This window comes from Sporolactobacillus kofuensis, from assembly GCF_024125425.1.
GTDB lineage: Bacteria > Bacillota > Bacilli > Bacillales > Sporolactobacillaceae > Sporolactobacillus > Sporolactobacillus kofuensis.
The window spans coordinates 57,672-115,342 of record NZ_JAMXWN010000006.1 but is presented as its reverse complement, the minus strand read 5'-3'; the positions used below and the strand labels follow the sequence as shown (position 1 = coordinate 115,342).

At 44.2% G+C, this 57,671-nt stretch carries 51 protein-coding genes (2 of these 51 cut by a window edge); 22 read left to right on the top strand and 29 right to left on the bottom strand.

Features of this window, described 5'->3' with window-relative positions; translation table 11 throughout:
- The 3 genes from NIE32_RS06765 to NIE32_RS06755 all read left to right on the top strand — a co-directional run.
- Positions 1-645 carry the 3' portion of a FadR/GntR family transcriptional regulator gene (locus NIE32_RS06765; protein WP_253054171.1) on the top strand. The gene continues 63 nt to the left of window position 1, outside the view, so 645 of the gene's 708 nt are visible here — the last part of the coding sequence; the start codon falls outside the window, past its left edge; the stop codon is at positions 643-645.
- A 431-nt stretch (positions 646-1,076) separates the two neighbouring features.
- Positions 1,077-2,513, top strand: coding sequence for an NCS1 family nucleobase:cation symporter-1 (locus NIE32_RS06760; protein WP_253054169.1), 1,437 nt, complete (start codon positions 1,077-1,079; stop codon positions 2,511-2,513).
- Between the two features lie 135 nt (positions 2,514-2,648).
- Positions 2,649-2,876, top strand: coding sequence for a hypothetical protein (locus NIE32_RS06755; RefSeq protein ID WP_253054167.1), 228 nt, complete (start codon positions 2,649-2,651; stop codon positions 2,874-2,876).
- 159 nt (positions 2,877-3,035) lie between these two features.
- On the opposite strand, the gene NIE32_RS06750 is transcribed toward NIE32_RS06755, so the two are convergent.
- From NIE32_RS06750 to NIE32_RS06735, 4 genes are all read right to left on the bottom strand, one after another.
- On the bottom strand, positions 3,036-4,586 hold the full coding sequence (locus NIE32_RS06750) for a glycoside hydrolase family 32 protein (RefSeq protein ID WP_253054268.1): 1,551 nt from the start codon (positions 4,584-4,586) through the stop codon (positions 3,036-3,038).
- Positions 4,587-4,705: 119 nt separating this feature from the next.
- Entirely contained in the window at positions 4,706-6,166 is a 1,461-nt protein-coding gene (locus tag NIE32_RS06745; RefSeq protein WP_253054165.1) for a glycoside hydrolase family 68 protein, read from the bottom strand.
- 601 nt (positions 6,167-6,767) lie between these two features.
- Positions 6,768-7,658 (bottom strand): zinc metalloprotease HtpX, encoded by an 891-nt coding sequence (gene htpX, locus NIE32_RS06740; RefSeq protein ID WP_253054163.1) that lies wholly within the window; start codon positions 7,656-7,658, stop codon positions 6,768-6,770.
- A gap of 12 nt (positions 7,659-7,670) precedes the next feature.
- On the bottom strand, positions 7,671-8,216 hold the full coding sequence (locus tag NIE32_RS06735) for a LemA family protein (RefSeq protein ID WP_253054161.1): 546 nt from the start codon (positions 8,214-8,216) through the stop codon (positions 7,671-7,673).
- A 227-nt stretch (positions 8,217-8,443) separates the two neighbouring features.
- Between NIE32_RS06735 and NIE32_RS06730 the strand changes: the two genes are divergently transcribed.
- Positions 8,444-9,310 carry a hypothetical protein gene (locus NIE32_RS06730; RefSeq protein WP_253054159.1) on the top strand — a complete coding sequence of 289 codons (867 nt, stop codon included), beginning with the start codon at positions 8,444-8,446 and terminating at the stop codon, positions 9,308-9,310.
- Positions 9,311-9,364: 54 nt separating this feature from the next.
- Here NIE32_RS06730 and NIE32_RS06725 read toward each other — a convergent pair whose 3' ends face one another.
- Positions 9,365-10,141 carry a tyrosine-protein phosphatase gene (locus tag NIE32_RS06725; protein WP_253054157.1) on the bottom strand — a complete coding sequence of 259 codons (777 nt, stop codon included), beginning with the start codon at positions 10,139-10,141 and terminating at the stop codon, positions 9,365-9,367.
- Between the two features lie 309 nt (positions 10,142-10,450).
- Here NIE32_RS06725 and NIE32_RS06720 point away from each other — a divergent pair, with 309 nt between their 5' ends.
- Both NIE32_RS06720 and NIE32_RS06715 read left to right on the top strand, forming a co-directional pair.
- On the top strand, positions 10,451-11,137 hold the full coding sequence (locus NIE32_RS06720) for an NAD(P)H-dependent oxidoreductase (RefSeq protein ID WP_253054155.1): 687 nt from the start codon (positions 10,451-10,453) through the stop codon (positions 11,135-11,137).
- Between the two features lie 153 nt (positions 11,138-11,290).
- Positions 11,291-11,929, top strand: a complete 639-nt coding sequence (locus NIE32_RS06715; RefSeq protein WP_253054153.1) for an alpha/beta hydrolase — start codon at positions 11,291-11,293, stop codon at positions 11,927-11,929.
- A 399-nt stretch (positions 11,930-12,328) separates the two neighbouring features.
- Here NIE32_RS06715 and NIE32_RS06710 read toward each other — a convergent pair whose 3' ends face one another.
- The 8 genes from NIE32_RS06710 to NIE32_RS06680 all read right to left on the bottom strand — a co-directional run bounded on the left by NIE32_RS06710 (position 12,329) and on the right by NIE32_RS06680 (position 22,153).
- Positions 12,329-12,478 (bottom strand): helix-turn-helix domain-containing protein, encoded by a 150-nt coding sequence (locus NIE32_RS06710; RefSeq protein ID WP_253054151.1) that lies wholly within the window; start codon positions 12,476-12,478, stop codon positions 12,329-12,331.
- A 124-nt stretch (positions 12,479-12,602) separates the two neighbouring features.
- Positions 12,603-13,784, bottom strand: coding sequence for a tryptophan synthase subunit beta (trpB, locus tag NIE32_RS06705; RefSeq protein ID WP_253054149.1), 1,182 nt, complete (start codon positions 13,782-13,784; stop codon positions 12,603-12,605).
- 1,466 nt (positions 13,785-15,250) lie between these two features.
- Complete coding sequence (locus tag NIE32_RS06700) at positions 15,251-16,624, bottom strand: amino acid permease (protein WP_253054147.1); 1,374 nt, start codon at positions 16,622-16,624, stop codon at positions 15,251-15,253.
- A 244-nt stretch (positions 16,625-16,868) separates the two neighbouring features.
- Positions 16,869-18,305 carry a DHA2 family efflux MFS transporter permease subunit gene (locus NIE32_RS06695; protein ID WP_253054145.1) on the bottom strand — a complete coding sequence of 479 codons (1,437 nt, stop codon included), beginning with the start codon at positions 18,303-18,305 and terminating at the stop codon, positions 16,869-16,871.
- A 383-nt stretch (positions 18,306-18,688) separates the two neighbouring features.
- A complete protein-coding gene (locus NIE32_RS06690) occupies positions 18,689-19,723 on the bottom strand; it encodes an NADH:flavin oxidoreductase/NADH oxidase (protein WP_253054143.1) in 1,035 nt (344 codons plus the stop codon).
- Entirely contained in the window at positions 19,716-19,850 is a 135-nt protein-coding gene (locus NIE32_RS14230; protein ID WP_290443489.1) for a hypothetical protein, read from the bottom strand. Before NIE32_RS14230 ends, NIE32_RS06690 begins: the two co-directional genes overlap by 8 nt.
- Before the next feature lie 164 nt (positions 19,851-20,014).
- A complete protein-coding gene (locus NIE32_RS06685) occupies positions 20,015-20,935 on the bottom strand; it encodes a ketopantoate reductase family protein (RefSeq protein ID WP_253054141.1) in 921 nt (306 codons plus the stop codon).
- Between the two features lie 30 nt (positions 20,936-20,965).
- Positions 20,966-22,153 carry an aminotransferase-like domain-containing protein gene (locus tag NIE32_RS06680; protein ID WP_253054139.1) on the bottom strand — a complete coding sequence of 396 codons (1,188 nt, stop codon included), beginning with the start codon at positions 22,151-22,153 and terminating at the stop codon, positions 20,966-20,968.
- A gap of 175 nt (positions 22,154-22,328) precedes the next feature.
- On the opposite strand from NIE32_RS06680, the gene NIE32_RS06675 reads away from it, so the two are divergent.
- Entirely contained in the window at positions 22,329-23,225 is an 897-nt protein-coding gene (locus NIE32_RS06675) for a LysR family transcriptional regulator (protein ID WP_253054266.1), read from the top strand.
- Positions 23,226-23,460: 235 nt separating this feature from the next.
- Here the strand turns inward: NIE32_RS06675 and NIE32_RS06670 are convergent, their stop codons facing one another.
- Positions 23,461-24,480, bottom strand: coding sequence for a zinc-binding alcohol dehydrogenase family protein (locus NIE32_RS06670; protein WP_253054137.1), 1,020 nt, complete (start codon positions 24,478-24,480; stop codon positions 23,461-23,463).
- A 128-nt stretch (positions 24,481-24,608) separates the two neighbouring features.
- Here NIE32_RS06670 and NIE32_RS06665 point away from each other — a divergent pair, with 128 nt between their 5' ends.
- The 5 genes from NIE32_RS06665 (at position 24,609) to crcB (ending at position 27,989) form a co-directional block, all read left to right on the top strand.
- Positions 24,609-24,977, top strand: coding sequence for a winged helix-turn-helix transcriptional regulator (locus tag NIE32_RS06665; RefSeq protein WP_253054135.1), 369 nt, complete (start codon positions 24,609-24,611; stop codon positions 24,975-24,977).
- 321 nt (positions 24,978-25,298) lie between these two features.
- Positions 25,299-26,393, top strand: a complete 1,095-nt coding sequence (locus NIE32_RS06660; protein ID WP_253054133.1) for a metallophosphoesterase — start codon at positions 25,299-25,301, stop codon at positions 26,391-26,393.
- Positions 26,394-26,511: 118 nt separating this feature from the next.
- Positions 26,512-26,958 (top strand): ferritin-like domain-containing protein, encoded by a 447-nt coding sequence (locus NIE32_RS06655; protein ID WP_253054131.1) that lies wholly within the window; start codon positions 26,512-26,514, stop codon positions 26,956-26,958.
- Between the two features lie 279 nt (positions 26,959-27,237).
- Complete coding sequence (locus tag NIE32_RS06650) at positions 27,238-27,624, top strand: fluoride efflux transporter FluC (protein WP_253054129.1); 387 nt, start codon at positions 27,238-27,240, stop codon at positions 27,622-27,624.
- Positions 27,621-27,989 (top strand): fluoride efflux transporter CrcB, encoded by a 369-nt coding sequence (gene crcB / locus NIE32_RS06645; RefSeq protein ID WP_253054127.1) that lies wholly within the window; start codon positions 27,621-27,623, stop codon positions 27,987-27,989. Before NIE32_RS06650 ends, crcB begins: the two co-directional genes overlap by 4 nt.
- Positions 27,990-28,157: 168 nt before the next feature.
- Here crcB and NIE32_RS06640 read toward each other — a convergent pair whose 3' ends face one another.
- The gene (locus NIE32_RS06640; protein WP_253054125.1) at positions 28,158-29,753 is read right to left on the bottom strand and encodes a lactate permease LctP family transporter; all 1,596 of its coding nucleotides are present in this window, start codon (positions 29,751-29,753) and stop codon (positions 28,158-28,160) included.
- A 486-nt stretch (positions 29,754-30,239) separates the two neighbouring features.
- Between NIE32_RS06640 and NIE32_RS06635 the strand changes: the two genes are divergently transcribed.
- The 3 genes from NIE32_RS06635 to NIE32_RS06625 are packed head-to-tail and all read left to right on the top strand — an operon-like array spanning position 30,240 to position 33,190.
- Positions 30,240-30,896, top strand: coding sequence for an HlyD family secretion protein (locus tag NIE32_RS06635; protein WP_253054123.1), 657 nt, complete (start codon positions 30,240-30,242; stop codon positions 30,894-30,896).
- A gap of 19 nt (positions 30,897-30,915) precedes the next feature.
- Positions 30,916-32,751 carry a DHA2 family efflux MFS transporter permease subunit gene (locus NIE32_RS06630; protein ID WP_253054121.1) on the top strand — a complete coding sequence of 612 codons (1,836 nt, stop codon included), beginning with the start codon at positions 30,916-30,918 and terminating at the stop codon, positions 32,749-32,751.
- 16 nt (positions 32,752-32,767) lie between these two features.
- Positions 32,768-33,190: a MarR family winged helix-turn-helix transcriptional regulator gene (locus tag NIE32_RS06625; RefSeq protein ID WP_253054119.1), complete on the top strand. Its 423-nt coding sequence runs from the start codon at positions 32,768-32,770 to the stop codon at positions 33,188-33,190.
- 397 nt (positions 33,191-33,587) lie between these two features.
- Here NIE32_RS06625 and NIE32_RS06620 read toward each other — a convergent pair whose 3' ends face one another.
- Entirely contained in the window at positions 33,588-35,054 is a 1,467-nt protein-coding gene (locus NIE32_RS06620; RefSeq protein ID WP_253054117.1) for an MDR family MFS transporter, read from the bottom strand.
- Between the two features lie 194 nt (positions 35,055-35,248).
- Here NIE32_RS06620 and NIE32_RS06615 point away from each other — a divergent pair, with 194 nt between their 5' ends.
- A complete protein-coding gene (locus NIE32_RS06615; protein WP_253054115.1) occupies positions 35,249-35,860 on the top strand; it encodes a TetR/AcrR family transcriptional regulator in 612 nt (203 codons plus the stop codon).
- A gap of 56 nt (positions 35,861-35,916) precedes the next feature.
- Positions 35,917-36,789 carry a DMT family transporter gene (locus NIE32_RS06610; RefSeq protein WP_253054113.1) on the top strand — a complete coding sequence of 291 codons (873 nt, stop codon included), beginning with the start codon at positions 35,917-35,919 and terminating at the stop codon, positions 36,787-36,789.
- Between the two features lie 490 nt (positions 36,790-37,279).
- Here the strand turns inward: NIE32_RS06610 and NIE32_RS06605 are convergent, their stop codons facing one another.
- The 6 genes from NIE32_RS06605 to NIE32_RS06580 all read right to left on the bottom strand — a co-directional run bounded on the left by NIE32_RS06605 (position 37,280) and on the right by NIE32_RS06580 (position 43,399).
- Positions 37,280-37,657: a hypothetical protein gene (locus NIE32_RS06605; RefSeq protein ID WP_253054111.1), complete on the bottom strand. Its 378-nt coding sequence runs from the start codon at positions 37,655-37,657 to the stop codon at positions 37,280-37,282.
- A gap of 76 nt (positions 37,658-37,733) precedes the next feature.
- Positions 37,734-38,570, bottom strand: a complete 837-nt coding sequence (locus tag NIE32_RS06600) for a PTS system mannose/fructose/sorbose family transporter subunit IID (RefSeq protein ID WP_253054109.1) — start codon at positions 38,568-38,570, stop codon at positions 37,734-37,736.
- Between the two features lie 14 nt (positions 38,571-38,584).
- Positions 38,585-39,385, bottom strand: a complete 801-nt coding sequence (locus tag NIE32_RS06595; protein WP_253054107.1) for a PTS mannose/fructose/sorbose transporter subunit IIC — start codon at positions 39,383-39,385, stop codon at positions 38,585-38,587.
- A 27-nt stretch (positions 39,386-39,412) separates the two neighbouring features.
- Complete coding sequence (locus NIE32_RS06590; protein ID WP_253054105.1) at positions 39,413-39,904, bottom strand: PTS sugar transporter subunit IIB; 492 nt, start codon at positions 39,902-39,904, stop codon at positions 39,413-39,415.
- A complete protein-coding gene (locus NIE32_RS06585) occupies positions 39,901-40,350 on the bottom strand; it encodes a mannose/fructose/sorbose PTS transporter subunit IIA (RefSeq protein ID WP_253054103.1) in 450 nt (149 codons plus the stop codon). Before NIE32_RS06585 ends, NIE32_RS06590 begins: the two co-directional genes overlap by 4 nt.
- 235 nt (positions 40,351-40,585) lie before the next feature.
- Entirely contained in the window at positions 40,586-43,399 is a 2,814-nt protein-coding gene (locus NIE32_RS06580) for a sigma-54-dependent transcriptional regulator (RefSeq protein ID WP_253054101.1), read from the bottom strand.
- Positions 43,400-43,643: 244 nt separating this feature from the next.
- On the opposite strand from NIE32_RS06580, the gene NIE32_RS06575 reads away from it, so the two are divergent.
- Positions 43,644-43,916 (top strand): hypothetical protein, encoded by a 273-nt coding sequence (locus NIE32_RS06575; protein ID WP_253054099.1) that lies wholly within the window; start codon positions 43,644-43,646, stop codon positions 43,914-43,916.
- A gap of 239 nt (positions 43,917-44,155) precedes the next feature.
- Here NIE32_RS06575 and NIE32_RS06570 read toward each other — a convergent pair whose 3' ends face one another.
- The 3 genes from NIE32_RS06570 to NIE32_RS06560 all read right to left on the bottom strand — a co-directional run bounded on the left by NIE32_RS06570 (position 44,156) and on the right by NIE32_RS06560 (position 46,313).
- A complete protein-coding gene (locus NIE32_RS06570) occupies positions 44,156-45,160 on the bottom strand; it encodes a nuclease-related domain-containing protein (protein WP_253054264.1) in 1,005 nt (334 codons plus the stop codon).
- A gap of 156 nt (positions 45,161-45,316) precedes the next feature.
- Positions 45,317-45,631 carry an AzlD domain-containing protein gene (locus NIE32_RS06565; protein ID WP_253054097.1) on the bottom strand — a complete coding sequence of 105 codons (315 nt, stop codon included), beginning with the start codon at positions 45,629-45,631 and terminating at the stop codon, positions 45,317-45,319.
- Entirely contained in the window at positions 45,624-46,313 is a 690-nt protein-coding gene (locus NIE32_RS06560) for an AzlC family ABC transporter permease (RefSeq protein WP_253054095.1), read from the bottom strand. The genes NIE32_RS06565 and NIE32_RS06560 overlap by 8 nt, the downstream gene beginning before the upstream one ends.
- A gap of 201 nt (positions 46,314-46,514) precedes the next feature.
- Between NIE32_RS06560 and NIE32_RS06555 the strand changes: the two genes are divergently transcribed.
- Positions 46,515-47,081 carry a biotin transporter BioY gene (locus tag NIE32_RS06555; RefSeq protein ID WP_253054093.1) on the top strand — a complete coding sequence of 189 codons (567 nt, stop codon included), beginning with the start codon at positions 46,515-46,517 and terminating at the stop codon, positions 47,079-47,081.
- 486 nt (positions 47,082-47,567) lie between these two features.
- On the opposite strand, the gene NIE32_RS06550 is transcribed toward NIE32_RS06555, so the two are convergent.
- Both NIE32_RS06550 and NIE32_RS06545 read right to left on the bottom strand, forming a co-directional pair.
- Positions 47,568-48,563, bottom strand: coding sequence for a D-2-hydroxyacid dehydrogenase (locus NIE32_RS06550; protein ID WP_253054091.1), 996 nt, complete (start codon positions 48,561-48,563; stop codon positions 47,568-47,570).
- An 11-nt stretch (positions 48,564-48,574) separates the two neighbouring features.
- The gene (locus NIE32_RS06545; protein ID WP_253054089.1) at positions 48,575-49,774 is read right to left on the bottom strand and encodes a pyridoxal phosphate-dependent aminotransferase; all 1,200 of its coding nucleotides are present in this window, start codon (positions 49,772-49,774) and stop codon (positions 48,575-48,577) included.
- A gap of 537 nt (positions 49,775-50,311) precedes the next feature.
- Between NIE32_RS06545 and nfsA the strand changes: the two genes are divergently transcribed.
- Both nfsA and NIE32_RS06535 read left to right on the top strand, forming a co-directional pair.
- Positions 50,312-51,061 carry an oxygen-insensitive NADPH nitroreductase gene (gene nfsA / locus NIE32_RS06540; RefSeq protein ID WP_253054087.1) on the top strand — a complete coding sequence of 250 codons (750 nt, stop codon included), beginning with the start codon at positions 50,312-50,314 and terminating at the stop codon, positions 51,059-51,061.
- A 46-nt stretch (positions 51,062-51,107) separates the two neighbouring features.
- Positions 51,108-51,440: an antibiotic biosynthesis monooxygenase family protein gene (locus NIE32_RS06535; RefSeq protein WP_253054263.1), complete on the top strand. Its 333-nt coding sequence runs from the start codon at positions 51,108-51,110 to the stop codon at positions 51,438-51,440.
- A gap of 694 nt (positions 51,441-52,134) precedes the next feature.
- Here NIE32_RS06535 and NIE32_RS06530 read toward each other — a convergent pair.
- Entirely contained in the window at positions 52,135-53,553 is a 1,419-nt protein-coding gene (locus NIE32_RS06530) for an IS3 family transposase (protein WP_253054085.1), read from the bottom strand.
- Positions 53,554-53,872: 319 nt separating this feature from the next.
- The gene (locus NIE32_RS06525) at positions 53,873-56,296 is read right to left on the bottom strand and encodes a Xaa-Pro dipeptidyl-peptidase (protein ID WP_253054083.1); all 2,424 of its coding nucleotides are present in this window, start codon (positions 56,294-56,296) and stop codon (positions 53,873-53,875) included.
- 410 nt (positions 56,297-56,706) lie between these two features.
- Between NIE32_RS06525 and NIE32_RS06520 the strand changes: the two genes are divergently transcribed.
- On the top strand, positions 56,707-57,671 hold the 5' portion of the coding sequence (locus NIE32_RS06520; RefSeq protein WP_253054081.1) for a helix-turn-helix transcriptional regulator. 388 nt of this gene lie beyond the right edge of the window; the window shows 965 of its 1,353 coding nt (coding positions 1-965); its start codon is at positions 56,707-56,709; its stop codon lies off the right edge, out of view.

Below are 57,671 nucleotides of genomic sequence, written 5' to 3'. Positions count from 1 at the left end.
GGAGATAAATTGCCTTCGGAACGTGAAATAGCCAAGATGCTTAAGGTTGGCCGTTCCTCAGTACGTGAGGCTCTGCAATCCATGTGTGACACAGGAATTATTGAGAAACGACCGGGAAAGGGGAATTATTTAAGACAAGAGATCGACACGAACCTTACAACCGTAGTCAAGCGTCTATTACCGACTTTTGACATCGAATCATCCTTAGATTTTCTTGAATTTCGAAGAGGTATAGAAACGGAGAATGCCTATCTTGCTGCTCAAAGAATGACAGAACAGTCTATTGATGTGCTCAAAATGTCTCTTGTTGATCTAAAGGACTGTATACATAAAGGCCAGTCGATCATCGTTCCCGACTTAACCTTCCATAACACTATTGCTCACGCCACTCAGAATAAGGTCATGATACACGTCTACGATTCATTGATCGATTATTTTAAAAAGGTGCGCATTGAAATGGCTATCAATGATGATGTTGAAAATGCTGTTCAATATCATACAGAGCTGTTAAACGCAATAGAAGACAGAGATTCTAATCAGGCAAGCCTGTTGATGCGCAAGCACATCGAGGACGTCCAACAGCATTACCAAAAAATGATTACGGAAATAAATCCTAAACTGAGAGGCGAGCACGTTGCGACCTAGAAGTTCACAGGGAACCAACTGCTTGTTTTGTTCTAACGGTGATTCGATAAACCTGTTGTAATCGTCCCATCTCTTGTTCTGTTCATTTCTTCTTAATATGAAAAACCTTAAATTACTTACTTGAATTCAATCCATTTTTAAATTCTATGTCAGAAAATATGACACTTTTTCAGAAAATTCTTTTCTCAGTGCTATAATGTATCTATCATCTGGTCTGACCGGTAAGACCAAAAGCTTATATTGTTCGTAAGGAGGAGGTTTTATACATCGTAAATAGATTTAATATTAATACTATTTAACTCGTTTCAAACTGTCCAGTATTTTACTGTTATTAGAAAAAATAGTTCAGATCGTCTTCTATTCTATGTCACTGTGCGAACAAGAGATCAATAGATTATTCGAAGCAAAATTATTCAAGAGGTGAATCTTAATTGGAAACTAAATACGATCCTAGCCTTTATAATTACGACCTCGCTCCAGTGAAAAAAGAACATAAAACATGGACGTGGATAAATTTTACAACGATTTGGATGGGCATGATTCATAATATCGTTGCTTGGGAAACTGCAGGAAGCTTAATCATGTTAGGCATGAGTGTCTGGCAAGCATTATCCGCTGTCATTATCGCTAATATAGTTCTTATCAGTGCGATGTGGTTGAATAGTGTCGTTGGTGGAAAATACGGCATTCCATTCCCGGTAATTATCCGAGCTGCCTTTGGTCATAAAGCAGCGCATATTCCTGTTGTCTTACGCGCATTTGTTGCCATTTTTTGGTTCGCCGTTCAGGCCTACGCAGGGAGTGCCGCTGTAAATGCTATATTTGGTGCACTGATCCCCGGATGGAACGGTTTATCAAAGTTTCATCTCGTCGGTATGGGTCTGAACAGTGCCATTGCAGTTGTTCTTTTCTGGCTCCTACACATGTGGATTGTTTCCAAAGGAATGCATCGCATTAAGATTTTTGAGCTTTGGGCAGGACCTTTGGTCATCATACTAGGTATCATCTTAGTCATTTGGTCCATTAATGTGTCCCATGGTTTAGGACCGCTTTTCGAACAGCCGAGCAAATTATCTTCATCACAATTTTGGACCATATTCCCAGTTTCCGTTACAGGACTTGTTGGTGTTTGGGCAACATTAGTTCTGAATATTTCCGATTTCACTCGTTTTACGCGTAGCCAGAAGGACCAGGCAGTTGGCCAGTTTATTGGTTTGCCCGGTACCGCAATTGCCTTTGCGCTAATGAGCATCATTACTACTTCTGGTACAGTTGTTGCATTTGGAAAAGCTATTTGGAACCCAGTTACATTACTACAAAAATTTGATAACCCATTTCTTCTATTTTTCGGAGCAATCGCATTGATTATCATTACCTTGTCCGTCAATATTGCAGGAAATGTTGTTTCACCCGGTTACGACTTAGTTAACCTTTTCCCTAAAAAGTTAAACTTTGTGAAAGCCGGAAATATATCTATTATTCTCTCCCTATTCTTTGTTCCTTGGTTATGGTTCAATAATGCCGGCGTAATTCTCACGGTTATGGGAGCTGTCGGTGGCGCCCTTGGCCCTGTCGCTGGAATTATGTTTGCCGATTTTTATATCGTACACCATCGGCATTACGAAATTAACAGCTTTTATTTAAAAGACAGTGAGTATTCGTATAGCCACGGATGGAATTACAGCGCGTTGATTGCGATGGCAGTCGGAACGATTATTTCTCTAATCGGTTTATTTGTTCCAACGCTTAAACCTCTTTATTCTTATTCATGGTTTCTTGGCGTCGGAGCCGGGTTTATCATCTATGCGCTGCTGATGAGAAATACAGAAAATAAAACAAAAGTGCGGGAAGTTTCCCCTGCAAAATAATCTAATGCGCATATATAGAAAAAGGACTTTTGACTAAATGCAAAGAGCTGTGGGGTGATGCGCCCACAGCTCTTTTTGATTTTCATTTTGCGGCCGATTAGGATTGGGACAAATTATCGCGAGAAGGAGACACAAATGAGGTGGAACCGGACAAAAATGATGCCGAACGGGACAATTATTAATCGGATTCGGACACTTTTCACTCCGAACCGGACAAGTCGGACGGAACGGGACAATAATGCTACGGAATCGGACAAAAACGTGATCGAACCGGACACTTTTCACTCCGAACAGGACAAAAATCAAGCGGAATCAGACACTAATCAGGCCGAACCGGACAAGTCGGGCAGAACAGGACAATAATGCTTCGGAAGCGGACAAAAACGTGATCGAACCGGACACTTTTCACTCCGAACAGGACAAAAACCAAGCTGAATCGGACACTTTTTCATCTAATTGAGACATTCAGCATTTTGGCTCGGTCATCCCACCTCCCGCTTAACACATCGCTCGAGCTACGTATTATTGCAGGATTGATCGGAATTTTTTTATCTCAATAGTTTTAAATGTGCTCGTTCCGCCTTCGGAAAATAAGCTGATTCCTTGGTCGTTAAGATGTGGAAATACTTCATCGCTAAAAACGGTTTGCCCATCATCGACAAATACTTCGATGCTGGTCTTGTCGACGAAAATTTTCAGATGAACCTGTTTTTTATCGGAAGGAATCGCAACTCGACTTTCTACACTTTTGTTACTTTTATCTGGTTGGCCGGTGAACGCACGATTCACGTAGATGTAGCCACCTTTTACAAAAACACCGACATCAATATGCCGCGTTTTGTCTTTGGATTCGCGTAGTCTGAGTCCGACATTTTGTGCATCTGACCAGGAAAGATCGGCATCAAGCTGATAGGCGTCCCCTTGCACATCAAGTGTCTTGACTCCTTCCACATGTTGCGTATCCAAACGTTTCGTTGACTCCGTCATTTTCTCTAAACCAGGAAGTGGCTGTGATGCCAAGCTGTATTGCCCAGCCCGATGGATCAACCGAATCCGGCGTACAATCGAATTCGCCCCGTTGAAATCTTCTTTCAACGTTGGCGTGTTATTCGGATAATCCCAATTATTCATCCAGGCAATCGCATAGCGTGCCTTCAACTTATCCGAAGCGCGGCCATCTTCAAACGTGACGCCTGCATACCAGTCAAAGCCATGATCGAGCCATTGGGGTTCCTCATTATCAGGCTTAAACGTTTTCCCATCAAAGCTGCCTGTCCAGTAGGCATACGTGTTCGGCAATCCGGCTGCCTTTCCGTTTGCACTTGCGCCGAGTACCCACTTGACCTTTCCATCATCGGCACGCAGCTGAAAGAGATCCGGGCATTCGACAATACCAATATTCTGAGTAAAAAAGCCACTGACATACTGCCATTCTTTTAAATTGTTCGATGTGTAAAAGCCAATCTTTGCTCCTTCAGCAAGCAGCATGATCCATTGGTTGCGCTCGGCATCCCAAATAATTTTCGGATCTCTAAAATCCTTAACTCCCGGATTCGGCAACACAGGATCATCACCATAGTTCTTAAATGTTTTTCCTTGATTCGAGCTATACCAAAGAAACTGTTCTTGGTCACCATTTGCCGGCGGTTGTGTCACAATCGCGACCAACGCATGCTTTCCTAAGCCCGCAGTGTTGTGCACGTCGCGGACAACCGAACCTGTCCAAATATCACCGTTTTTGTTTGTATATTTCGGAATTGCCACGCCTTCATCTTTCCAATGAATGAGATCCTTGGAGATCGCATGGCGCCACTCCGTCCCGTTTCCTTTTGGATAATCACGATTGTACAGGTAATAGTAGTGATAATATCCGTTAAAATAAATTGGCCGCTGTGGATCATTCATCCACTTATCCGGAACGGTAAAATGATAAACCGATCGATACGTCTGCTTCTTTTTTTCTATCACTGGTTTTTCCTTTGGTTGGAACAATCCGGAGAATAAAATAATGATGGTTAAAATGAGCAAACTCAGCGTGACGAGGCTGACTACTACAAAAAATTTCTTTTTCAATTCCACGTGTATAACCCTCCAAATGAATCCGTGATGCCTCTCCATCCTTACATAAAATGCCCATAAAAAAAGAAAATGTCGCATATTCTCGACATTTTCTACAATTCTTGCTATTAATTTCAATCTTCGACAGTCAGCTGACCTTGATCCAGAGTACGATCTGGAACCACCGATGTTCTCGAGCCTTGAAGGTTTACAAGGAAGCTTGGTGCGAACGTTGCATGATGGTCATCAAATGTCCCTCTGTTGGTCATATAGCTTGTAATCACGACTTTGTTTCCCTTTGTTTGCGGAATTGCAAAATGAGAATACGTCCAAGTGACATCGCTCTGATCGAGATCCATGTGCAACACGAGCCCGCTACCGTTAAGTGGGTGGTAGGTTCCGGTGAGTGCGTTCGAGACAAACCCGAGCATATACACGTCTTTGTCGCCAATGCCGTCCACAGTCATTTTCGCTCCACGTGAATCGGTAAAGAGATACCATTTTCCGTTCTTCTTGAACACATTTGCGCGTTCAATTTCATCGGTTACCGTATTCGAAGTGAGCAACGGCTTCATTACTTTTTTCAACGTATAATCATCGTTCAGCTCGATAATGCCTAATGCACCATTAGCAAAGGATGCAAGATTCTTCTTCGAGCTGTTCAGTAATGCTTTTCGTTCTTTTTGGAAGAAGTTCAAGTTCCCGCCGTAATAGGCGCGATTATTCAGCTGATCATCACCTTGATAACCGACTTCGGTTCCGGTGTTTGCTTCAAAAACGAGGTATTTATGCCCATTATCTTCAACATAATGCGGATCACGTAATGTGTGGTTATCCGCAGACTTATCACCAGCTACAAATTGGTCTACCGTCTGATAGTATTTGCCGTCCCCGTCAAAAATCGACTTCAAATCTTCGATACCGTCTACCTTTAACGTATCCGCGTCCGGTTGAGAAAGATTAATTTGTGCCGTCGTCAAGGTTTGTTTTCCATAAAGCTTGTTGCTTTCATCCATTGGGTGACGGTCAGTATAGAAAAGCCGTACATTGCCGTCCGAAGTTAGTGTTGCTGATCCGGACCATTCTTCCGCCTGGTTTTTCAGAATCGGATCGTTCGCATTCAGGTGATCATCCGCCTTAAATACTTTACCGGCATTCTTCCAGCTATCAATGGATGTTTCACCTTTCTTTTGGTAGAACAGATAGATGAACGTATCATTGCTTACTTTGGGATCACCGGCAAGTGCGAAAACTATAGTATAGCCTTTATAATTGGCAACTGTTCCATCCGCATTTTGCAGAGGCCAGCTGTCCCAAACATCTAGATCAATGTCATTTCCATCTTTATTTTTACCGACTGCTGACGGTAGATTCTCTATTGTTGATTCATCGAATTCCGGCACTTGGAATCGCTCATCTTCCTGCTGATCCGAAATTTTACTCATATCGAATCGTGTGAGATGTGAGAGTCCATAAGATTTGTCATAGCCCAAATCATCACTTTGCTTTGCCGACACATGCCCCGTGCTGCCAAACAAGAACGTTGTAGCCAATGCGACAGCAGCGGTCTGTTTTACGAGTTTTCCCATCATCATGTATACCTCTCCCTGTTGCATTTTTGAAGAACACGCTCTTCCGAAACTGAACAAACCTCTTTGAGCTTGCTTCTCTCTATTTGTGGCTTCGGTTAACGCATGTCCTCTTCTTAATCAGCATTGATTCTGCTGATGCGCCTTACTCAGAATACGGGGAATCCGGTACCCAAGTCAATCTAACAAATGAAACAAATTCGCCTAGTTTTCCACATGGAATCGATTCCATCATAGGTCTTTAGTATTGTGCATTATTGCATTTATTACAATTCTAGCTCTCTTAAAAATAAAAAGTGTGGCGCTTTAAAAGCATCTATTAAAGCCTTTGTTTAAAATGAAAACGCAATCTCTAATTATTAGCTAATTATTGAATTTATATTACACAATTGTAAATTCAATAGGTCTTTAGTATCGGGTTAGACGTGGTAGATTGGGATAATTTACTTGTGAAAAATTGGCCTGATATCGATATGCGCATTGATCTCGATTTTTCGCACATTGGATCCACATTTTTGCGCATTAAACCAGACATTTCGCGCATTAACCCTGGCCTAATCCGCGCACAAAAAACCGCATGGCTATACCATGCGGTTTCATTACTTTTTTACATTGCTTTGAGCCGTTCAATTCGGCTTTCAATCGGAGGATGGGTTGCAAACCAATTGGTTTTCTTGCGATTCTTACCAAAAGGGTTAGAAATGTACATCGATGCGGTAGCGTCTTTCACATGGTTCATGCCTTGTGAATCGCTACTGATTTTTGTTAACGCATTGATCAGTCCTTGTGGATCGCGTGTCAGTTCGACGGCCGATGCATCGGCTAGATATTCGCGATTTCGCGATACAGCAAGCTGAACAAATTGAGCAACGAGCGGCGCAAGGATGATCAGCACCAGTGCAATCACCATGAATATCGGATTCGATTTGTCATTGTTGCGCTTATTACTGCGGCCGCCGCCCCAGAAAAACATCCGTTGACCAATATCGGCAATCACAACAATCACACCAACGAGCGCAATACAAAGCGTCATCAGCCGGATATCATAATTTCTAATATGCGAAAATTCATGAGCGGTCACTGCGGCAATCTCTTCACGATTCAACCGCTCCAAAAGTCCGCTCGTGAATGCGATTACGCTGGATTCCGGCTTCATACCTGTCGCAAATGCATTCGGTGACGGATCATCGACAATGTAAATTTTCGGCATTGGAACATGAGCTGCGAGTGCCAGCTCTTCGACCACGTTGAACACCATTGGATTGTCGCTTTTTTTAATCTCATGCGCCCCCGCCATGCTCAGCACCTGCGCCTTCGCACTCGCAAAGGTGATTGGAACGTAAAAAGCGAGCACACCTGCAGCAATTATTGGACCGGAAATCAAGTCACCATTTAGAAAATAGCCGACTGCCCAACCGATCGCAAGCACAAGCAGACAGAAAAAAGTAAGTAGTACCAAGGTCTTGCGTTTATTTTGTTGAATTTGTTGATAGAGCATGAGCAGCCTCCGTTAAAACGTTACCTTAGGCACATCACGTTCTGCCTCGGGAATTGTGAGCAACTCTTCTCTCTGAAAGCCAAACATCTTCGCGATAATGTTACTTGGAAATGATTCACGTTTGATGTTATAGTCTTTCACTGTTTTGTTATACAACTGACGTGAATAAGCCACTTTATTTTCAGTCGTTGCCAGTTCTTCCTGTAAACTCAGGAAATTTTGGTTTGCTTTCAGATCCGGGTAGGATTCCGCCAAAGCAAAGATGGATTTCAACGCACTTTCGATTTGGTTGTCTGCTTCAATTCTTTGCTGCGGCGTCCCGCTGACCAGACCGTTCCGAGCTTGAACCACTTGATTCAGTGTTTCTTTCTCATGCTTCGCATAGCCTTTGACCGTCTCCACCAAGTTTGGGATCAGATCATGACGTCTTTTCAACTGAACATCGATCTGGCTGAATGATTCCTGCACCCAGTTGCGCAGCTTCACCAGACCGTTGTATTGCGCAATAAAATAGATCACGATAATTGCAACGATTGCAACACTAATCCATGTCATCATAGGTCTTTTCTCTCCTTTTTATATCCCATGCTAAATCAAGTATAGCATCAAACCATGAATAACTATGTGATTATCGAGATGATTTACACATCTTGGTAAAAGGCTAACGCATGAGCCTTTCAAAACCTTTGATGGTGTCTGCTTCTCGTTTCCTAATTAAGGAATTCAGATGTAAAATAAGATAAGACGTATCTCACAGAGGACTAAGTACAAGGAGAAATAAAACGATGGATCATCCACGAGCTTTCGGCAGATTTATTTTCCGATTTGGACACGTATTCCGGACATCGGCCTATATTCAATGGGGCCATTCAAGTCGATCGTTAGGTGCTGTGCTAATGCTCAACCCAGGTTCTGCGCAGTTCGAACAAACAAATCCGAAGTTGGATGCCCAACTGAGAAAATACGGAGCGGCGATGGGTCCGATCAAAGAAGACCCGACCATCGCACAACTGACTAAATTGGTTCATGAACTTTATCGTGGCCATCCGTCCGGTACTCTTCAAATCTATAATTTGTTTCATCTCCAAGCAGCGAAATCCGCAGACGCGATTGCTCTCTTTGAACAGTTCGTTAACGAACATAAGCTTATGCTCACCGAATCGCTTGCGACCAAGGATGAATTGCAGCGGCATCCTTGGATGCTGATCGGGTGGGGCATCCGATCACACTCGTCATGGCATAACCTTGAAGAAATAAAGAAACTTTGGCTCGAACAAATCAAAGCTGCCGGCATACTCACCTTCGGTAAACGAAATGCCCGAGGTGATTACTACCACCCATGTCCACAACTTCAAGCACAGAAAGACAAACTAACGAGCGAATTGAAAGAGCTCTTCGATACAAAAGTAAAGCCCTTTATTCCTTATGAAGAATTTGTTCAGCATCGCTATACGGTACTGAAGTGGAATGGCAAGAGTGATGTAGATGCCCAGTTCATTGTTAAGGACAATACGAAAAATGTGCAGTGTGTCTTTGTTCAGGGCCATGAACCCGTCTGGTTTCACTTAGAACTGGACAAAGATCCCGCAGTCTCGCATTGGCATAACGATCAAATGAGAAGTGTTGATGATTTGCGGGGACTTGTTCCTTAATCCCAATCCGCTTATAAGAAAAATGGATGTAGTCTTCCATCATCCATTCATCGATTATTCAAGACAAAAATCTTTAATACGCGTGCGAACTTCTCGCGTAATGCCGAATTCTTTCTCCAAATAATTTCCGAACTTTCCATACGTATTGAAAATCGAATCAATCGAAGCATCCAGATATTGTTCATTCAATATGAATCCTTTTTCAAATCGCTTTAACTGTGCGCCCGATACGTAGTGCGCTGCTTCCTCAAACATTTCCTCGTGATAGGCCACGAGCGTACGGTTCGATAGCAAATAATCGTCCATGATCGATTCGAACGAAACACCTAATGTGCGCAGCAGAAGCATCGCACCAACGCCGGTTCGATCCCGCCCGCCGGCACAGTGATGGAGCAACGGTACATTCTTTTCCGGATTCGCAAAAAGATGCATCAGCCGTTGATAAGAGGCGTTGCGTATGGGCATCGCCTTGTATACTTGTGCAAATTTTTCAGGCGTGAACGTTTTATAAAAGGTTTCCGGATCCCATTCATCTCTTGCTGTCGTCTTGTCCTCACCATTCACTGCCACGCGTTCATGCCGCTCGTTGCCAATTTGTGGATCAGGATTTTTCTCCGCCTCTTCCCTATCTCGATAATCATAGATGAGTTTGAGATTAAGCGGCCTCAGACTTTTCTTATCGCTGCTTGTCATGCGGGTCAATTCTGCCGATCGAAAGAGCAGTCCTTTTTTTACTTTCCTACCGTCTCGTGTTTTCAATCCGCCCATGTCACGGAAATTGTACACACCTTCCAAAGGAAGCACGCGCTCCATCAATGCATTATTTTCCATTTGCACCCAACTTTCCATTCACTTTTGTATTTTTACCTATCATATCATTTTCTATCTAATTTTTAATTATAATTGCGCAGGCGCGTGTGAAGAACCGAAAACCAAATACCCTATATTACTATCAGCGAAAATTTTTTCTGAATCCTCTTTTACCCAGTAAAAAGCTGGTTTGTTTAATTTTTTCCCGCATAAAGACTATAATAATCCTTGTGAACGCAAGTACTGTTTCTAACCTTGACCGGACTTGAGGGCAATCCAAGAGACTCGCTTTGATCCGGAATAACATCAATGAAGGAAGAGGAGTGTATCATGAATCAGATCATGAACAAGGAACAAATCAAAGAACACATTCTGTCTGCTTTTCAATTCAGACACGCATGCAAGCAATTCGATCCTGCAAAGAAAATCAGTGATGAGGACTTCCAGTTCATCCTGGAGACCGGTCACCTGTCACCAAGCTCATTTGGTCTAGAACCGTGGAAATTTGTTGTGGTACAGAACAAAGACCTTCGTGCAAAACTCGCGCCCGCTTCATGGGGTGCGACGGATAAACTGAAAACGGCCAGCCATTTCGTGCTGATTCTGTCCCGTCTTCAATTCGGATTGAGCGCACACTCCAATCATGTGCAGCACATGCTCAATGATATTCAGAAGTTGCCGGAAGATGTTGAGCATATGATGACCAGTGCCATCGACAATTTTGAAAAAGTTGATTTTGACCTGACCAGCAGCGAACGCGTCTTCTTTGAATGGGGCTGCCGCCAAAGTTATATTGCACTTGGAAATATGATGACTGCAGCAGCTGAGATCGGCATTGATTCTTGCCCAATGGAGGGCTTTAATAAGGAACAAGTCGAAAAGGTTTTGCAAGAAGAAGGCATTATTAAAGGCAATGATTTCGGTATTGCTTGTATGGTCGCTTTTGGTTACCGCGTGAAAGATCCACGTCCGAAAACGAGACAGCCACTTGACGATGTTGTCGAATGGAAAAATTAATCTTTTTCTACTATGCCTTTCGGATCCGCGTAAACAGCTATTTACGCGGGTCTTTTTGTTGACCAGAAAAATCTTGAAGTCACGAGGAATAAATCTTTGACTTACATTTTGTAAGCCAATAAAATGACAGTAACAATTGAAAGAGGTGGGACCATGACCTATTTATATAAAATTAGCAAACCAGAAAACATCACGGAGCGCACACCGATACTCTTTACCATGCATGGTGTCGGCTCGAACTATCACGATCTCAGCAGCATCCCGGGTATCGAGGAAAAAGGCTTTGTACAAATCGATGTTCAAGGCAATCGGCCCTATGGCTCAGGTTATACCTATTACGTGCCTGACTTCTCAAGGCAAACCGAGGAAGAAGTGATTAATGGGACACTGGATCAACTGGACAGCTTTTTTGATGAAACAATAAAGAAAGAGAAACTCAGCCCGAATCAGCCAAGATATTTCCTAGGTTTCAGCCAAGGAGCCATATTGAGCCTCTCCTACAGCCTGCTTCATCCCGACAAATCGAACGGTGCTGTCATTATGAGCGGCCGGCTGCCTGACTATGTGGCAGAATCAGCAAAAGCTGTTGTTCCTGGTGCTCAACCCGCATTCTTCGTTGGCCACGGCCAATTCGACCCACTCTTTCCGGTACACGTTGGCCAAGCAACCGAAACTTATTTGGAAAGCAAAGATCTGAGCGTCACCTACAAGGAATACCCAACCGCTCATGGTGTGGTACCAGATGAAGTGATCGATATTCGGAACTGGCTGAACGCACAATTCCAGTCCTGAATTTGAAATACTTATTCATTCGTATGAGAGCTCGTAAAATCTGATTAAACCCGCCTGAAGAGAATTTCCTCCTCATGCGGGTTATTTTTTGGCCATCCGTTCAACCGTTCATGGACTTGATTCACGTGGATCATAAATCTGATGAACTCATGCGCAAATCAATAAGGCTAAGGTCCATGCGCGCAATCCTCAGTTCTATGCGCAAAAATGTGGATCCAATGCACGATAAATAAGACCAATGCGCAATATTCATGATCTAATGCGCAAAACACGTTTGGGCCAAAGGCTCATGTCCAATTTCATCTTAATCTTGTGAACATATCTATGTCATGATGTAAATTAAAATAGAAAGTAATTGAGTCGAATGTAGAAAGGCTCCTTTCATTTTTGGGTAGACATTTAAGCCATAATCAGTTCTTGATTCACGTAACGATATACTGTTGCTCGACTAATACCCGTCATTTCTACAATTTCTTTTACACTGTATTGTTCTCTATTGGAGAATAACCAGACTGGCGAGACCTTGACAATGAAAAAAGACCGACTCATCTTGCCCTCAAAACCCGGCCGTTATGTTCTTTTGCTCCATGCGGATTGGCCATTTTCACAATTAAAGTTCAATAAAAGTTAAAAACCGCATTCCCTATTGAGAATGCGGCCATTTTAATATCTATTACTCTTTATTCAACATATCATAGACTTGCTTCACATCTTTATCCCCGCGACCAGAAAGATTGACGATAATACTCTCATCCTGAGGCAGCGTCTTCGCGAGCTTCATCGCGTAGGCAACAGCATGTGCACTTTCCAATGCCGGAATGATGCCTTCTACTTTAGAAAGGATTAAGAAGGCATCGAGCGCTTCTATGCCGGTAACGGTTACGTATTCACCGCGACCTGAAGCCTTCAAATAACTGTGCTCCGGTCCGACACCCGGATAGTCGAGCCCGGCTGCAATGGAATACGTTGGCTTCGGTACATTGTTCTCATCGACAAGTGCATAACATTTGAACCCGTGAATGACCGCCGGCACACCTTCAGCGATGCTGGCTGCCTCTACCGGTTCCACACCGACAAGGCGGACACTCGGTTCGTCAATATAATGTGAAAACGCCCCGATCGCATTGCTTCCCCCACCGACACAGGCAACAACAGCAGCTGGCAACTTACCTTCTTTTTCAAGGATTTGGCGTTTCGATTCTTCACTGATGATCGATTGGAAGTGGTGCACCATGGTTGGATACGGATGCGGTCCTACAGCTGAACCGAGCAGATAGAATGTCGTTTCGTGATTCTGTACCAAGTCTTCCAGTGCAACATCAACGGCGTCTTTTAAACGCCCTTGCCCTTTTTCCACCGGCACGACTTTAGCGCCAAGCAATTCCATCCTGAAGACGTTCAATGCTTGACGTTCGGTATCATATTTACCCATATAGATCGTACACGGCAATCCGAATAGGGCAGCAACGGTCGCTGTGGCTACGCCGTGCTGTCCGGCGCCTGTTTCAGCGATAATCCTTTTTGCACCCATCCGTTTCGCAAGTAGAATCTGGCCAATTGTGTTATTAATCTTATGGGCACCTGTATGATTCAAATCTTCTCTTTTCAAATAAATCTTTGCCCCGCCAACTTGTTCCGTAAGGTTCTTTGCAAACGTCAACGGATTTTCGCGTCCTACATAGTCTTTCAAATAGTAACGCAATTCTTTGTTGAATTCGGGATCGTCTTTAAACTTGTCAAAGGCCTGTGCAATTTCTTCCAAAACCGTCTGCAGTTCATCCGGGACATAGCTTCCGCCAAATTCCCCAAATTTACCTGCAGTTGTTGCTACACTCGTACTCGTACTTTTACTCATCTCTACTCAGCTCCTGTTCTTTTTCGTACCCGCCCTCCGGAAGGTACCGAAAATGTAGTGCCCCATAAGTTTCCAATAAAAATATTCTAAAGTCAAGCATTATCATTCGATCAACAAAAATTTTCCGAACATTTTGGTTACCTTGAGTTCTTCTTGGTATGACAGGCTTTCGTTCGAAATAGAGCAGGGATCTGCATACATTGCCCATTTGTCTGATTCGGTTGACGCTTTGTCCGATTCCTAGCCTGTTTTGTCCCATTCCAATTCGTTTTTGGCCCGTTCCTATGCTTTTTTGTCCCATTCCAAATTGTTTTTGGCCCGTTCCTATGCTTTTTTGTCCTGCTCCAGACTCAAACTGGGGCATTGTTCCTCTTTTGTCCGGTTCTTCTCGCTTTTTGTCCCATTCCTAGCCTGTTTTGTCCCATTCCAAGTTGTTTTTGGCCCGTTCCTATGCTTTTTTGTCCTGCTCCAGACTCAAACTGGGGCATTGTTCCTCTTTTGTCCGGTTCTTCTCGCTTTTTGTCCCATTCCTAGCCTGTTTTGTCCCATTCCAATTCGTTTTTGGCACATTCCTCTGCTTTTTTGTCCTGTTCCAGACTCAAACTGGGGCATTGTTCCTCTTTTGTCCGGTTCTTCTCGCTTTTTGTCCCATTCCTAGCCTGTTTTGTCCGATTCCAATTCGTTTTTGGCCCGTTCCTATACTTTTTTGTCCTGCTCCAGACTCAAACTGGGGCATTGTTCCTCTTTTGTCCGGTTCTTCTCGCTTTTTGTCCCATTCCTAGCCTGTTTTGTCCCATTCCAAGTTGTTTTTGGTCTGTTCCTATGCTTTTTTGTCCTGCTCCAGACTCAAACTGGGGCATTGTTACTCTTTTGTCCGGTTCTTCTCGCTTTTTGTCCCATTCCAATTCGTTTTTGGCACATTCCAAATTGTTTTTGGCCTGTTCCTATGCTTTTTTGTCCTGCTCCAGACTCAAACTGGGGCATTGTTCCTCTTTTGTCCGATTCCTAGCCTGTTTTGTCCCATTCCAAATTGTTTTTGGCCTGTTCCTATGCTTTTTTGTCCTGCTCCAGACTCAAACTGGGGCATTGTTACTCTTTTGTCCGGTTCTTCTCGCTTTTTGTCCCATTCCAATTCGTTTTTGGCACATTCCAAATTGTTTTTGGCCCGTTCCTATGCTTTTTTGTCCTGCTCCCAGACTCAAACTGGGGCATTGTTCCTCTTTTGTCCGGTTCTTCTCGCTTTTTGTCCCATTCCTAGCCTGTTTTGTCCCATTCCAAGTTGTTTTTGGCCCGTTCCTCTGCATCTGTATCCGATCCGTCCACGTTTTGGTCACGTTTCTCCACGTTTGTGTCAGATTCTCTTTATTAATTGTCCAGCCTGGCCACCATTTTGTCTCATTGTGCCCGACTCAGCAGATAGAAAAAGAAGCTGCCCAAGGTTGAGCAGCTTCCTCTTTTCGTTTAACTCATGATTGGTTCTTGTTCGGTGCTGGCTTCGTCTGCTTCACCACAAAGGAAACGGTAACCAGGAATGCCATAATTACTAAGCTCGTGAGTGTTCCCACTCGATTCGCACTGTTGATGATAAACGATAAGAAAATCGCGGATAATGAAGCGATACCTAAGATCGTCATATATGGGAACCCGACAATTTTAAAGAACGGTAGCTGTTCATACGTTGGACGTAGTTTCAGTTCGGCGGTACAGATTGCAATCCATACAAGGCAAACAGTGAATCCTGGTATGCTCATCAATTGATTGATGATCTGACCCGGAGCAATGTAAGCCATGATCACACCGACGACTAAAAAGCTTGTCGTGAGTGCAAGCCCACCAAGTGGCACACCGCTTTTCGATAATTTACGAACAAAACTTGGTGCCTCGCCGCGCTCAGCCATTGCGTACAGTGTTCGTGTGGTTGCATAGATCCCTGAATTTGCTGCAGACAACACGGCCGTCAGCAAGACGAAATTCATCAGATGGGGCACACCTGGGAGTCCGACTGTCTCAAAGACTTGGACAAACGGGCTGCTCTCCGTCGCCGAAACACTATTCCAAGGCATAATCCCACAAATAATAATGATCGGTAAAATATAGAACATGGCAACACGTGAGACAACACTCTTGATCACTTTCGGCAGGACATGTTCCACATCTTTGGCTTCAGTAACCGTAAGCCCAATTAATTCCGAACCGCCATAAGAGAAAATGACGACGAGAAATGCCTGGATCATTCCACCAAAACCATGCGGAAAAAAGCCGCCATAACCAAATATATTTTTTACCGGATTAGCCGGGCTTGGAATAATCCCGAACAAAATTAACAGACCCAGTATTATGAAGACAATAATTGCCGCAATCTTGATCCCAGCAAACCAGAATTCAAATTCACCATACAGACTCACTTGGAACAAGTTAATTCCGACTATAAACAATCCGCACAATCCCGCCAGCACCCACAATGGTGCATGTGGAAACCAATACTGGAGAAAGCTTCCTGCAGCCAAAATTTCTACAATGGTGACCAGCATCCAGTTAATCCAGTACAGCCAGCCGACCATGATCGATACACGAAATCCGAACGCCTTATGCATCAAATGTTGAATGTTCATGCCCGGGTACGCGATTGCCAGCTCAGCGAGTGCAACCATGACAATAAATAAAATCAAGCCACAGATCAGATAGGCGATCGTTACACTTGGACCCGCGATGTTTAACGTATCGCCGCTCCCCTTAAAAATACCGGTACCAATCATCCCGGCCATTGCCATGAACATAATGTGACGCGGCAACAACCCGCGCTTCAATGTTTCTTTCTTCCCTTCTGTTGTACGCATCATTCTCGTATCCTTTCTCTCTATGTTTCTCGCAAACACACTTTAAAGCGATAAAGCTTATTTGCAAAAAAATACGCCTTTTCGACAGATAATCGCTTTAAAGTACAAAGCCTATTGCCTGTCTGAAGAGCGGTATAACATATTATAAAGGATTCACTAATGCTGTCAAGCAGACCCATATATCTTATCCTTTTCAGATCAGGGAACTTTTTCAATAATCATGCCCTTATTCACTGAGTTTCACACATTATTTACGGGACTCTTTAATGAAAAAAGTAAGGGCCAACGTCAATACGCAGAAACAAACTGCAACGATAAATGCAGCATTCACACCATTAAGTACGGCGTCTGTCTTTAAAACATGGTAAAGTGATGGATCATTGCTCATCATCCCTTTTTCCGGAGTCTCACTCTGGGTGACATCAGACATGACACTGATGATGAGTGATGTGCCAATTGATCCCACGATCGTGCGAACCGTATTGTTTACCGCCGTTCCATCGCTGATCAGCGCGTTCGGTAATGTATTCAAGCCAGCGGTTGTCATCGGCATCATTACCATAGCAACACCCAAAAACCGTACCGCATAGAAAATAAGAATTTCGCTATATGTCGTAGACATCGTCAGAAACATAAATGGAATAGTTCCCAAGGTAAGGAGACTCATTCCGGAAATCACCAATTTTCGTGCACCAATTTTATCAAAAATGATGCCTGTTACCGGAGACAATAACCCCATCAGGATTGCCCCAGGCATGATGATCAGTCCGGAAAAAAAAGCACTTTCTCCCCTCGAGTTCTGGATGTATAACGGAAGAACCAATTCAGTACCGGTTATGACCGTCATCACTGTTCCGCTCACAATTACAGACAGACTGAACATTTTAGATCTGAACACAGTCAAATTTAGAATCGGTTCTTTAATTGTTAACTGTCTCATGATAAAGAGTAATGAAAAAATCGCCCCAATAAGCAACCCCCCGATCACATGCACATTCGTCCAACCATGGTTGCCCACACTGCTGAATCCATAAAGCAACGCACCAAATCCTAGAGATGATAAAACAATTGATGGATAGTCAATGCGTGAATGGTTTAACGGAATCATTGATCGCATGGTTGTGAACGCCAGGAACATGACGGCAAGTAACAGAGGAATTAATAACCAGAATAGAATACGCCAGTGAAAATGATCAACCATCCAACCAGAGAGCGTCAGCCCTACCGCGCGTCCGAAAGCAATCACAAGCCCGTCTAGGCCCATGGCAAAACCCCTTTTATTTTTTGGAAAAAGGAGCAAAAAGATCGTCTGCATGAGCGGAATCATGATGCCCGTACCCGTTCCCTGAATCATTCGTCCTAAAAGAAGCCAACCAAAATTAATGGCGACAGCTGACAAAAGCGTACCCAGCAGGAGTAAAATGATTGACATGAGATAGAGCTTTCGCGAATTTATCTTGCTCATAAGCAGGGCTGCAATGGGAATCAAGATCCCATTCATGAGCAAAAATCCTGAAGTCAACCATTGACCGTCTGCTGCATCTACGTTGAAATCCTTCATCATGTCTGGGAGCGCCGTTGCCAGCATAGTATGGTTAATCATCATTCCGAAGTTTCCGACAAGCAGCACAACGATCAATAACGGACGATTGTATGTATGACCTTCCACATTTTTTGCAGGCATTCCTAACATACTCCTTCAAGAACCAATTTTCTAAAAGTGATAAGGCCTCCTTGTCTTAAAGAAATGTACGTTCCACGTCCTCGTTCATTTCACCAATGATAGTATTGCTCGATTTATTCATTACAAACCGCATTTTTTCTAAAATCACCACAACGAAAATTGGTCGATTGAGATGAAAATGTTCGATGCTGGAGGTTGCGGTGGAGTGTCTCAATCGGATGGTTACTACTTTTTCTTTGTTCGTTACCATTTTTTCAGGGTTCGTTACGATTTGGTTTGTTCGTTACGAATTTGGGTAATCGTTACTTTTTCCGGATAAAGCAAAAAAGCTTTCTCTATTATTAGAGAAAACTTTTCATAGAGTTCTTTATATAAAATCAGACTTAATGACGGGAAGGGAATCCGAATTGATATTGGCGCGGTATGTTTGTTTCCTTATGTAGCTGCGTTGCTGCTTCAAGTGTCCAATATGGATTGCGGAGCATGCCGCGGCCAACTGCGACAAGATCAGCCTCTTCATTACCAATAACAGCGTTAGCTAAGACAGGATCATCCAAGCGGCCAACGGCAATAACAGGCGCGCCAACCGCTTCCTTAATTGTGCGGGCAAAAGGTACTTGATAAGCGGCATGTGTTCCAGGTTTTCCAGCGGCTGCAATCGGTCCTTCGCCGCCTGCGCTGATATGGAATACATCAACCCCTGCATCTTTGTACACTTTAGAGAATGCAATACTATGATCCAGACCATAACCACCATCCACATATTCAATCGCCGAAATGCGCATAATCAGTGGCATATCCGTAGGCATTTCACTACGCGCGGCCTGCACCACTTCGGAGCCGAATTTAAAGAGGTCCTTGCCGTATTCATCCGTGCGTTTATTTGTATAAGGAGATTGGAATTGATGAATCAGATAGCCGTGTGCACCATGCAGTTCAATCGTGTCAAAGCCGGCTTTAATCGCACGTTTCACTGCTTGTGCAAATTTCTCAGGCATTGCTTTTACTTCATCCGTTGTTAATGCACGGGGCGTCTTATACTGATCGTTAAAGGCTATGGCTGAGGGGGCAACAGGAACTGCCGCATCTTCAGCTTTTCGTCCGGCATGCGCGATTTGAACAGCAACCTTTGCTCCGTAACGATGGCAGGCGTCCACAATTCTTGCCAATGCCGGAATCTGATCATCAGACCACAAGCCAAGATCATTATCAGAGATTCGTCCATCCGGTTCAACATCCGTCATCTCAATGATCACGAGGCCAGCTCCGCCAATCGCACGGCTGACATAGTGCACAAAGTGCCAATCGGTTGCAATGCCATCTTTTTTCTCCACCGAGTACTGGCACATCGGTGGCATGACTACCCGATTCTTTAATTCCAAACCTTTGAATGTCCATGGTGTAAAAAGATCAATCATCTTGATCACTCCTTAAGTAAAATTTCAATGAGCAAACAACACCAACGAATCGCTTATTTTTCTTATCCGTTTCCGATACTTTTTCGGTCATGACTATTAATAAGAAAATCGGATTTAAGAGCAACATCACGAGTCCTCGTTCATTGCTTCTAAGTTTGCATGACCGGATCGATCATAAATTGGAAACTTCATCTAAATCGTAGCAGATTCGTTTGATCCATACCAAATAAAAGGCTTGCAGTTAAAAAAATAGCCGAATGTCCCAGTGACATTCGGCTTTATTCCCATTTCTTAATTCGCATATGAGGATTCTATTTCCCTGATCTTCGTATAAAGGAAATCATTCACCGGCGTTGGAATGCCATGTTTCTTGCCCAATTTGCGAATTGTTCCGGCAAACAATTCGACTTCAGTCGGCCGGTTCTGTAAGGTATCCTGGCGCATCGATGGCATGCCTTCAGGATTCAGTGCATCGTTGATCTTCAGCCACCCGGCGATTTCAGATTCTTGAAGATCCACGCCTTCGCTATTAGCAACCTTGACAACCTCTTTCATCGCAGCGATTACAGTATCGCGTGGCTTGCCCGGAACTTGTATTCCACCGTAATTCGTTGCGAATACTGCGGTCGATTGATTGACACCCGTATTGACCATCAACTTGCTCCACATTTTGTGCATCATATGTTCAGGAATTTCATAGGGCATGGCGACTTTATCAAAGAAATGAGCAAGTGCTTGTACTTTGGCGCTACGCACATCATTTGCTTCGCCAAAGCTGATAAAACCGAGATTTTTATAGATGAGTTCATTACCGACTTTGGAAGCATCCATTCCTGCAACAATGCAATAGAGCAGTTGGTCGAAACCAAATGTCTCACCAATTACCTGTTCACTCGAAATCCCGTTCAGCACGGAAAGAATGATCGTCTGTTTCCCCACTTGATTTTTCGCACTGGCAATGGCACTTTTCAATCCGGTGTATTTTACCGCAAAAATGAGCAAATCCGCAGGTTCCATAGGTTCATTAGCATCGACATAGCGAAATGTGCAAGGCTCACCGTTACATAAAATGCCGTCTTTCTTATAGCGCTCAATGCGATCATGATCAGCAACAATACGTACTGCATCAACGCCCAAACGATCAACAAGATGGTTCCCATACATAATGCCCAATGCACCCAAGCCAACAATCGCTACGGTCTTGATTTCCATAGAGTCTCCTCCTCAGCTTCTATGATCCAATTAGCAATACTCTTGCAAAATGTTGCCAAACGCCGCAATGCCTTTCACAATTTTTTCTTCGGACATGCATGAATAGTTAAATCGGCAATGATTGGTTTCTTGACGCAAAGGATAGAAGGTTGCGCCGGGAACATACGCTACTTTCGCTTCAGGAAGCACACGTTCCTTCATCAATTTCGTGGTGTCCACCGTTTCCGGGAGGGTTAACCATGTAAATAGTCCGCCTTGTGGATTCGTGTAACGAACACTTTTCGGTAAATAAGTATTAAATGCATCCAACATGATCTGTTTCTTCTTCCTATACACCTTTTGGATACGCGTTATATGTGCATCAATATCATAGCGCTCTAGGAACAGGTTTGCTGCGTACATATTCAGGGTAGAATTCTGTGTATCTGCAGCCATTTTTAACAGGCAGAGCTTTTCGGCCAATTCGTTCTCAGCAATCACCCAACCAAGGCGCATGCCCGGACTCAGTATTTTTGAAAAACTGCCGAGGTGAATCACTCTTCCTTCGGTATCCAAGCTCTTAATACTCGGAAGTGGTTCGCCTTCGTAGCGAATTTCACGGTACGGATCATCTTCCAAGATGATCACATTGTATTGGTTGGCAAGCGCAACAAGTCGCTTTCTACGTGCAAGACTCATTGTCACACCGGTAGGATTCTGGAATGTCGGCACTGTGTAAATAATCTTCGCACGAGGATTTGCCTTAAGTACTGATTCGAGTTCATCCATATCCATACCTTCCTCATCCATGGAAACGGAAGCATAGTTCGGTTGATAGGCATTAAAAGCAATCAGTGCACCTAAAAATGTAGGATTTTCCGTAATCACGACATCTCCGGGATTCAACAACATTTTCGCAACAAGATCTAACCCTTGCTGACTTCCTTGTAAAAGAAATAGATTGTCCAGTCCGCAAGTAACACCTACACGTTCCATGCGTTTGACCAGTTTTTCCCGAAGCGCAGGAAGTCCTTCTGAAATCGTGTATTGCAATGCCTGCTTGCCTTGTTCTTTAAGAACATGCGCATAGACGAGGCTAAGTTGATCTGTTGGAAATAGATTTGGATCCGGATAGCCGCCGCCAAAGGAAATAACGTCCGGATCAGCACCTAATTTCAATAACTCCCGTATAGCAGACGGCTTCACTTCGTTCATTCGCTCTGAATACAAATCAATCATCCTCTTATTCTCCCCGTACCATTATTTGTAAGGAAACCATCCACTCTATGTGATACAAAGTTACGATTTATCTTTACCTGCATTTATAGTAATCTGTTAGTAAGCTAAAGTAAACGTCATCTTATTCACGTATAGATGAATTTATTTCACTTTAATGAAGGGTTGGATCTTGTCGATGTCTTTGCTCGCTTATTCCGTCTTCGACACCGTCGCCGAACAAAAAAGTTTTCTCAAAGCTGCAGAGGTGCTCAACCTCACGCCATCAGCGATCAGCCACTCCATCACCAACCTTGAACAGCGATTGGGTGTGGCACTTTTTATTCGAGATCGGACCGGTGTACGCCTTACACTTGAGGGACAGAATCTCTTACCGCATGTTCGCGCAGTGCTTAATAGTGAAGAACGATTGAAACAGGAAGCCGCACATATTCAAGGTTTGGAAAAAGGAGTCGTGCGCATTGGCACCTATAGCAGTATTTGTATTAACTGGATCCCTGAAATTGTAAAATCGTTTCGCCGGCTCTTCCCAGAAATAAAGATTATCATCTTCCAAGGTGGTTATGAGGATGTGGTCGGATGGATCAAGTCCGGGGCGATTGATCTTGGCTTTATCTCTCTCCCTGCTGAAGAAAAGATAACGGTCACACCATTGACCATGGATCCATTGCTCTGCGTCACGCCCAGAGATTTCCGCCCTCAGCACGCGAACTATGTCACTGTTGAGGAAATCAAGGACATGAGTTTCATTCTTCAACGTGATGATTACATGAAAGAAATTAGAGCATTGTTGCATAAACATCGACTGTCCGTACATTCCCAGTTCTACAGTATTGATGATCAATCCATTGTCGCAATGGTGGAAAGCGGACTCGGCATTGGCATTCTTCCTCAACTTGTACTTACAAAAAATCATGCAGATGTCGGCGTGTATCCATTTAAACCTGCGGAACATCGAATCATCGGTCTCGCTTCACTTAAAAAGCAGTATTTGTCCCCGGCTGCTCTAAAAATGTATGACCATATCCTTGAGTTTGTGGAAAAAAGCGGGCTGAATAATCTAAACGGCCAATAACTTGTGTTCCTGAATAATTTACTATTATGGTGTAATTCGTTCGTTTCGGGAAAAATTCGATCATTACGTCCGATAGTTCGACTGTTACATAAAACAATCCGGTCTTATCGAGAATAGTCCATTCGTTGGTTATCTGCGCAGTCTCACCGCTCCAAGGGGTCACGAATGTTTCTTATTCTCTTAGCAAAACAAAACTGCCCTCCTATTAATCCAAGGGCAGTTCTATTTTTTGATATTAATTTTCACCGATGACAATTTTTCCAATCATTTTTCCACTTTCTACCAACTCATGTGCCTGACGAAGATTCTCCGCATTGAGCGGTGTTAATTTCTTTTTAACGGTTGGTTTGATTACACCGTTGTCTAGAAGTACCGCTACTTTTTCTAAAAGTTTGTGCTGCTCAATCATGTCATCGGTCTCAAACTTCGGACGCGTGAACATAAATTCCCAGCTAAAGGTAATGCTCTTCGGCTTAAGCAGATCAAGATTAATGCCGGCGCCAATTTCCACAATCGAGCAAATATGGCCTTGCGGTTTAATCACATCCTCCATGTTCTGCCAATGTCCTTTGGTGTTATTCAGGCAAAGTATGGCGTCAACGGAGTCAAAAGGTAGTGCCTCAAATTCATCCTTGAATGCATGGCGATGATTAATGACTTCATCTGCACCGAGTTCCTTTACCCAAGCGACAGTCTCGGGCCGCGAAGCTGTAGCTGTGACATGGATACCGGCCCATTTCGCCAGCTGGATCGCGATCGAACCTACACCGCCGGCACCGTTAATGATCAACAAGCGTTTGCCCTTATTTTGTTCCGGATGTTCTGCACTGAAAGGTAACCGTTCAAAGAGTGCTTCATACGCCGTGATGCTCGTCAAGGGCATACCCGCTGCGGTCAGAAAATCCAAATGCTTTGGTTTCGCCGCAACGATACGTTCATCAACAAGATGTAATTCTGCGTTTGTCCCTTTGCGTTGAATCGCTCCTGCATAATAGACAGCGTCTCCCGGTTTAAAGAGCGTCACTTTTTCCCCAACCGCTTCAACAATTCCGCTTGCATCATAGCCAACGATACGGGCACCATTGGTCAATCCATCTCTTGCGTTGCGCACCTTAGTATCAACCGGATTTACCGATACGGCTTTAACACGAACGAGCAAATCATGTTCGGTTGGTGTTGGATTGGGAATCTCTATTGGAACAATGCTCTTTGGGTCTGTTATCTTTGTTACATCTAATGTGCCATATGCTTTCATCTTCATGCCTCCCGGCTTATCTTCTTTTCTTCATGTACACTTATAGTATAATGGCTCTAAAGCATTACGAATAGAACGCACATTCACGTGACGTAGGCACATGAATGTAACTAAGGAGGGTTTTCTTGATGCGTAATCGGAAAGCAGGCTATGCGTGCAAGCACTGTCCCGTAGAGACCACGCTTGATATTATCGGTGGAAAATGGAAAGGCGTTATTCTGTATCACCTCATGAACAAGACCTGCCGATTCAACGAAATGCGCCGCTTGATGCCTGGAATCAGTCAGCGTATGCTGACCCTCCAACTTCGAGAATTGGAAAAAGACGGCGTCATTCACCGTGAGGTTTATCCCGTCGTTCCACCTAAAACCGAATATTCGCTTACTGCATTCGGCGAAACACTAAAACCGATCATTCAAGAAATGAAACGTTGGGGCGATCGTTACGAGCATCATCAAGAACAACAGCTGGAAGATGTTGATCAGAACAAGGCTTGAGTACATATGCGGACCTGGCTACAGCTTATGCGCGAAATTTCTGGATTAATGTGCAAAAATGTGGATCCAATGCGCGAAATATCTTGTTCTATGCGCGACTTTTTGAATCTCATGCACATATCCAGTTCTGGCCAAGCGCAATGTCTTTTTTCATGCGCTTTCCCCTCCTTGTCATCGTCTTGTCCTCACTTTATCTGAGCACCTTTCCCCATTCCAGTATCACCGATTCGGTCAGTGATAAAGCAGAACCTGATGGTCCAATTTCATAGACGAGTTCGTTATAATAGCTCTAGGTAAGCTATCGGGTAAAGGAGATTATTCATGATTCATATCAAAAAGATCACGCTTCCTGAAACGGGACGTGTACTCGTGATTTCAGACATTCACGGTGATCTGCAGCTTTTTCAAGCGCTTCTTAAAAAGGTGCACTACACTTTAGATGATACATTAATTATTAACGGCGATTTATGTGAGAAAGGTGCGAACAGTCTCGGCGTGATCCGCTACGCGAAAAAACTCATGGATGAGAATAATCACGTTTATCTTACTGAAGGCAATTGCGACCGTCTCATCCATCATGTCTTTGATCACGACCCTGATGTCTTTGGTCACTTGGCACAACACCCGCATTCCATTATGAATGAGTGGCTGCAGGAAAACGGCAAAACCATCGCTGATTTCGATTCCGTGCAGCAGTTGAGCACATTCTATACAGAACATTGCGGCAGCGAACTCGATTGGCTCTTCTCTCTACCTACCGCACTTGACTCTGATCGCTACCTTTTCATTCATGCAGGTCTTGATGACCGAGAAGATTGGCAGGAAACCAGTCACCGATCAGCAGTTTCTCTGCCTCATTTTTACACGGGCACGCATCAAGCGGAAAAAGTTGTCATCGTTGGGCATTGGCCGGTAGTCAATTATCGTGCGAACACCCTATCCAGCCACAATCCGATTATTGATTTGACAAAACGAATCATCAGCATTGATGGTGGAAATCAGGTGCGCTTTGACGGACAATTAAACGCATTAATTATTGAACGCCGTCCCCAAGGCGACCAAATCAGCAGTACGTACGTTGATCATTTCCAACGTGTTGAAACGATAAGACACTCCTATACTGCACCGGATGGATTCGTGGGTACACTCAATTATCCCAATTACAAGGTAAGGCTCCTGGAAAAAGGAAAATACTTCAGCCTTTGTGAGAATATCGCTCTCGGGCTTAAACAATGGTTAAAGAACGAATACCTCACCCAAAAAGAAGACGGATCTTATGTAGCAGGCGATTTAAGCGCGTCCGGTCTTAGCGTGTCTGCTCAGGACCAGGTAGCAATCATCGATAACAAATGTGCCGGCTATACATTAATCAAGAAAAATGGAGCCGTCGGCTGGGTACCCAAATACTGCTTCTGATTCTTTATTGCATCGTAAGATTCTATCCCAACCAATGTCCAAAGCTGCCCATTTTCGCACCCCAATGTGTATCTGTCATAACCTATCATTGAAAACAAATGATGAGGTGAGTGATACCATGTACGATGCAGAACAATTTTATCGTCAATCCGCCCAAGAACCCATGAACCCATTAATTGCTCAAATTCTTGGTTCTATTAAAGGAGAGGCCACCGGGGTAGATTTTTATACACGCCTCGCAGCAGCTGCACCTACTCCGGAAATGCGCAATGCTATTTTAGCCAATCGTCGCGATGAAGAGGAGCATTTCCGCTTATTTAGTGGTCTCTATGCGCGGCTAACCGGACAGCAACCCGTGTATCAAATCACACCGGTTCAGTTCTCTTCTTTTCGCGAGGGTTTGAAGATTGCTTACCGGGACGAACTCGAAGATTATGAAAAATACAGAAATTACTATTTAATGACCCAAGATCCGATGCTCCGCGATGTTTTTCTTCGAGCATTCACAGATGAAATCAAACACGCGATTCGTGTCGGATTTATGGAAACATCGCTCAGCGAATAGACACAGAGCCCATTGACCCAAAAAAAGATCACATGACCGTTATCGAGTTGCTCATGCCGGGAATCAGCGTTATGCTCATTTATAGAAAATAGGATGCTACCAAGCCTTGGGCACCGGCTGATCCTATGTTTTACGTACCTTTATTTTTTGTGTGAAAATAGGCGATGGCGCTCGTTCAACTGTTGAATGAAGTCTGTTTCATACGTCTGCCTTGAGCCCTTTTCGTAAGGTTTTTTTAGGTGGGCGTTTTTTCGTTTTGATCATTAGGGAGGAATTGTTTTGTCTTATTTACTGCTTATTGTCTTTGGTATGCTTGGCGCACTCTCCAGGTACTTTCTCGAATGTCTGATTCATCCTGATCCTCTACCACTAGCCACACTGCTCATTAATATACTGGGTTGTTTCTTTATTACCTTCTTTGCGCAGTCATCCCGCTTCTTTCGGAATTTATCTCCACAATGGCGTGGGGCAATCAGCACTGGTTTTATCGGATCGTTCACCACACTTTCCGCTTTTTTACTTGAGGTTATTCACTTTATTCAAGGCGGCAATGTTCTGATCGCAGCCGTCTACTTTGCCCTCACAGTATCAAGCGGGCTCCTCGCTTGCTGGCTTGGTGATCGCGTCAGTAACACTTTATTTCATCTAAAAGAGGAGGCAAAATGATGCTATTCAATGCATTGATGGTTGCAATAGGTGCCATTTGCGGTGTATTGGGACGGGCCCTCCTCTCAAAAAAAATTGATCGAGAGAAAAAACAGGCATTTCCAATTGCAACTTTTTCAATCAATATGATCGGCTGCTTTGTGCTCGGCCTTGTTGTCGGTTTCCCACTAGATCAGCATCTACTCTTAATGCTGTCTACCGGAGTCATTGGTACGTTCACTACCTTTTCCACCTTTAATGCAGAAAACATCCACCTTTTACGCAAAAAAAGGTACGCTCTTTTTGTGTGCTATGCGGGTGCAACTTTTGTATTTGGTATCTTGTTGATCACGTTTGGACAGGCTACTGCACATTTTCTATCTTGAGATAAACCGGGTCTTGCCTGGTCCATGGTTATCACTCTTTATACAGTTAGAGTTCTAAAAACCTATGCTTCATTGCTCGCTTTCCTCGGGCAATTCAGGAGCCTCATCAGACATACTATTTTATTTTTAAAAAACCGTCCGGGTATCCGGACGGTTTTCAACATTTAATTAGATGATGGACTGGACATAAGCGACAGCGCAGACAATAACAAGAAAAACCACACTATATTTGATTGTGAAGCGCAAAAGTATGCCCTCTTTTCCTGCGAGACCAACGGCTCCTGTTGCAACGGCAATCGACTGAGGAGATAACATTTTGGCTACTGTTCCCCCACCGACGTTTGCTGTGATTAAAATGAGTGGGAGTACACCAATTTGATTGGCAGTTGCGTGTTGCAACCCACCAAATAAAGCATTCGCAGACACAACGGATCCGGTCAAGAACACGCCAAGCCAGCCAAGAATCGGTGACACTGCCGGAAAATAGCGTGCTGTATGCGCCAGGGCAATACCCAGTGTGGCTGATTCGCCAGAATAATTGGCGATAAAAGCAAAAGACAGAACAAACATAATCGTTAGAATCGGTTTAATCAGTTCTTTAACCGTTTCAACAAACACCTGCCCAGCATCGCGCAGTTTAATTTTCAATAAGACCATTGTCGTAATGCAAGCACATGCGATGGCCGTTCCGGTAGCAGAAAGGAAGTCGAGTTTAAGGATCGCCGGATACAGAGTTGTTTCGGGGACTAGCGGTGCCCCTTTCAATACCATATTATGCAACCAGGGAAAGGGAATAGTAACCGTCGTTCCCGAAAGAATGCCCGATTCAGTAAATAATTGTTTGAATCCATTTGAACACCAGATCAAGACAAATAGCGTTAATAGAATAAATGGTGACCAGCCCTTTAAGACCTTTACAACACTCAAGTGTTCGCTCTTAGGTGATGTGTTTTCATGTCTTGCTAATTTCAAATAAGTTGCAAGACAGATTAAAGCAACAATAGCTGACGTAATGTCCGGTAACTCCGGACCTATAAAACGAATGGTCACCCACTGAGTAAGCGAGTAGGACAGTGCGGTTACCAATGTCGGCCGCCAGATTTTTTTAACGCCTTGGAAGCCACTCATGATCACCACAATTAGAAAAGGTACTGTGAACGAGATATAAGGCATATAGGTTGAAAGTTGTGCAGCAATTAAATGAGGTGCTATTCCAGTCACCTGACCTGCAACAATGATAGGAATGCCCATGGCACCGAATGATCCGGGAGCGATATTTGCAATCAGGCATAGCCCAGCCGCTTTGACCGGATCAAATCCAAGTCCAACAAGTAATGCGGCAGTTATGGCGATGGGGGCGCCAAACCCGGCTGCGCCTTCAAGGAACGAATTGAAAATGAACCCAACAATGAGCACCTGCAAGCGCGGATCGTCCGTTAATGAAACAATGGACGCGCGAATCACTTCAAACTGTCCGCTTTTCACCGTCAACTTGTAGAGGAAGACAGCACCAAGAACAATATAGGCAATTGGCCAAATGGAATAAGCAGCGCCATACCCTGCGGCACCAATTGCCGTTTTTGCCGGCATCTGATAAAAGATTAGCGCCGTAGTTAATGCAATGAGTACTGTAAAGAATGCGGCCATATGTCCTTTCATTTTCAGAACCGTCAAAGCTAAAAAGAAAAAGACTATAGGTAAAGCGGCAACTGCTGAAGAAATCCAAATATTGTGTCCTGGATCATAATTCTGTGTCCATACCATGGGCATTTCCTCCACAATCTACGTAGTTAATCACGAAAACTTACTTGTTGGATAGGATTCCCGACTTAAAACGGATTAACCCCTCTTCTAACACCTGAAATGTCATGTGACAATACTTTCTTTGTGTTCATTGCTTGGTTTTATACCATGATAAGGAAAGTTGTCAGAAGCCACTTAGGACTTGTCCCTATCTCTATAATAACAGCGCTTACAAAGTTTTTTATCCAACATTATGTCAATAATCGTACATCTTTTATTGATCAATCCATTGAGCACTCCTGTTTACCGCGGATCATTTAAAATGGGTATGCTTGTCTCTATAAGCTACCCATAAAAAAATTTTCACACGTATTGCTGGAGTTTGAAAATAGTGCTATAGTAGCTTTTGCACACAAATTAATTAACTAAGTTAACTATTAATCTAGTTAACTATTAATCCGGTTAATTTTCACATTGACTATTTACGATTTTGGAAGGGGTTCAAACATGAGTAATTTCGTACGTCTGCTTATTATCAACATTGTTGTCATTGTTATTCTCATCGGCGGTGGCGCAGTTGGTTATTATTACTATGACCAAAAAACAAATTTTGTCAAAACCGACAATGCCTCGATCAGTGGTCAAGCCATTTCTATCGCTTCTCCCGTATCCGGCAAACTCGTAAATTGGAAAGGCCAGCAAGGGGACCAATTTAATCAAAATCAAACTATCGGTGATGTAGCATCTACCGGAACAGATGGGAAGCCAGTCAAAACAGCAGTGAAAATGCCGGAATCAGCAACAATTGCTTTAAACAGTAGTATCAAAAATACATTTGTTGCTGCCGGAACTCAGCTTGCAGAAGCATACAATCTCAACGCTTTGTACGTTACTGCGAATATTGATGAAACGTCTATTGATAAAGTAAAGACAGGACAAAAAGTAGATCTTTCTATTGATGCATTCCCAGGAACGAAGTTTACCGGGAAAGTTGAAAAGATTGGCACGGCAACCGCAGGAACCTTCTCTTTAATTGCAAATTCAAACAGCAACGGAAACTTTACAAAAGTCACACAAGTTGTTCCGGTAAAAATCAAGCTGGATGGCTACAAGGGTGAAAAGTTACTGCCTGGAATGAACGTCACCGTCAAGATTCATATCTAATGATGAGAGGAGGGATATCATGACATCGTTCCTTTCCATTTACGCAGGTTGTGCCTTACTTTTTTTAATCATTTTCAATCTATTTCTGCGTATCCGCCGGAAGAAAAAGCAGAACAAAAGCGTTCTCAATCATCAATCAAAGGATGTAGTGCCAGATCAAGGTCAGTCAACATTAAATGCATTTGATCAGGAACCGATGCATCCAGATCAGCATACACACAGACAACAGGAATCTGTAGAAGCAACGATGAATGAAAAGCAAACACGTGGCAAGCCTGCTGCTGCAAATCAAACAGAGTCGCCACATGTCCTATCCATTATTGGTGTACTGATTCTCGGTGCGTTTATCGCCTTGCTGAATCAGACACTAATGAATGTCGCTCTGCCGAAAATGATGACAGATTTAACTATTTCAACAAACACCGCTCAGTGGATTACGACCGGATATATGCTCGTGAATGGGGTGCTTATCCCAATAACTGCTTTTCTCATGGAGACGTTTACCACGCGAAAGTTATTCATTTCCGCGATGTCTTTATTCACAGTAGGTTCATTGATCTGCGCGCTCTCACCGAACTTTACCCTGCTCATGGTTGGTCGTATTGTTCAAGCATCGGGTGCAGGGATTATCATGCCACTCATGACGAATGTCTTTCTTGCTGTATTTCCGCCTGAGAAACGGGGCGGCGCAATGGGATTGATGGGGCTAGCAATGATTTTTGCCCCTGCTGTTGGACCAACGCTTTCTGGTTATGTTGTCGAACATTTTTCCTGGCGCATTTTATTCTGGATTGTTCTCCCGCTGGGCGCACTCGACGTACTCTTGGCTGTACGCTACCTTAAAAATGTCGGAAGCAGGTCCTTTCCGAAACTGGATGGACTCGGCGTCATCCTTTCGACTATTGGATTTGGCGGAATCCTCTATGCATTCAGTGAAGCGGGAAATAATGGCTGGGATGATGCGCTCGTTGTATCCAGTTTGATCACCGGACTCTTGGCACTGATCTTATTTGTATGGCACGAACTCACAACAAAGACTCCGCTTCTTGACCTGCGCGTCTTTAAATACAGAATATTTACTTTTACAACCATCGTGAATATACTGGTAACTATGGCTATGTTTGCGGCGATGATTTTGTTGCCGATCTATCTGCAGAACATCCGTGGCTTTACGCCACTTCAATCCGGTCTACTTTTGCTACCGGGCGCAATACTCATGGGTGTGATGTCTCCGATTACCGGGCTTCTTTTTGATCGCATCGGCTCAAGACCGCTTGCCATTATCGGACTTGCGATTACTGTCGTCACCACTTGGGCATTCGCTCAATTGAGCGATTCGATGTCTTATGGGCATATTATGTTCTTGTACACAGCGCGCATGTTCGGCATGTCGCTTCTGATGATGCCGATTATGACTGAAGGCTTGAATAACTTGCCGAGAGCACTCAATAGTCACGGTACGGCAATGTCCAACACGATGCGCCAAGTTGCCGGTTCACTTGGAACAGCATTTCTGGTTACTGTCATGACGAATCGTACAACCTATCACGTCGGTGAGTACGCCAATCAAGTCACTTTAGGCAATCAACCACTGGTTCATAAATTGCAGGATGCTGGTTTTGCTCTTGCAAGTACGAGCCACTTATCTGCTGCACAAGGACAAGGGACCGCGCTTCAGCTGCTCACGCTGAAAATTGAACAGCTTGCGACTATTCAAGGGATTAATGATGCTTTTATCGTTGCAACCTTACTGACAGTGATCGCTTGGATTCTCTCCTTCTTTATTCAAAGAGCAACACCATCTAAGAACAAGCTGATTGCTGAAAAACAAGCTATAGGAACTGAAAATGATTAATGAATGATGAGAGCAGGTGACGCACACGAATAGAGAAACCACGATTCATGAAATCGAAAGTAATCTTTCAATTATGATTCGCAGATACCGTCGAACGATTAACGATCTGCTGGGAAGCGAACTGACCGCACATGAGTTTTTCTTTCTTTCGTGTCTCTATAAAAATCAGCCTGAGACCGCTTCGGCAATTGCAAAACGGTTAGAAGTTTCTCCAAGTTACGCGACAAACGTTGTCGATAAATTGATTCGTAAAAACTATGTTGCACGGAAACGTTCGGAATCCGATCGTCGAATCATTCAACTGACCGTAACTGCTGAAGGGAACGCACTTTATCAAAAATTAAGTGCTGTCCGTCGAGAATACGCTAACGAGATGTTTAAAGAGATCAATGATGAAGAACTCGAACAATTATCAATGCTTCTTGGAAAGCTTAATTGACAACAAGGCCATGATTCGGCCTTGTTGTTTTTTTGTTTTGGACATTTCGCGCGCACGTTCCAGTGGGTTTCGCACACGTTTGATTCCGTTTCGCGCGACTCACAGTAGGTCATTTTTCGTCACAAGTTAAGAAAAACCGGAAAAAAAGCGCCCGGTCCTTAAGCCATGCCGATGTTGATTATGCTCCGATTGCTCGCTTGCCGCGGGCGCACCGCGAGCCTCCTCGAACAGGCAAAAAGTCTGCGAGGTCTCGCTGGCACGCTGATCCCGCAGGCGTCTCGCATCTTCGCTCATTTTTAAGCAAAAAGTTTATTTTCTTTCTTATCTTTAAAAAAAACGGACGGGAGAAATCATCTATTGATTTCTCCCGCCCGTTTTTCATCAACCTATGAAAATCTTAGTGCTCGGCGATTACCGGCACTTTTTTATTTTCTGGTCCATCACTTGTTTTTTTGGGCCGTTTGAGCATGAGGCTCAGAACCATCCCCACAATTGCGATTCCAACTAAAACAAAGAATGTGTCCCCAAATGAGGAGGAGAGTGCATGCAGCGGTTGGTCGCCATCTTTCATGTGCAGTTTCATTCGCTGAGAAAGAATGGTCGACAAACCGGCAACAGCGAACGACATCATGACTTGTTGCGCAGCATTGGTCAGCGAAGTTACCCTGCTGACAATATTTTGCGGTGCAGACTGAATGATATGCGTATTCAGCGGCATCATCGACAAACCCATTCCCGCGCCGAGAAGTGCTAGAGGCAAAATGAGTGCGCGTGATCCATCCTCCGCTGATATGCCCGACAGTAAGTATGTGGCGGATGTGACAAAAACCAAACCGGTAATGACAACAGGTCTTGCACCGAGTCGATCAAATAAACGACCACCAATTGGCATAAAGATACCTGCCGCAATTGCCTGCGGAAGCACTGACATTCCCGATTCAAATGCGCTGAAGCCCTTGCCTTCCTGAAGAAACAGAGGAATAAGGAACATAGTTCCAAACAACGCGATTTGCGTAATCCATTGAACGATAATTCCTCTTGTAAAATCAGCAGAACGAAAGACGCGAAGCTCTAACAAAGGTTGCTTGCGACGAAGTTCTACACGAACAAAAAGAATCAGGGCGATGCCGCCCACAATCAATCCAGTGATTGTCTTCGTAGAGGTCCAGCTTGTTCCGCCTTCACTAACACCATAAGCGATAGATGCAAAGGCGATCGGAGCAAGGAACATACCTAAAGTATCTAATGCAGGCACAGATTGCCGCTCCAAATTTGGCATCGTGCGAACGCCCGCTAATACAGCAAGTGCACCAACTGGCAGATTAATCAAGAAAATCCAGTGCCAGCTGGCATTATCTATGAGCCAACCTGATAAAACCGGTCCAAGCGCCGGAGCAAGGAGCATTGGAATACCGATCATGCCCATGACTGCGCCCACTTTATTTCGAGGACTCAGACGGTAAACAAAGGCCATTGCAATAGGCGCAACCATCCCGCCGCCAAGTCCCTGAAGCACACGGAAAACAATAAGCTGTTCCACTCCTGAGGAGAGCGCGCATAACCCGGATCCAATCGTAAACATGATCACTGAAAAGAGAAAAACTCGTTTTGCTCCGAAACGATCAGAGAGCCAACCTGCAAGCGGGATAACCGCTGCTTGTGCGAGTGCATACCCGGTTACCGCCCACTGAACAACTGAAATCTTACTATTAAAATCCTTTACAAGTCCGGGAAGTGCAACGTTCATTGCCGTTCCATCCAGAATAACCATAAACATACCGACAATGATCGCCAAAAGCGGTGCAATAATTGCTTTTATTGACGTTGCTTGAACAGAACTGTCTGATGTTTCATTTAAAGCCATACCTCATCCTCCAATTTTACGTATCAATGATCTCGTGATCCTCATTGTTGACCTGTTTTTCATTAATGATTACAATAAATCAAGGGAATTGTTACGTTCATCGGACAATTGTCCGATCGCATAGGAAAATATTAGCGGACAATTGTCCGATTGTCAAATCTTTGACTCGTCTATGAAAAGGAGATCTGCTTTGGATGTCTGATCAACCGCAGCGCAGAGATGCAAATGAAATAAGCAAATCAATTTTGCAGACAACTGAATCCTTATTCTCTCAATACGGTGTTGGGAATGTCAGCATGCATCAGATTGCAAAAGCTGCCAATGTGGGCCAAGGAACGATGTATCGCCGCTATGCCAATAAGGGCGACCTTTGCCTTGAATTAATGAGTGAAAATTTCCATGCCCTGCAAGAACACATGCTCCAAAGTTTAGCAGAATTAAAAGCAGAGCCAGTAAAAGTAAGAATGCAGGCTCTTTTTAAGCTGCATCTAAAATTTCTAGAGAAGCACACTCAGCTTTTTGAAACGATTCATTCTTATATAACATGCACAAATACAACAAAACCATTTTACGAAAAAGCGCCTTATATTTTTCTCCATCAAACCATTCGCTCGTTGCTTGAGGAAGCCATTGAATCAAAAGAATCGCGACCGATTAATGCAGATTTTACCGCCCATACACTGATCGCTTCTATGAATCCAAAAATCTATAATTTTCTTCGCCAAAAAAACGGGTATTCTGCGAAAGAAGTAATTGAAAACGTCAACAAAACATTACTTGAGCCGCTTTTTATTGAGAAAAAATGAAGGTACCACGACCAACATCCAAGTCCGGTATTATTTTTCGTATCAAAGGGGTACACATGTCCGTGAACACGTCCGCTCTCATTAAACTCAGTATTGCTATGACAATTTTTGGTTCGATTGGTTTCTTTTCGCGATTGTCTGGGCTACCGTCTCTGGAGCTGGTCTTTGTCCGCTGCATCAGCGCAGCTGTTTTTCTTATTGCCTATTGGCTGATCAGCGGGAACTACAAGCGGGAAACATGGCAAAAGAAAGAAATAACCGCCATCTTAATTGGCGGTGTGTTCCTCGTCCTTAACTGGATTTTTTTCTTTGCCTCATTTGAAAAAACAGCAATTACCGTTGCGATCTCAATCTATAATCTGGCCCCAATTATCGTGCTTGTTATCGGTTGGCTCTTCTTCAAAGACCGGATCAAATTACTCGGTATATTCGCCGTTGTTCTCGCTTTTGTCGGTACTGTTTTGATTTCAGGCATCACTATAAATGATCTGACCAGCGGTAAATCAATTACCGGTCCGCTCTATGCGCTTGCTGCTTCTTTACTGTACGCTTTCGTCATCATCACCGGAAAATATATCAAGCATGCCAGTCCCTACTTAGTGACAATCATCCAGACTTCTATCGGTGTGATCATGCTACTGCCCTTTGTTCATTACTCATACTTCGACCACCTGACCGCAGCCAACTGGTTTTACAGCATTTTTACCGGTGTTGTTCATACAGGTATCGTTTATCTGCTGTTTTACGGCAGCATTCGCTCGCTCCGTACGCCCGTGATTTCCGCCCTTACCTATCTGGATCCTTTGGTCGCAATCCTACTCGATGTGCTCATCACTGGATTTGTGCCCACTTATCTGCAGATCCTTGGCATTCTGTTCATTTTCATCGCCCTGGCTTATACATTTAGAAAGCAAAAAGGATCAAAATAATCTGCCCATAGGTGTACCGTACAATCTTCCGTTGCTGCTGGTTCTCCTCTGGCTCGCATCAATTGGAACGGTCACGCAGGTGTCTCGCACTCAGAAGGCTTAGTATTGATCTAATAACAACATTATTTTTATACATAGGCAAAATTATTGTTCTAAAAGCCATCCGTAATTTTGCCTGCAATCAACACTATGATCAACGTAAACCTTGTCTCCTTTTATTTGATCGATCATCAGATAGCGTTTATTAAAGACCAGTTTGATCCAGCTGTACAAAATCATTATTCATACTGTCCAGAAACCCTTGTGCAGCGGGCCAAGTTAAATTAGATTGCAAAAAGGATGTATTCACACTGCTACCCTACCCCTACCTCATCTCGTCTTTACCGATGGGCAACTCAATCCTCATCATGACGCAAAAAGCGAAGGGCACCTCATCCCTTCGCTTCATCTTTCATTTATTCAGTTTTGCGGCATCATTCTCGGATATGAATTAGAGATATTTTGCGGCATAGGCCAGGAGTTCATGAATTTCTCCTTTAGCAGTTTTGGTGAGCACCTTATTATCATTCAACATTTGTTCGCCACGCGCTTTAATAAAGCGCAGATAATCTTTGTTTCTCGTCCTGGCATACCCTTTTTTTGCATGATGCATATCACGAAAATCACCAGCAGCCTGTTTCGCCAGCAAATAGCGACCGATCAGTAAGGCAATAGCGAGGGACAAAGCGACTACTGTTCCCCAACCATTAGTAATGGTATATAACAGGATACCGATGACCATCAGTCCTGTCACCAATTTTGCCGAACTGTATACATAACCTTCAGGTTTATTCTTTGGTTCAAAAAATGCTCTCAAGCTGTTTAACATAAAAACCCCTCCTAGCCGTTCTCCAAAAAGTCTCATTCATCATCAAATGATGCGCCTACTTCTGTTATTCCTTAAATTATAGTCCGAAAATGCCGGCCCAGTAACCGAGAATACCAATGGCAAACATGCCAAAGATGATGTAGATTGCATTGACTTTACGTTTCAGAAGCCACATGCACGCAAACGTCATCAGCAAGGCAACGAGTCCTGGAAGAAGCGAATCCAAAATGTTCTGCAGAGATGTATTCACAACGTGACCTGCCTGTTTGTAAGAAACAAGCACAAGCGGCATCTTAATACTGGTCCATTTCGATACAAGCGAACCCATGACGAACAAGCCAAGTACGGAAGCCATTTGTGTCAACTTTTTCAGGCGATTGCCTGCAACGTCTTGAACAATATCCGTACCTTGACGGTAACCCACCTGGAACCCATACCATCTCGTCAGAAAACGGATGATGTTAATACCAAAGAAGAAGAGTAGCGGTCCAAGAATGCTTCCACTCAATGCCAGTGATGCACCAAGCGCTGCAAGAATCGGGCGTGCAGTTCCCCAATAGATTGGGTCGCCAATACCTGCCAATGGTCCCATCAAACCGATTTTTACGTTCGTGATTGCGGCTTCATCGATGTCTCCGCCTTCTGCTTTCTTTTGTTCCATCGCAGCAGTTACACCAAAGATTGCTGATGCCGGCCATGGCGTTGTGTTGAAGAATTCAAGATGACGCTTCAGTGCAGCAGCCTGATCTTCTTTTTTATGGTAGAAACGTTTGATCGCTGGTATCATGGTCACGCAGAATCCAATCGCTTGCATACGTTCAAAGTTGAACGAACCAAGCATGAACGTGCTTCGGAAATAGGTACTTAGGATATCTCTTTTCGTTAACGGCTCTACTTTTCTCAATTCTGTCATGTTCTTCACCCTCCTTATCCTAATACATCATCGTCGTCAGTTCCGACATTCGTCGCTGCAGCAGGCGCTTTAATCGAATCATGGAAATCTGGATTCAGCTGGACATAAACGACTGCTGCACAGGCAGCAAGAATACCTAAGCCTACAAGGTTAATCCCTGTCATAAACGTTGCAAGCGTAAAGCCAATGAAGAAGAACGGCATCAGAGAACGCGCTTTCATCATATTAATAACCATTGCATACCCAACGACAACGATGAATCCGCCGGAGACTTGAAGTCCGTGTGTGATGACCGGTGGAATCGAATCGAGCCATTGATTGACTACACTTGTTCCAGCGATTGCCGCAACAGCGCCTGTTGGGATGGCAACACGAAGCCCTTGCAAGAGCAGCGCGCCAAAGTGGCACCACTCAATCCCTCGGAAGTTGGCCTCCGCTGCATAGCGATCCGCTTGATGCTGGAAGAATACGGCAATAGTTCGAACGAAGATCGTTAATACTTGACCAGCCGCTGCGAGCGGAACGGCAATGGCAATACCTTCACCAATGGATTGATGACCGACAATAACGATGATTGCAGAAATTGTTGAAGCAAGTGCAGCGTCAGGGGCCATTGCAGCACCAACGTTCATCCAGCCTAACGCAATTAATTCAAGACTACCACCGAGAATAATACCAGTATGCAAATCTCCTAAAACAAGGCCGATCAGTGTACATGCAACAATCGGACGGTGAAACTGACGTTCATCCATTACACTCGCCATACCGCAGATGAGCGCTACGAGAATAACTAAAACAAACTGCATCGTATTCATGCTGAAAACCCTCCCTTTATTCTGTTGTTATAAAAGATTTTTGCTTTTCAACCGATTCATAAAGTCGGATGCTGTGGTGTTTGGCAATTGCTGCAAAATAAGCTTTACACCCCGTTTATCCAACTCCTTAAATGCTTCAACATCTTCCGGGCTGACGGAAACCGCCTCGGAGATTAATGTCATGCCTTCCTTAAAAGTGATTCCGCCAACATTAACCTGGGTAACTTCTACGCCGGCATCCATCAAGCGGAGCACATCCTTTGGTGTTTCGACAACCAGCAACACTTCCAGATTGTCATAGGACGGATTTTTGTAGCAGCGTGCTGTCTTGTCGATCGTCATGACGTAGGACTTTGTTCGTCCCGGAGCCACCTGTAAAAGTAATGTCTTTCTCAAATCATCTTTGGCAGCGCTGTCATTCGCAGCAATAATCGTACCTGCACCAACGTGATTCACCCAGTTGTTTGCCACCTGTCCATGGATGAGTCGTGAATCAATACGTAACCATTTAATTTTCATCCTAATTCATCTCCCTCGTCTTCTTCAGCACTATTCGCAAGCTTTTGATGTGTAAAAATTTCTTTAAATGACTTGATTCCATCTGCTCCCGCAAGCTTTGCGGTTGCAACCAGCTCTTCTAATGATCCACCGGCAAGCCGCTTCCCCAGCACTTCCACAAGCATGGGAAGATTGACGCCGGTGACAATATCCATCGTTTCTTTGCGGGCAACAAAGCGGCTCGCGGCATTATAAGGGCTTCCACCAAACAAATCGACAAGGAATAGGATTTGGTCATCCTCAAAGCCTTCGCTTACCGTTTGATATTTGTCCAGCAAATTCTCAATTCCTTCACCAGGTTTAAATGTGACCTGAGCAACATTCTCCATATTTCCGAAAATCATCTTAGCTGTTCCAATTAAAGCTTCAGATAAATTTCCGTGCGTAGCGATAACAATTGCGACCACTTTTTACCCTCCTTTCTCTCTGTACACTTTTATATAAGCAATTCCCGTGCCAATTTTGTGTGTTAAAAAAAAAAGAGCCCCCAAAAGGCTCTTAAACAGATGTTTGAATGAACTGATTTTTAAAACCAACACACTAATTGGTAAAGATGAAACACTATTTCTTTTTATAATTCACTAATGTCTGAAACGTTTCCAAACAAAACACTAATTTGATAATATACTAGGAAACAACACACTAAATTTGGGCTACTTGAGACTGAAGTATATTTTTTCCCAAATCATCAATCAGCATATCAATAAAATAATAAAACTCACCATCGCTCATTTGTACATTCAATTTAAAATTGAATACTTGGCGTGTCGGCTCAAGCTGGCGGAACAGCTGCTTCTTCTCCTCGCTAAGCTCCCCTTCGTATTTTAACGGTGTATGCACGACTTCACGTTCAAGCGCAAAAGCAAGATGCATGATGATTCGGATCTGCGTTGCATTTTTGAAGTGGAGATTTAGTGCTTTTTGCACGGCACCATTAAATTCAAGAATAGCAGCCACTGCCCGTTTCGGATTCAGATACATCAGCATATCCTGCAGACTATCTTCGCAGACACCTTTGACAATAATGTGCGATGGATTATCTTTGATCGGCAGCGCTTTGTTCTGCAAAATGGATTGGAGAATTTCTTGCCCTTCACCGCCGACAAATTGAGAAAGAGTGATATACGGCACGCCCTCAAGCTTCGGATTTTTCGCACCGATACTGGCTACAATTTCATATTTCTCCTGCATTTTTTGTGCAGTATCGTACAGATCCTCAATTGAGATCGGCAGCACGGTAATTTCTTCATCCGTCACATTGCGAAGATACATGCTGACGATATTTTTAATTCGCTTGGCAATCCCGCTTCCGGTTGTACAGATGGTGAGAATTGCTTTTTCACGCTGACCACTCGACTGCTGATGCTCCATACCAACAGTACGGCGCAGTTTGTAAAGCGAATCGACGAGCCCTTTTAAGTCCATATGAAGATAGTTCGCATTCTTGACGGCATCCAGAACCATCGGTGTGGACACCATATCAATCGCTTTGACGCGAACTTTTGCACCTCGAGCTATTTTTTCTTCAAAATAATAGAGGGATCCCATATCCACCATCATCAGTACCCCTGCACCTTGATCAACCATTTTGACCGCCTGTACGATATTATCGAAAATGTCGCTGAAATTTAAACTGAGCGGCATATCTACGGCCTCGATCGGATAGTCGCCCATCAATTCCTTAACAACACTGACCATCGAGCTCGCCGTATGCGGGCCGTGCGCTGCTACCACAATGCCGACGTTTTTCTGCTGCGAGAGTTCCACAAATGAACTGAGCAGAAAGGCAATATACACAATTTCAACTTCAGGAAGAGCCACTTTCACTTGATCTTCGATGAGCTGCGCTATTTTTCCTGCTGCTTCATAGTCTTTCTGTGCATACGTGAACATCGTTTGTTTCATATCAGGCGAACACTCCAGCTTGCGTTGCGGATGTTCCAAAAATGATGAGAGATGAACGGTCAGCAGCGATACAAATTGCCGGCTTAAGTGTTCGCCAAGCACTTGAGAACAAATTGTTTCGAAGTGCTTTGATAGGTCCATAATCCGCCGGTCCACAGCAGTGTTCTGCATATTCTTAGCTGTTTTTCGATAAAATTTTCTGAGCTGCTCCTTGATGTCCTCAGTAATTAGTTTGTGAATATCATGTGCAGACAGTCCCTCTTGAGTGAGCGAATCGTATTTTCCAGAAATCTTTTTATAAAGATCAAACGGCGGTTCATACTGATCGATATCCGTCAGCAATGGATCCTTGCTTCCTGTAACAACAAGGAACAGCGGCAGTTCTTTGTTTAACTGCTGATTCGTTTTCGGCTGATGCGAAATACGATGCAGTCCTTCCTGCATTTCTGAAGGCAGCATTTTCGCATCCAGCTGAACAAAATCATTATTCATACTGTCCAGAAACCCTTGTGCGCAGATCAGCTGCACATTGGATTTCAGCTGACCGATATTACCGAAGGTCACACTACCGATTAGTGCTTTGATCACATCTGCACTGACATGGAACCTATGATGCGTCCGGTGAGCTTCGCGTGAGAGCAGGAATTTAGTCAGCTCAATTTGCTCGCTGACACTCCGGCTCTGGAAATTTGGTATATTGATCATCACCGGAACGCGGCGCAGGAACGTCTGCAGCAGTGCCGATTCCGGATCAGCCGTTGTTGCACCGATGATCAAAACATGCGCCTCTCGTTTGTTTCCCGTCTCGCCAAGCTTACTGTAGCGGCCGGTATCCATGAAATAGAACAGCATTTCCTGACCTTCCGGCGGCAGACGGTGGATTTCATCGAGAAACAAAATTCCTCCGTCCGCTTTGGCCACCAGCCCGTCTTGATCGCGCGCGGCACCGGTAAATGCACCTTTGATGTAGCCGAACAGCTGACCAATCAGAAGCTGCGGGTTGTTGTAGTAATCAGCACAGTTAAAATCAATAAACGGCGCCTTTTCAACAATCCGCTTTATTGAGATCGCATAATTATGCATCATATGCGCAAACAGCGTTTTCCCTGATCCGGTCGGTCCGAGTATCAAAGTATGTAGTCCTCTCGGTGGGTAGACAATCGCTGATTTAGCCTGTTTCACACTTTTCTTCAGACTTTTATCTGCTCCAATCAAATGAGAAAATGGATCCTCATTTTTATCATGAACACGCTCTTGATTCAGCAATTCATTCAATGAAGATGCTTTGATTTCAAAGTCATGAACGACATCTCCGAATTGCGAACGAATAAGATCAGCAGGCACATACAGTACGGGGCGTGTGACAAACTTGATCACTCGTTTCTCACGAACAAGGGCATTCAGCTCTGAGCTGACATTGCTGCGCATGATAGCCAAGGCTTCCGCAAGATCAGAAGCCGTTACACCAGAATTCATTAGCAGTGTCTTCTTATCGAAATGTGCGCATTGTCTAGATAGTTCATCGTAAATCTTCTCACGTCGCCGTCCCATATTCGTCCACCTCTTCTGAATCAATTCTTCATAAAGTATCGTTTATCCTCTATTATACAATGAAAGCGGTTACTAAAGGCGATTTGAACTACTTTATCACGAAATGATCTAGAATTGGGCAAAAGAATAAGAAAAGTGCTAAATTGGGTGCCAGATTTGATCGGTTCGGGTCGAGCAATGCCGCATTCGGTTCGGGTTCGGTCCAATTCGGTTCGGTTAAGCCGCAATTCGGTTCGGGTATGCCGTGATTCGGCTCGGATTCGTCACGATTCGGTTCGGTTATGACGTGATTCGGCTCGGATTCGGTCCAATTCGGCTCGGTTATGCCGCAATTCGGTTCGGATCCCCGGATTCGGTTCGTGTATGCCGCAATTCGGTTCGGATAAGCCTCGATTCGGTTCGGGTAAGCCGCAATTCGGTTCGGTTATGCCGTGATTCGGCTCGGTTATGCCGCAATTCGGTTCGGTTATGCCGTGATTCGGTTCGGATCGCCGGATTCGGTTCGGTTATGCCGTGATTCGGTTCGGATTCGCCACGATTCGGTTCGGATTCGCCACGATTCGGTTCGGTTATGCCGAGATTCGGTTCGGGTCGCCACGATTCGGTTCGGGTAAGCCACGATTCGGTTCGGATATACCGAAATTCGGTTCGGATATACCGAAATTCGGTTCGGATTCGGCCCGATTCGGCTCGGATATGCCACAATTCGGTTCGATTTGGCTCCGTCCCCGTCGGTTTCAGCTCGGGTCGTGTGGATCACTGTTTTCTCCACAGTTGGTAGTTCTGGTGAAAGTACTGGTGATTCGGCATAAGATAATGCAATCCAATGCCACAGCCCGAGCCTCCAATTTCAAGTCCCATTTGTTTTCGAATTCTTGCGACTACATGTCTGCTTGGAACTTTTAAAAAATTACGGCATTGACTATTGGTCATTGTTTTTCCGAATAAGAGAAAATAATCCAGCATCATTTGATTTGCCGCAGCAGGATCTGCATGGCCGCATCGATTGCATTTCCATGATCGAGCGATACGCTTCATCGTGAAACAGCGGCAACGAGAGCACTGCACACCATACAGAAGATCGGCTGCTGAGATTGAGTACTGTGCAAGCACATCCGTTTCCGGCTCTGTATGATCGGATAGCAACAGCTTTTCAAGTTTGTACAGCTGCGTTGCATCAAGCAGTTGCTGGGTGTAGGATTGGGCATTTTTAATGATTTTCGCTACCAACTGTTCTGCGTGACAGACCATGCGGCCAATCTCATTGTCTTTTGATGATGCTTTGATGAGTGTCTCAGTATTGGCTATTGAAATGAGGCACTGGATGGGGGGACAGACCAAATGACGGAATGAGAGCCATGCCGCGAGTCGGTCTTTATGCCGGGTCGCTTGAACAAGCGGATTGGGGAAACCTTCTTGATGCTCACCTTTCAATCTAATGAACTGATTAAAAACCGAATCAAAATAAATCGTGCCAAAGTAATTTTTTGATTCCACAATATAAAGAGCAAATGGGCTGATGATCAGTGCATCAATCTCAAAAGGAGTTTGAATGTGCGCGCTTAAACGAAGATTATACAGACAATGGAATTGCTGAGGAAGTGCATCGAGGTAATAGCTGAGTTTTTGTTCGCCACGCCAACCAGCCTGGCGTTTAATGAAATCGGATTCGACAATTGAAAACTTGGGATGCTCTTCGGGCAAATGTCTCAGCAGTGCGGAAACGGTCAGAAGACGCATGGGTATGAATTGTTGATTCACATTCAATAGGCAGCCTTCCCTTCTTTATTAGTCGTTCAATAGTTCGCTGCGAGATTCGACAATTCCTGCAAGACACTTTCTGTAAAAAGAGCCTATCCTAACAGCGCAGCCAGCATATCTGCACGATCGCCGCTCGCATCATAAGAACAGCCACCTTCATAAAAAATAACGTACCAACAAGCCCACCACAACGCCGGCCACAACCGATGGCAAGAATTTTTTAAACAATAGAATTGCAAGCGCTCCGGCAAGACAGGCAGCGAGCACCGGCAATGACAAAACAAGATGACCGCCTGAAGGTATGAAAATTTGTTTGACAATCAGCGCGACGATAATCGCTGTAGGAACGTAATTAAAATAAAGACGAACGGCCGGATTTAATTCCCGTCCGGCCATGACGGTTAGCCCCAGCACTCGTGAAACATAGGTGGCAACTGCAAGCACGCCAATTAAAATCCATTGATTAACCATGATCGCTCCTCCTGTGCATAAAGAGTCCGACAAGTGGTGCGAGAAGGCCCGTAATGATGATCGTTAATTCATTACCCGGTTTGAACCATTCAAGGCACAGTGCCATAAGCACTGCCGCTAGAGCTGTTCCGATGACCGGCTTCCCTTTCAATCCAGGAACAAGCAGCGCTGCAAACGTGACTGGAAACGCTAAATCGAGGCCAAACTTTTGCGGATCAAGATGATCACCGATTAAAGCTCCAGTTAGTGAAGAAAAAATCCAGGCGATATAAAAAATCCCTGCAACAACTGCAAAATAGAGCGGATCCGGTCCTACCTTTTGAAATCGGCTGCTGGCAAGTACAAAAGGTTCATCCGTAATCCCAAATGCGAGCAGGCTGGTCCATTTTTTTGCCGGACCAAGTCCGTCGGCCAATGCCGCCCCATAGAGCAGATTCCGCAAATTCAATAAAACAACAGTCAATAATACACTTGTAAGTCCCGCACCTCCGGCAAGCATTGCTACGGCAACAAGCTGAGCGGATCCGGAAAAAACGAGCACAGACATCAGAACTGCAGTTAGTGCGTTAAAATCAACCTGTGTTGCCAGTACCCCATAAGATAGCCCATAGGCAGCAATCGCAATTGCCAAGGGCAGTGCTTCAACGCATGCCGTTCTTATCGTCGCCTTCCGCTGCTCCATGTCCATTCCCTCTTTTCGAATCCCAATCAAGATGCTATAAAGTGAACGATATAATAAATAGTCCTACTTGTCTACGAAATAATAATGACTCTTTATACATAAATAATCATTAATCTCCTTATAAAAAACCTAGTCATTCATCAAAATATATGTTAACCTAATAATTGTTTTGGTTAACATATTTATAAGGAGACGTAGTCAATGAATCATATAAAACTAAAAAATCTTATTCTATGCGCATTATTTGCGGCGATTACAGCCATTCTTGCACAGGTGAACATTCCACTGCCGATTATCCCGATCAGTGGACAAACACTTGCAGTTGGATTGACAGCTACTATTCTAGGAAGCCGATATGGTACCGCCTCTATGTTGGTTTATGCTGGACTCGGAGCGATCGGTCTACCCGTATTTGCTGGGATGAGCGGTGGATTGAGTGTCATCCTTGGTCCTTCCGGCGGCTACATCATTGGTTTCATCGTGACTGCCTTTGTCACCGGGTTTATCCTGGAGCGCACAAAGTTCAACATGCCTATGGCAATCCTTGCTAATATTGTAGGTATGCTCGTCACCCTTGCCATAGGAACGATGCAATTGAAGCTCGTTCTGGATCTCTCATGGTCTAAAGCCTTAGCTATTGGCGTCTACCCATTCTTGATCGTGGGTATCCTTAAAGCCCTAATTGCAAGCTTTGTTGGTATTCGTGTCCGTCAGCGACTGACTAAATTTGGGCTAATTACCACTGGCAAACAGCAAACGGCGGCGTAAAAACTTTCTATTCCCCTAACAAGCACATGGCCGGTTAACGGTCATGTGCTTGTTTACGTTTGATTATCGTTTTTCCTCCGGTCAATTCAAAGACAGCCAACCCTTAAATGCTGAGTTGTGCTTAAGTTTTACGTATGCCTTCGTAAAACGGACAAATTCATTGGTATAGACTTCTTTATACTTAGAGTAATGATAATAGCTTTTCAAAAATTTTTCTGCACTGCGAATACCGCCACGATGTTCTAAAAGCAGACCAAGTGCCGCACTCGATTTGGTATACGTCTAATTGCTCCGACCGTAACGATACTGATCCAGAGACAAATTAACCGGATATTGGTTAAATTTCTCGCGTTCTAGATCTATTAAGCAAAAAAGAACGGCTGCAAATGATTTGAGCCGTTCTTTTCTGTAAGCCATTATTCACTTGGTAGTTATTAATGAAACGACGAGCAACGGGTCGCCATTCTTTTTAGAGCAGCGTCAGTATCAGTGTTCCACCGCTACTTGGTTGACTTGATGCTCGCTCTGCCCGGTTTTAAGAATCGCAAGCACATCATTCAGGCTGATCTCGACCATGTTCTGCACAGCGAGATTCGTATAGAACCCAATATGTGGCGTAATCAGCACATTTGGCAATGCACGCAAGGTTTTGAGCTGCTCACTTGGAAGTTCTTTGCCCCGCAGGTCATGATTGAAGAAATACTCTTCGCCATCCAATGTATCGAGTGCTGCGCCCGCAATTTTTTTGTTTTGAAGGGCTTGGATCAGCGCATCGGTGTCGACAACTGGTCCACGCGAAGCATTAACCAATACTGCATCCGGCTTGATCAACGCCAGTGCATCAGCATCAATAAGGTGGGTTGTGGAATCCATCAATGGCACATGCAAAGTGATCACATCTGCGGTTTTTAAAAGTTCTTCCTTAGAGACATAGGTCAGTACATCCTTCAGGTCATCGCGCTCGACAATATCGTTGGCGATTACTGTTGCACCAAGTCCTTTAAATAATCGGGCGGCCGTCCCGCCGATGCGGCCGGCACCAATAATGCCGACCGTCAACGAGCGGATCTCACGCGCCATGAGTCCTGCCCAGCGGAAGTCTTGCTGTCTGCCACGCTCATCGAAAAGTTCCAAATTGCGGATCAATCGCATCGCCTGGGTAAGTGCCAGTTCGGCCACTGAATTTGGCGAATAGGCAGGCACATTGGTAATAATCAGGCCATGAGCGGATGCCTGTTCAAGATCAACGATGTCATAACCAGCTGTACGTAAAGCCAGCTGCTTTAGTCCATTTTTTTCAAGCGTCTCATAAATTGCAGGGTCGCTGAGATGATTGCGCTGCTGAATGACGATGCCGTCATAGTCCTTCGTCAGCTTGGCCGTTTCCGCATCCAGTTCCAGTTGATTGGTATCCACCTGAACGCCTGTTTTTTCTGCCCATGCCTGAATTGCTGATTCTTCATCAGCCCGAACACTAAACATAATGATTTTCATTACTGAACACTCCCTTGCGCTTCTTCAATTTTTGCTGCATATTCAGCGATCCGGTGCATCGCTTCGTGCAGCTGTTCCATACTTGCCGCGTAGCTGATTCGAATGTAGCCTTCACCGCCCGGTCCAAATGATCCGCCAGGAATGACGGCAACCCTCGCTTTACGTGCCAAATCCCTACTGAACGCCATACTGTTTTGGATCATGTGATCCGGGATCTTGGCAAACAGATAAAATGCCCCTTCCGGCTTCACACAGCCAAAACCAATTTTTCTCATTGCTTCATAGACAAAATCGCGTCTTTTCTCATATTCGGCACGCATTCGGATGCCATCATCCATCCCGTTTTCAAAAGCTTCCAGTGCCGCATCTTGGGCAACTGTTGCCGTTGACGTAATCGTGAATTGATGGATCTTGCCAAGCTCGGTTGCAATCACTGCCGGCGCGCAGATAAAGCCAATCCGCCAGCCGGTCATCGCATGCGATTTCGATGCACCGTTGATCACAATCGCCTGATCCGGGAGGTATTCAGCCATCGACACATGCCGGTCACCGTAGGTCAGTTCACTGTAAATATCATCACAAATCACGAAAATATCATGTTTTTTCAATACATTCGCCAGTGCTTCGATCTGGTCACGTCGGTACGTGACGCCGGTCGGGTTACACGGGAAGTTGAAAATCACTGCTTTAACGGCATCGCCATGTTCTGCGAGCGTCTGCTCAAGTAATTCTGGCGAAAGCACGAAACCGTTTTTCGAGGTATCCATGAACACCGGTTCTGCCTTGGCTAGTAATGTGTCCGGAATGTAGAGTGGGAAGATCGGCGTTGGTATCAGCACCTTGTCTCCCGGATTCAAAATCGAGGTGAGCACGGTGTAAATCGCCTCAGTTGCACCTGCCGTGACAAGTATTTCATGATCCGCATTGTAGAACAAACCATATTTTTTTTCAAGAAAGTGACTGATGGCTTGGCGTAGCTCGGGAGTTCCGTTCGGCGGCGCGTAATGGCTGCGGTTATGATCAATACTGCGTTTTCCTGCCTCTTTCACATGTTCCGGTGTATTGAAATCCGGTTCGCCGATGGTCAACTTAATAATTCCCGGAATTCCCGAAGCCTCCTGATCGAATTTCAGAATGTCGGACGGCTGAATCAAACTCAATTCCTTCTTCATCTTACTGACTAATGCATGTGTCATCATGAGTTCCCCTTTTCCCCAATTTGTAAAAAAACACCCACGGTCTCAATAAACCGTGGGTGTTCCGGAATCTTTTCCATAAAATAAAAACCACACGGATTATTGATGATGATCCATGTGGTTATTTTTCCAAGATTAATCATACCACCTTGGTTTCCGCATGGATGCAAGCCTTCTGCAGAAGTGTTTGCATCCCTTGAAGCGAATGCAAACACTAACGAAAGAAACCAAAGTAGTAATAATAAACAGTATTCGATTGGAGTTTGTTAGATCTAAGATCAATCATCAGATAAAACTCCTTTGAGTTAGTGACTACATTTATAACAAATATACGATGGAGTGTCAAGATATGTTTTGTTATTTTTTAAAGTATTCAATCTTTTGCACCACTCCATTGATGAATAAACCGAATAAATCATTGCCCTTGTCTTTTACGAACACCACCCCTGAATCTATGATGCGCAAATGTTATAATCAGTGCAGTTAGGTACCCAAAGGTCAGCTTTTGAAGTTACAACGTAAAGGAGTAGAGCGTGAACGATGAACGAAACGATTAAGCAGCTGTTAAACCATCGCAGCATACGCAGTTTCACTGATCAACAAATTCCGCAGGAACAAGTAAATTTGCTGATTCGTGCTGCACAACATGCATCCACAAGCAACTTTTTCCAGCAATATTCAATTATTGATGTGACCGATCCGGCTAAAAAGCAGGCGTTAGCAAAAATAGGTAACCAACATTACATAGCAGAAGCAGCTCGTCTTTTCGTGCTCGTAGTCGATTTGCATCGTAATGCCAAAATTGCAGAGGCCAAGGGCCAGCAAACGGATATTTTGGGCTCTACCGATTTCTTCTTCAGAGCGTTTAGTGATACGGTGATTGCCGCACAGAATATTGTCGTTGCGGCAGAAAGTTTTGGTTTAGGCGCTGTCTATCTTGGCAGTATCCTCAATGATCCACAAGCGGTCATTGACCTCTTGAAGCTGCCGAAGTACACGTTCCCGGCATTCGGAATGGCGATCGGTTATCCGAATCAGTCACCACAACTAAAGCCGCGTTTGCCACAGGAAAACGTCTATTTTGAAAATGAATACCATTCTGCTGAGCATCCATTGGAAGATTTAAAAGCTTACGATCATGACGTCAATCAATATTACGATCTTCGTGATGCGAATCGTCGGGTGGACACGTTCACCAATCAGATTGCAAAGGCAGTCAGTGGAAAGCAATCGGAAAATAAGAAAAAAATGATGGATACACTAAAAGGACAAGGACTCTTTACCTATTAAATACATCCTGGTTCGTTAATACTTGCCATAAGAGGGGGCGGCACCTATATCTTTTGCACAAACACCAAAGCCACCGTATTACGCAGTTATTTTCACATCTAAGCGGACAGCAAATGATGAAGAAGACTATAATCAAACAGCCGAATGGATGGTTAAGCTCGCAAGTAAGCAGCCTGGCTTCCTAGGGGTAGAGAGCGTACGTGATGAACGCGGTCTTGGTATCACGGTTTCGTATTGGGAGACACTCGAGGCGATCCGAAGTTGGAAAGCGAACATGGAGCACCGAATGGCTCAGAAAAAAGGAAAGAGCGATTGGTACGCCTCTTTTGTTACGCGGATCAGTAAAGTTGAACGTGATTATTCCTTTGATCAGTCATGATTTGTCCTAAGTTTAAATGTCCGGATATTCTGAACGCATTTGAATAAGTAGAAATAAAATTGGCCATTTCATCATAAAAGAGGCTGTCCCAAAAGCTTCTTAATAACAGTAAGCGGAGAGAAAAGTTGAATTTTTTCTCTCCGCTTTTCTATTAATGTCAATTAAGATGGACTTTTTGCCCTCCATATAATGGGCGTCCATTCAACAGCATTTTTGGCTCGTTCCTCGCTCAGACTGGAGCAGCGCTCGTTTTGTGTCCAATTTATTCAGATTTTTGTCCGATTCTGATCCAACTTTGTCCCGTTCTGGTGCAGAATTGTACCATCCAACAGCGTTTTCGGCTCGTTCCTCGCTCAGTTTGGGGCAATGCTCATTTTGTGTCCGATTTATTCAGATTTTTGTCCGATTCTGATCCAACTTTGTCCCGTTCTGGTGCAAAATTGTCCCATTCAACTGCGTTTTTGGCTCGTTCCTCGCTCAGTTTGGGGCAATGCTCATTTTGTGTCCGATTTATCCAGATTTGTGTCCGATTCCTCTAGCTTTTTGTCCCGTTCTGGTGCAAAATTGTCCCATTCAACTGCGTTTTTGGCTCGTTCCTCGCTCAGTTTGGGGCAATGCTCAATTTGTGTCCAATTGGACGTGCGGACGTTTTCTTGGACCAATACAATTAGGCAGCTTTGGCCTGACGGTATTCTTATGGGCTCATACCTCCTAGAGAAATTTTTTTGCGGCAGGTGTTATACCACTCGATATAGGTATCCAGCTCGGTCATGAAGCCTTGAATTGAGACCCCTCGCCAAGAACGGTTGTAGAAGAATTCGGTCTTGAGATGTCCAAAGAAACTCTCAGCTGCAGCGTTATCCGGTGTACAGGCTTTCTTGGACATGGAACGCGCGAATCCATATTCCCCCATCAGATCGATCCAAATGGGCCAGCGGTAGTGCGCACCACGATCAGAATGGATGATCGGCTTCTCACCGTCGATCATGGATTCCGCAGCTGTTTTAAGCATCGTTGAGACCAGCTCGGCGTTCGGGCTTGTCCCAATCGACCAGCTAATGATCTGCCCGTCAAAGCAGTCAATGAGCGGTGAGAGGTAGACCTTACCGGCTTGAAACGCGAACTCAGTGATATCGGTAACCAGCTTCTCATTTGGCTTCTCAGCCTTGAAGTTGCGTTCCAGAAGGTTTGCGACGGCCGGTGTGATCTCGCCCGCATAAGAGCTGTACTTACGACAACGGGTCACCTTGACGACCAGACCCTCCTCGGCCATGAGACGACGGATGACCTTCTCAGAGATATGAATGCCTTCATCGAGCAGAGCCTCTCGCATTCGGCGATACCCGTAGCTGGAGTAGTTCTGAGAGAAGAGCACCTTCAAGCGTTCACGAACGTATGCATACTTGTCCCCAGCCTCAAGCACCTTGTGTTGGTAGAAGTAGCTGCTCTTTGAGAGCTCAAGTGCGAGAAGCAAGACCTTGAGCGGATATTGATCACGAAGGGCATCAATCACCTGCATCTTCTCCTTGTTGGTCAAGTGGAGTTGATCGATGCCCAGATCTTTTTTTAGGAGATCGTTGACCTGCTTAAGGATATTATTTTGAAGCTCAAGCTCTTGGGCGCGCCGTAATAGTGAATGGTGATCTAGCGTGGCCAGATCATCGGTGCCCATTGGTGTTGACAAGAACGCCTTAGTAGACTGGCGTAACAGTTTTGCGCTTTGCATGGCAGCCGTTCTCTGCTTGGATTTGCGCGGTTTGGTTGGATGCTTGACTCGATCCGGTGCATGAGTGACCAACTGCTCGGTAAAGCGAGGGTCCTTACGTACCCAAATATCCAACAGTGAGCGGGAAGGATAGCCCAAAATGCGCACAGTACGGGATGAACTATGACCGTGATCAAAATAGTAATCTACAGCTGTCTTATGTTGCTTCGCTGAGAACTTTCCTCGGCTTCTTTCGTCGAAAGCATGTGAGTCTACAGCATACTGCTTAACCCACAGTTTGAGCGCGCTTCGCGAAGGATAGCCCAATTCACGCAATACGGTTGCCCATGCTCGGTCATATTGATGGAATAGCTGAACTGCTTTGAGTTTATCTGCGTTAGAATACATGATTTATAGTTTACCCGAAGTCCAGGATTTTGTCCGCACGTCCATTTCCTCTAGCTTTTTGTCCGGTTCCAAGCCTGTTTGGTCCCATTCAACTGCGTTTTCGGCTCGTTCCTAACCATTTCCAAATATTAGCTAGCCTCTTTTACAAATTTTTTCTGCTCGATCAGTTGAAAAGGATTTGAATAAAGCAAAAGAGGCTCCTCATCAGTCATTTCTCAGACGATGAGCTGCCTCTTTTATGAAACGAACCTTATTAGATCAAGGTATTCAAATCTTGTTTTGTGCGAGGTTGACCTTTGGGGACAGCCTCTTTGTCTCTTTACTTAAATGGAACATCCAAGTGGCAGCTTTCCAGTTCGAATGAATAGTGTAAGTCTTGATTGCCACGCACCGTCATTCCAAAATCGGTTGCGTAGATAATCAATCCGAGTTGATGCCCGGCAGCTAATCTATGAAATGTCGGCTGCAGCTCAATGGCGACATCATAGAATTGATTTGGCTTCAATTCGTCTGTCTTCCAAGCATTTGCTCGGTTTTGCAAATTAATATGGCCTTTTGTGATCATCTTGAATGGCGTGGGAAACTTCGCCAAAGTGAATTCACGGAGGCGATCTTCGCGCCAGCGATAACCCAAGTCCATGCCCTGGATCGGTGATGGGGAAACATTAAATCGTTTCGCTTCACCGTAATCAACCAATTGAAAACTCAGCATCCCGAATGGCTGGTTTACAGCAACTTTGACGTGAATAGCCACATTTCCATCGATGATCTTGTCCTCATCCAAAGGGCTGGATTTGAACACCAAACGATTCTCACTTAGTTCATTCTTTTCCTCAGACTTAATCTCATGCTCCCACTGATCATTATGCGCAGCATAGCGATTAAAGACAGCGTCCGGCAAATGATCTTGAAAGGACAGCACTTTGTGACCGACCTTATCCATGACCAGCTCACCTTCAGCCAGGTTGTACGTCGTCTTCGGTTGTTCCGGATCCGACCAATCGGGATAAGCCGTCCAATTTTCCGGGGTTACGTTGTCTTGCACAATCACGTTCGGTAAGAGTTCTTTCGCACCGTTTTCAATACCATAAAGTTCATGGCTGATCCAGAGATTGATCATATCGGTGTAATCGATCGACCGAAAGGCATTGATGTAGATGTGTTGCCCTTGGTGCAAAATGATTTTTTTGGTTACAGGTACATCCCTTAAACCTTGCCATAACTTTTCAACCTGTTGTGGCTTCACATTCCAATCGTTCAACCCGTGAATCATGAGTACATCGCATTTGATGTCCTTAATCTTCTTGCGGTAGTTCCGAGCATCCCAGAACGTGTTATAATCGCCTGATTCACGAGCCATGTCTTGCGCCATCTGTTTCATCTGCTCTTCGAAGTATGCCTTGATATTTAACTCATAATCCGCAACAGCCTTCATTCGGCTCATTGTTTCAATGGCCAAGACATCAGCGTCTTCACCTGGAAAGCCATCAGGAGCAATCATCAAACCGCCTGAGCGATAATAATCGTACCATGATGATATAGCTGCTTCGGAGATAATTGTCTTTAACCCTTCAACTCCGGTTGTTGCCGCAGCAGTAGCCAATGTACCAAGGTAAGAACGCCCCGTCATCGCCACTGAACCATTGCACCACCAAGCGGTGATCGCTATATTATCCGTACGATTTGTGAATGCCCGCCGTTTGCCGTTCAGCCATTCAATCACATCGATGGTCGCTTCTGTTTGCTGCGGGTCCCCGCAAGTCTGAATGCCATCAGAATCTAAAGTACCGATACCTGCAGAGTAGACCGCTGCAAAACCGCGTGCCAGGAAATAATCGTTTAAGGTATAGGATTGCTCGCGACTAAATGTTTCAGTGGCTTGCTTGGATTCCCCTGCTACCGGACGTGGATCTGGGAGTTGCGATTCATCCTCGTGGAAAGCAATATCCGGATAACTGAGTTCATTCGGTTGCTTTTCAATGAGCGGTACATTGACATTATGTGTTGCCGCTACGCCTGCCTCATCATTAGTTCCCTGATTGTAAGGGCTCGCTGTATAGAGCGCAGGTACCTTTAAGCCTTTTTCGGTATCCATTGGGCGGATGATCTCGACCTTCAGTAAATCCCGTTTTCCGTCATGATCGGAATCCACAGATGATTCTACATAGACGACATCACGAATCAATTTTGTCGTATCAAAAACAGCTTGAGCTTTGCCGTTAAAGAACAGTGGCTTCATGCTCACCGGTAAATGATAGAACGGCGCAAAGTAGCCCTGATTGGTCAGCTGATCGAGGAATGTCTGTCCGTCCTTGGTGTGCGTTGTGAGTAACAGATACCAAGCGTCCAATAACTGGTCTTTGTTCCAAGGACCAGCTGCTTCTACCATTGGTAACTGCATCTTCTTCATCGCTGCAATCGGGTTATTAATCTCATAATCTACACCCACTAGAAAGTCTAACAGTTGCAATGCAACTAAATAGAAAACTTCCGGTGTTAATGGCTTTTTAGCATCTAAATACGTCACAAGATCAGTGCCTGGCTCAGCTAAGTAGTTTTTCAGTTTACTGTTAAAATCATTGCCGCTCTTGGCCTTCAGAAATGCCTTTCGAAGAAGTAAGCGATATGTATCAGCAACTGTCGCCTGTTGGCTAACTTGGTCATCTAAAAAGTGAATCCTTTGTAATTCATTCAGCACCGTCTGGTGGTCGACGGATAACCGAGCAAATTGATTATTTTTCATTTCTGTAGCTCCTAACGTAGTCATTGAGCTCATTATAACACGCAGTTGAAGAAGTTAATTCGGGCCGGCTCTATTCCTCTTATCGGTAGGGTCATGAATTATATTGTCACTCTGTAAAATTTATCAGTCTGTTTCGTATTTCGTCCTCATGCCGAATAATGAAATCAGGCCATAAACCAGGCTTTTATGCCAGTATGAGCCTACAGGAACTGCAGTAACTCGTTAACTGAGCCACTTTTTGGTCGCTACCAAAATGTCCAGGTGGCTATCAATTAGTTCAATCGAGCACTATCTTATGATATACTTTTCTGAAAAAATATTACTTCAATTGTGAAATTATAAGGTGATTGAACATGTATCATATGATCATCATTTCGGAAAATAGAATCACACTTAAGAGATTATGGACAATGTTAAATGATTATCCGTTGTTAATCATTCATCTCGTTCCATTTAGCACGGACGCCTATGATTCTTTTTACCGCAATCATGCCGACATCGTGATTTTGGATACATCGGTATTGTTACCGTATGAAAATATTATCGAGCAATTTAAACAATGTCGCTGGAATTATACAGTCCTACTCTTAAGCAATAATAAACAGCAGCATCCTGATGAAGACCAATGCCTCTACCTCGACAACAACTATTTTAATAAGAAAATGTTCGCTAATATTCTGAATCACATCGTTCTTCATACAGAAACAATGCGTCAAGATCGTTTAAAACTAGCAATTAACTGGCATGGTACCCATCATCTTGAAATTCATCCGGACACATACTGCTTAGCTTTTATTAAAACTTACGCAAACGACCAGTCGATCACGAAAAACAAATTACAACAATTCACTCATCAGGCGACTACGCTCTGTATGCTTACGGAAATTTTTCACACCCAAAACGAAGCTTTGTTTTATATCAGTCGTTCCAGTATCACGAAGGACTTTAGCCTAAATCTTCTTGGCCAATTAAGTTCCAAACTATTTGGCTTGGATTCTGCTTTTATATACCAAAGGAATATTAATTGGCAGCAATTTGGCGATCATTGTTTGACGCTTAAGCACTATCAGAATTACAGCGTATTTTTCAGCGGGAAAATAATTAATTTATCAGAGAGATCCGGTTTAAACATTCACAATCTATCCTTGAATCATTTAAATGAGCAATGCCATCAATTACTCAAGGCACTCCTTACTGCCGACTCCTCATTAGCCAGACATTTGCTGCAATATATTTACTTACACCTGATCAAAAACAGCTGGAGTATGAAAGCACTTGTATATGTCAGGACTTCTCTTGAATTTTGGGGGAAACTGATTCATACCCCTTTTGATTTCTCGTCGTACCGGTCTGTCGAGAGCGAGTTGGATGGCCT

Excerpts from the sequence above, each read along its gene's own strand:
- NIE32_RS06755 (WP_253054167.1), top strand. The coding sequence starts at position 2,649 with ATGAGGTGGAACCGGACAAAAATGATGCCGAACGGGACAATTATTAAT.
- NIE32_RS06745 (WP_253054165.1), bottom strand. The coding sequence starts at position 6,166 with ATGATGATGGGAAAACTCGTAAAACAGACCGCTGCTGTCGCATTGGCT.
- htpX (WP_253054163.1), bottom strand. The coding sequence starts at position 7,658 with ATGCTCTATCAACAAATTCAACAAAATAAACGCAAGACCTTGGTACTA.
- NIE32_RS06735 (WP_253054161.1), bottom strand. The coding sequence starts at position 8,216 with ATGATGACATGGATTAGTGTTGCAATCGTTGCAATTATCGTGATCTAT.
- NIE32_RS06730 (WP_253054159.1), top strand. The coding sequence starts at position 8,444 with ATGGATCATCCACGAGCTTTCGGCAGATTTATTTTCCGATTTGGACAC.
- NIE32_RS06725 (WP_253054157.1), bottom strand. The coding sequence starts at position 10,141 with ATGGAAAATAATGCATTGATGGAGCGCGTGCTTCCTTTGGAAGGTGTG.
- NIE32_RS06720 (WP_253054155.1), top strand. The coding sequence starts at position 10,451 with ATGAATCAGATCATGAACAAGGAACAAATCAAAGAACACATTCTGTCT.
- NIE32_RS06715 (WP_253054153.1), top strand. The coding sequence starts at position 11,291 with ATGACCTATTTATATAAAATTAGCAAACCAGAAAACATCACGGAGCGC.
- NIE32_RS06710 (WP_253054151.1), bottom strand. The coding sequence starts at position 12,478 with ATGAGTCGGTCTTTTTTCATTGTCAAGGTCTCGCCAGTCTGGTTATTC.
- trpB (WP_253054149.1), bottom strand. The coding sequence starts at position 13,784 with ATGAGTAAAAGTACGAGTACGAGTGTAGCAACAACTGCAGGTAAATTT.
- NIE32_RS06700 (WP_253054147.1), bottom strand. The coding sequence starts at position 16,624 with ATGATGCGTACAACAGAAGGGAAGAAAGAAACATTGAAGCGCGGGTTG.
- NIE32_RS06695 (WP_253054145.1), bottom strand. The coding sequence starts at position 18,305 with ATGCCTGCAAAAAATGTGGAAGGTCATACATACAATCGTCCGTTATTG.
- NIE32_RS06690 (WP_253054143.1), bottom strand. The coding sequence starts at position 19,723 with ATGATTGATCTTTTTACACCATGGACATTCAAAGGTTTGGAATTAAAG.
- NIE32_RS14230 (WP_290443489.1), bottom strand. The coding sequence starts at position 19,850 with ATGTTGCTCTTAAATCCGATTTTCTTATTAATAGTCATGACCGAAAAA.
- NIE32_RS06685 (WP_253054141.1), bottom strand. The coding sequence starts at position 20,935 with ATGGAAATCAAGACCGTAGCGATTGTTGGCTTGGGTGCATTGGGCATT.
- NIE32_RS06680 (WP_253054139.1), bottom strand. The coding sequence starts at position 22,153 with ATGATTGATTTGTATTCAGAGCGAATGAACGAAGTGAAGCCGTCTGCT.
- NIE32_RS06675 (WP_253054266.1), top strand. The coding sequence starts at position 22,329 with ATGTCTTTGCTCGCTTATTCCGTCTTCGACACCGTCGCCGAACAAAAA.
- NIE32_RS06670 (WP_253054137.1), bottom strand. The coding sequence starts at position 24,480 with ATGAAAGCATATGGCACATTAGATGTAACAAAGATAACAGACCCAAAG.
- NIE32_RS06665 (WP_253054135.1), top strand. The coding sequence starts at position 24,609 with ATGCGTAATCGGAAAGCAGGCTATGCGTGCAAGCACTGTCCCGTAGAG.
- NIE32_RS06660 (WP_253054133.1), top strand. The coding sequence starts at position 25,299 with ATGATTCATATCAAAAAGATCACGCTTCCTGAAACGGGACGTGTACTC.
- NIE32_RS06655 (WP_253054131.1), top strand. The coding sequence starts at position 26,512 with ATGTACGATGCAGAACAATTTTATCGTCAATCCGCCCAAGAACCCATG.
- crcB (WP_253054127.1), top strand. The coding sequence starts at position 27,621 with ATGATGCTATTCAATGCATTGATGGTTGCAATAGGTGCCATTTGCGGT.
- NIE32_RS06640 (WP_253054125.1), bottom strand. The coding sequence starts at position 29,753 with ATGGTATGGACACAGAATTATGATCCAGGACACAATATTTGGATTTCT.
- NIE32_RS06635 (WP_253054123.1), top strand. The coding sequence starts at position 30,240 with ATGAGTAATTTCGTACGTCTGCTTATTATCAACATTGTTGTCATTGTT.
- NIE32_RS06630 (WP_253054121.1), top strand. The coding sequence starts at position 30,916 with ATGACATCGTTCCTTTCCATTTACGCAGGTTGTGCCTTACTTTTTTTA.
- NIE32_RS06620 (WP_253054117.1), bottom strand. The coding sequence starts at position 35,054 with ATGGCTTTAAATGAAACATCAGACAGTTCTGTTCAAGCAACGTCAATA.
- NIE32_RS06615 (WP_253054115.1), top strand. The coding sequence starts at position 35,249 with ATGTCTGATCAACCGCAGCGCAGAGATGCAAATGAAATAAGCAAATCA.
- NIE32_RS06610 (WP_253054113.1), top strand. The coding sequence starts at position 35,917 with ATGTCCGTGAACACGTCCGCTCTCATTAAACTCAGTATTGCTATGACA.
- NIE32_RS06605 (WP_253054111.1), bottom strand. The coding sequence starts at position 37,657 with ATGTTAAACAGCTTGAGAGCATTTTTTGAACCAAAGAATAAACCTGAA.
- NIE32_RS06600 (WP_253054109.1), bottom strand. The coding sequence starts at position 38,570 with ATGACAGAATTGAGAAAAGTAGAGCCGTTAACGAAAAGAGATATCCTA.
- NIE32_RS06595 (WP_253054107.1), bottom strand. The coding sequence starts at position 39,385 with ATGAATACGATGCAGTTTGTTTTAGTTATTCTCGTAGCGCTCATCTGC.
- NIE32_RS06590 (WP_253054105.1), bottom strand. The coding sequence starts at position 39,904 with ATGAAAATTAAATGGTTACGTATTGATTCACGACTCATCCATGGACAG.
- NIE32_RS06580 (WP_253054101.1), bottom strand. The coding sequence starts at position 43,399 with ATGGGACGGCGACGTGAGAAGATTTACGATGAACTATCTAGACAATGC.
- NIE32_RS06565 (WP_253054097.1), bottom strand. The coding sequence starts at position 45,631 with ATGGTTAATCAATGGATTTTAATTGGCGTGCTTGCAGTTGCCACCTAT.
- NIE32_RS06560 (WP_253054095.1), bottom strand. The coding sequence starts at position 46,313 with ATGGAGCAGCGGAAGGCGACGATAAGAACGGCATGCGTTGAAGCACTG.
- NIE32_RS06555 (WP_253054093.1), top strand. The coding sequence starts at position 46,515 with ATGAATCATATAAAACTAAAAAATCTTATTCTATGCGCATTATTTGCG.
- NIE32_RS06550 (WP_253054091.1), bottom strand. The coding sequence starts at position 48,563 with ATGTTTAGTGTTCGGGCTGATGAAGAATCAGCAATTCAGGCATGGGCA.
- NIE32_RS06545 (WP_253054089.1), bottom strand. The coding sequence starts at position 49,774 with ATGATGACACATGCATTAGTCAGTAAGATGAAGAAGGAATTGAGTTTG.
- nfsA (WP_253054087.1), top strand. The coding sequence starts at position 50,312 with ATGAACGAAACGATTAAGCAGCTGTTAAACCATCGCAGCATACGCAGT.
- NIE32_RS06530 (WP_253054085.1), bottom strand. The coding sequence starts at position 53,553 with ATGTATTCTAACGCAGATAAACTCAAAGCAGTTCAGCTATTCCATCAA.
- NIE32_RS06525 (WP_253054083.1), bottom strand. The coding sequence starts at position 56,296 with ATGAAAAATAATCAATTTGCTCGGTTATCCGTCGACCACCAGACGGTG.